At 44.9% G+C, this 57,671-nt stretch carries 56 protein-coding genes, 2 pseudogenes and 1 riboswitch (1 of these 59 running past the window's edge); of the genes and pseudogenes, 15 read left to right on the top strand and 43 right to left on the bottom strand.

The annotated features are described in order from the left end of the window. Positions 1-418 (top strand): annotated as a pseudogene (locus tag MU515_RS09950) (hypothetical protein); the annotation flags it as partial. Continuing rightward, positions 418-2,058 carry a BatD family protein gene (locus MU515_RS09955; protein WP_260260273.1) on the top strand — a complete coding sequence of 547 codons (1,641 nt, stop codon included), beginning with the start codon at positions 418-420 and terminating at the stop codon, positions 2,056-2,058. The pseudogene MU515_RS09950 and the gene MU515_RS09955, both read left to right, overlap by 1 nt. Positions 2,059-2,140: 82 nt before the next feature. On the opposite strand, the gene MU515_RS09960 is transcribed toward MU515_RS09955, so the two are convergent. Next, positions 2,141-4,270, bottom strand: coding sequence for a sensor domain-containing diguanylate cyclase (locus MU515_RS09960; protein WP_260260274.1), 2,130 nt, complete (start codon positions 4,268-4,270; stop codon positions 2,141-2,143). Positions 4,271-4,715: 445 nt separating this feature from the next. Between MU515_RS09960 and MU515_RS09965 the strand changes: the two genes are divergently transcribed. From MU515_RS09965 to MU515_RS09975, 3 genes are all read left to right on the top strand, one after another. Continuing rightward, a complete protein-coding gene (locus tag MU515_RS09965) occupies positions 4,716-5,183 on the top strand; it encodes a L,D-transpeptidase family protein (RefSeq protein ID WP_432816139.1) in 468 nt (155 codons plus the stop codon). 92 nt (positions 5,184-5,275) lie between these two features. Next, complete coding sequence (locus MU515_RS09970; RefSeq protein WP_260260276.1) at positions 5,276-5,737, top strand: GNAT family N-acetyltransferase; 462 nt, start codon at positions 5,276-5,278, stop codon at positions 5,735-5,737. 33 nt (positions 5,738-5,770) lie between these two features. Next, entirely contained in the window at positions 5,771-6,316 is a 546-nt protein-coding gene (locus MU515_RS09975) for a GNAT family N-acetyltransferase (protein ID WP_260260277.1), read from the top strand. Positions 6,317-6,404: 88 nt separating this feature from the next. Here the strand turns inward: MU515_RS09975 and MU515_RS09980 are convergent, their stop codons facing one another. Continuing rightward, a complete protein-coding gene (locus tag MU515_RS09980; protein WP_260260365.1) occupies positions 6,405-6,743 on the bottom strand; it encodes a thiamine-phosphate diphosphorylase in 339 nt (112 codons plus the stop codon). Between the two features lie 357 nt (positions 6,744-7,100). Here MU515_RS09980 and MU515_RS09985 point away from each other — a divergent pair, with 357 nt between their 5' ends. After that, complete coding sequence (locus MU515_RS09985; RefSeq protein WP_260260278.1) at positions 7,101-7,640, top strand: redoxin family protein; 540 nt, start codon at positions 7,101-7,103, stop codon at positions 7,638-7,640. Positions 7,641-7,702: 62 nt separating this feature from the next. Here the strand turns inward: MU515_RS09985 and MU515_RS09990 are convergent, their stop codons facing one another. Beyond that, positions 7,703-8,188: a LabA-like NYN domain-containing protein gene (locus MU515_RS09990; protein ID WP_260260279.1), complete on the bottom strand. Its 486-nt coding sequence runs from the start codon at positions 8,186-8,188 to the stop codon at positions 7,703-7,705. A gap of 146 nt (positions 8,189-8,334) precedes the next feature. Between MU515_RS09990 and MU515_RS09995 the strand changes: the two genes are divergently transcribed. Further along, complete coding sequence (locus MU515_RS09995) at positions 8,335-8,880, top strand: GNAT family N-acetyltransferase (protein WP_260260280.1); 546 nt, start codon at positions 8,335-8,337, stop codon at positions 8,878-8,880. Here MU515_RS09995 and MU515_RS10000 read toward each other — a convergent pair. The 5 genes from MU515_RS10000 to nirB all read right to left on the bottom strand — a co-directional run bounded on the left by MU515_RS10000 (position 8,877) and on the right by nirB (position 15,003). Then, positions 8,877-9,989 (bottom strand): HD-GYP domain-containing protein, encoded by a 1,113-nt coding sequence (locus MU515_RS10000; protein WP_260260281.1) that lies wholly within the window; start codon positions 9,987-9,989, stop codon positions 8,877-8,879. The genes MU515_RS09995 and MU515_RS10000 overlap by 4 nt on opposite strands. A gap of 243 nt (positions 9,990-10,232) precedes the next feature. Next, positions 10,233-10,988, bottom strand: coding sequence for a uroporphyrinogen-III C-methyltransferase (cobA, locus tag MU515_RS10005; RefSeq protein WP_260260282.1), 756 nt, complete (start codon positions 10,986-10,988; stop codon positions 10,233-10,235). 135 nt (positions 10,989-11,123) lie between these two features. Continuing rightward, complete coding sequence (locus MU515_RS10010) at positions 11,124-11,972, bottom strand: formate/nitrite transporter family protein (RefSeq protein WP_260260283.1); 849 nt, start codon at positions 11,970-11,972, stop codon at positions 11,124-11,126. Between the two features lie 129 nt (positions 11,973-12,101). Then, a complete protein-coding gene (gene nirD / locus MU515_RS10015; RefSeq protein ID WP_260260284.1) occupies positions 12,102-12,425 on the bottom strand; it encodes a nitrite reductase small subunit NirD in 324 nt (107 codons plus the stop codon). A gap of 13 nt (positions 12,426-12,438) precedes the next feature. Beyond that, on the bottom strand, positions 12,439-15,003 hold the full coding sequence (gene nirB / locus MU515_RS10020) for a nitrite reductase large subunit NirB (RefSeq protein WP_260260285.1): 2,565 nt from the start codon (positions 15,001-15,003) through the stop codon (positions 12,439-12,441). Positions 15,004-15,344: 341 nt separating this feature from the next. On the opposite strand from nirB, the gene MU515_RS10025 reads away from it, so the two are divergent. Further along, entirely contained in the window at positions 15,345-16,712 is a 1,368-nt protein-coding gene (locus tag MU515_RS10025) for a hypothetical protein (protein WP_260260286.1), read from the top strand. A 75-nt stretch (positions 16,713-16,787) separates the two neighbouring features. Here MU515_RS10025 and MU515_RS10030 read toward each other — a convergent pair whose 3' ends face one another. Next, complete coding sequence (locus MU515_RS10030; protein ID WP_260260366.1) at positions 16,788-17,213, bottom strand: hypothetical protein; 426 nt, start codon at positions 17,211-17,213, stop codon at positions 16,788-16,790. A gap of 383 nt (positions 17,214-17,596) precedes the next feature. Between MU515_RS10030 and MU515_RS10035 the strand changes: the two are divergent. Then, positions 17,597-17,857, top strand: a pseudogene (locus MU515_RS10035) (hypothetical protein); the annotation flags it as partial. A gap of 91 nt (positions 17,858-17,948) precedes the next feature. Here the strand turns inward: MU515_RS10035 and MU515_RS10040 are convergent. Further along, positions 17,949-18,320, bottom strand: a complete 372-nt coding sequence (locus tag MU515_RS10040; protein ID WP_260260287.1) for a P-loop NTPase family protein — start codon at positions 18,318-18,320, stop codon at positions 17,949-17,951. Positions 18,321-18,559: 239 nt separating this feature from the next. On the opposite strand from MU515_RS10040, the gene MU515_RS10045 reads away from it, so the two are divergent. After that, complete coding sequence (locus MU515_RS10045; protein WP_260260288.1) at positions 18,560-19,375, top strand: leucine-rich repeat domain-containing protein; 816 nt, start codon at positions 18,560-18,562, stop codon at positions 19,373-19,375. 434 nt (positions 19,376-19,809) lie between these two features. Here the strand turns inward: MU515_RS10045 and MU515_RS10050 are convergent, their stop codons facing one another. The 4 genes from MU515_RS10050 to MU515_RS10065 form a co-directional block, all read right to left on the bottom strand. After that, positions 19,810-20,292: a GNAT family N-acetyltransferase gene (locus MU515_RS10050; RefSeq protein ID WP_260260289.1), complete on the bottom strand. Its 483-nt coding sequence runs from the start codon at positions 20,290-20,292 to the stop codon at positions 19,810-19,812. Between the two features lie 85 nt (positions 20,293-20,377). After that, complete coding sequence (locus MU515_RS10055; protein ID WP_260260290.1) at positions 20,378-21,004, bottom strand: LysE family translocator; 627 nt, start codon at positions 21,002-21,004, stop codon at positions 20,378-20,380. A 650-nt stretch (positions 21,005-21,654) separates the two neighbouring features. Then, positions 21,655-22,686 carry an L-threonine 3-dehydrogenase gene (gene tdh, locus MU515_RS10060; RefSeq protein WP_260260291.1) on the bottom strand — a complete coding sequence of 344 codons (1,032 nt, stop codon included), beginning with the start codon at positions 22,684-22,686 and terminating at the stop codon, positions 21,655-21,657. A 92-nt stretch (positions 22,687-22,778) separates the two neighbouring features. After that, a complete protein-coding gene (locus MU515_RS10065) occupies positions 22,779-23,972 on the bottom strand; it encodes a glycine C-acetyltransferase (RefSeq protein ID WP_260260292.1) in 1,194 nt (397 codons plus the stop codon). Positions 23,973-24,383: 411 nt separating this feature from the next. Here MU515_RS10065 and MU515_RS10070 point away from each other — a divergent pair, with 411 nt between their 5' ends. Next, positions 24,384-25,310: a LysR family transcriptional regulator gene (locus MU515_RS10070; protein WP_260260293.1), complete on the top strand. Its 927-nt coding sequence runs from the start codon at positions 24,384-24,386 to the stop codon at positions 25,308-25,310. A 51-nt stretch (positions 25,311-25,361) separates the two neighbouring features. Here the strand turns inward: MU515_RS10070 and MU515_RS10075 are convergent, their stop codons facing one another. From MU515_RS10075 to MU515_RS10160, 18 genes are all read right to left on the bottom strand, one after another. Further along, the gene (locus MU515_RS10075; protein WP_260260294.1) at positions 25,362-25,733 is read right to left on the bottom strand and encodes a VOC family protein; all 372 of its coding nucleotides are present in this window, start codon (positions 25,731-25,733) and stop codon (positions 25,362-25,364) included. A gap of 35 nt (positions 25,734-25,768) precedes the next feature. Beyond that, positions 25,769-26,623 (bottom strand): DMT family transporter, encoded by an 855-nt coding sequence (locus MU515_RS10080; RefSeq protein ID WP_279257158.1) that lies wholly within the window; start codon positions 26,621-26,623, stop codon positions 25,769-25,771. A 20-nt stretch (positions 26,624-26,643) separates the two neighbouring features. After that, a complete protein-coding gene (locus tag MU515_RS10085; RefSeq protein WP_260260296.1) occupies positions 26,644-27,009 on the bottom strand; it encodes a nuclear transport factor 2 family protein in 366 nt (121 codons plus the stop codon). 20 nt (positions 27,010-27,029) lie between these two features. Further along, the gene (locus tag MU515_RS10090; RefSeq protein ID WP_260260297.1) at positions 27,030-27,566 is read right to left on the bottom strand and encodes a hypothetical protein; all 537 of its coding nucleotides are present in this window, start codon (positions 27,564-27,566) and stop codon (positions 27,030-27,032) included. A 111-nt stretch (positions 27,567-27,677) separates the two neighbouring features. Then, a complete protein-coding gene (locus MU515_RS10095) occupies positions 27,678-28,430 on the bottom strand; it encodes a carbon-nitrogen hydrolase family protein (protein WP_260260298.1) in 753 nt (250 codons plus the stop codon). 3 nt (positions 28,431-28,433) lie between these two features. After that, positions 28,434-29,198, bottom strand: a complete 765-nt coding sequence (locus MU515_RS10100) for a metallophosphoesterase family protein (RefSeq protein WP_260260299.1) — start codon at positions 29,196-29,198, stop codon at positions 28,434-28,436. Between the two features lie 119 nt (positions 29,199-29,317). Further along, positions 29,318-29,932, bottom strand: a complete 615-nt coding sequence (locus MU515_RS10105) for a histidine phosphatase family protein (protein WP_260260300.1) — start codon at positions 29,930-29,932, stop codon at positions 29,318-29,320. After that, the gene (locus MU515_RS10110) at positions 29,929-31,230 is read right to left on the bottom strand and encodes a cobyrinic acid a,c-diamide synthase CobB (protein WP_260260301.1); all 1,302 of its coding nucleotides are present in this window, start codon (positions 31,228-31,230) and stop codon (positions 29,929-29,931) included. The genes MU515_RS10105 and MU515_RS10110 overlap by 4 nt, the downstream gene beginning before the upstream one ends. Continuing rightward, entirely contained in the window at positions 31,223-32,263 is a 1,041-nt protein-coding gene (locus tag MU515_RS10115; protein ID WP_260260302.1) for a threonine-phosphate decarboxylase, read from the bottom strand. Before MU515_RS10115 ends, MU515_RS10110 begins: the two co-directional genes overlap by 8 nt. 8 nt (positions 32,264-32,271) lie before the next feature. Next, on the bottom strand, positions 32,272-33,210 hold the full coding sequence (gene cbiB, locus MU515_RS10120) for an adenosylcobinamide-phosphate synthase CbiB (RefSeq protein ID WP_260260303.1): 939 nt from the start codon (positions 33,208-33,210) through the stop codon (positions 32,272-32,274). Positions 33,211-33,289: 79 nt separating this feature from the next. Then, positions 33,290-34,060: a precorrin-4 C(11)-methyltransferase gene (gene cobM / locus MU515_RS10125; RefSeq protein WP_260260304.1), complete on the bottom strand. Its 771-nt coding sequence runs from the start codon at positions 34,058-34,060 to the stop codon at positions 33,290-33,292. Next, complete coding sequence (gene cobJ, locus MU515_RS10130; RefSeq protein WP_260260305.1) at positions 34,057-34,872, bottom strand: precorrin-3B C(17)-methyltransferase; 816 nt, start codon at positions 34,870-34,872, stop codon at positions 34,057-34,059. Before cobJ ends, cobM begins: the two co-directional genes overlap by 4 nt. An 8-nt stretch (positions 34,873-34,880) precedes the next feature. Then, positions 34,881-35,720 carry a sirohydrochlorin cobaltochelatase gene (locus MU515_RS10135; protein ID WP_260260306.1) on the bottom strand — a complete coding sequence of 280 codons (840 nt, stop codon included), beginning with the start codon at positions 35,718-35,720 and terminating at the stop codon, positions 34,881-34,883. Then, the gene (locus tag MU515_RS10140; RefSeq protein ID WP_260260307.1) at positions 35,713-37,413 is read right to left on the bottom strand and encodes a cobalamin biosynthesis protein; all 1,701 of its coding nucleotides are present in this window, start codon (positions 37,411-37,413) and stop codon (positions 35,713-35,715) included. The genes MU515_RS10135 and MU515_RS10140 overlap by 8 nt, the downstream gene beginning before the upstream one ends. Beyond that, entirely contained in the window at positions 37,410-38,216 is an 807-nt protein-coding gene (gene cobI / locus MU515_RS10145; RefSeq protein WP_260260308.1) for a precorrin-2 C(20)-methyltransferase, read from the bottom strand. The genes MU515_RS10140 and cobI overlap by 4 nt, the downstream gene beginning before the upstream one ends. Positions 38,217-38,227: 11 nt before the next feature. Next, on the bottom strand, positions 38,228-39,460 hold the full coding sequence (gene cbiE, locus MU515_RS10150; RefSeq protein WP_260260309.1) for a precorrin-6y C5,15-methyltransferase (decarboxylating) subunit CbiE: 1,233 nt from the start codon (positions 39,458-39,460) through the stop codon (positions 38,228-38,230). After that, complete coding sequence (locus MU515_RS10155; RefSeq protein WP_260260310.1) at positions 39,457-40,122, bottom strand: precorrin-8X methylmutase; 666 nt, start codon at positions 40,120-40,122, stop codon at positions 39,457-39,459. The genes cbiE and MU515_RS10155 overlap by 4 nt, the downstream gene beginning before the upstream one ends. After that, positions 40,119-41,258, bottom strand: coding sequence for a cobalt-precorrin-5B (C(1))-methyltransferase (locus MU515_RS10160; protein WP_260260311.1), 1,140 nt, complete (start codon positions 41,256-41,258; stop codon positions 40,119-40,121). Before MU515_RS10160 ends, MU515_RS10155 begins: the two co-directional genes overlap by 4 nt. A 282-nt stretch (positions 41,259-41,540) precedes the next feature. Continuing rightward, positions 41,541-41,605, bottom strand: a riboswitch (cobalamin riboswitch). Positions 41,606-41,806: 201 nt separating this feature from the next. Between MU515_RS10160 and MU515_RS10165 the strand changes: the two genes are divergently transcribed. Next, positions 41,807-42,235, top strand: a complete 429-nt coding sequence (locus MU515_RS10165; protein WP_260260312.1) for a GNAT family N-acetyltransferase — start codon at positions 41,807-41,809, stop codon at positions 42,233-42,235. A gap of 101 nt (positions 42,236-42,336) precedes the next feature. Here MU515_RS10165 and MU515_RS10170 read toward each other — a convergent pair whose 3' ends face one another. Next, entirely contained in the window at positions 42,337-43,344 is a 1,008-nt protein-coding gene (locus tag MU515_RS10170; RefSeq protein WP_260260313.1) for a tetratricopeptide repeat protein, read from the bottom strand. 226 nt (positions 43,345-43,570) lie between these two features. Here MU515_RS10170 and MU515_RS10175 point away from each other — a divergent pair, with 226 nt between their 5' ends. Continuing rightward, positions 43,571-44,797, top strand: coding sequence for a hypothetical protein (locus tag MU515_RS10175; protein WP_260260314.1), 1,227 nt, complete (start codon positions 43,571-43,573; stop codon positions 44,795-44,797). 83 nt (positions 44,798-44,880) lie between these two features. Here the strand turns inward: MU515_RS10175 and MU515_RS10180 are convergent, their stop codons facing one another. From MU515_RS10180 to MU515_RS10200, 5 genes are all read right to left on the bottom strand, one after another. Further along, positions 44,881-46,416, bottom strand: a complete 1,536-nt coding sequence (locus tag MU515_RS10180) for a methyl-accepting chemotaxis protein (protein WP_260260315.1) — start codon at positions 46,414-46,416, stop codon at positions 44,881-44,883. A gap of 441 nt (positions 46,417-46,857) precedes the next feature. Further along, positions 46,858-46,983: a hypothetical protein gene (locus MU515_RS10185; protein ID WP_260260316.1), complete on the bottom strand. Its 126-nt coding sequence runs from the start codon at positions 46,981-46,983 to the stop codon at positions 46,858-46,860. Between the two features lie 88 nt (positions 46,984-47,071). Continuing rightward, positions 47,072-48,157, bottom strand: coding sequence for an ankyrin repeat domain-containing protein (locus MU515_RS10190; protein WP_260260317.1), 1,086 nt, complete (start codon positions 48,155-48,157; stop codon positions 47,072-47,074). Between the two features lie 153 nt (positions 48,158-48,310). Then, positions 48,311-49,498 carry an acetate/propionate family kinase gene (locus tag MU515_RS10195; protein WP_260260318.1) on the bottom strand — a complete coding sequence of 396 codons (1,188 nt, stop codon included), beginning with the start codon at positions 49,496-49,498 and terminating at the stop codon, positions 48,311-48,313. A 488-nt stretch (positions 49,499-49,986) separates the two neighbouring features. After that, a complete protein-coding gene (locus MU515_RS10200) occupies positions 49,987-52,026 on the bottom strand; it encodes a TonB-dependent siderophore receptor (RefSeq protein ID WP_260260319.1) in 2,040 nt (679 codons plus the stop codon). A 117-nt stretch (positions 52,027-52,143) separates the two neighbouring features. On the opposite strand from MU515_RS10200, the gene MU515_RS10205 reads away from it, so the two are divergent. Together MU515_RS10205 and cueR are read left to right on the top strand one after the other, a co-directional pair. Next, complete coding sequence (locus MU515_RS10205; RefSeq protein WP_279257159.1) at positions 52,144-53,124, top strand: helix-turn-helix domain-containing protein; 981 nt, start codon at positions 52,144-52,146, stop codon at positions 53,122-53,124. 64 nt (positions 53,125-53,188) lie between these two features. Continuing rightward, complete coding sequence (cueR, locus tag MU515_RS10210; RefSeq protein WP_260260321.1) at positions 53,189-53,575, top strand: Cu(I)-responsive transcriptional regulator; 387 nt, start codon at positions 53,189-53,191, stop codon at positions 53,573-53,575. 53 nt (positions 53,576-53,628) lie between these two features. On the opposite strand, the gene vctC is transcribed toward cueR, so the two are convergent. The 5 genes from vctC to MU515_RS10235 all read right to left on the bottom strand — a co-directional run. Next, positions 53,629-54,384 (bottom strand): iron chelate ABC transporter ATP-binding protein VctC, encoded by a 756-nt coding sequence (gene vctC, locus MU515_RS10215; RefSeq protein WP_260260322.1) that lies wholly within the window; start codon positions 54,382-54,384, stop codon positions 53,629-53,631. A 7-nt stretch (positions 54,385-54,391) separates the two neighbouring features. Then, positions 54,392-55,342 (bottom strand): iron chelate uptake ABC transporter permease subunit VctG, encoded by a 951-nt coding sequence (vctG, locus tag MU515_RS10220; protein ID WP_260260323.1) that lies wholly within the window; start codon positions 55,340-55,342, stop codon positions 54,392-54,394. Beyond that, positions 55,332-56,267: an iron chelate uptake ABC transporter permease subunit VctD gene (gene vctD / locus MU515_RS10225; protein WP_260260324.1), complete on the bottom strand. Its 936-nt coding sequence runs from the start codon at positions 56,265-56,267 to the stop codon at positions 55,332-55,334. The genes vctG and vctD overlap by 11 nt, the downstream gene beginning before the upstream one ends. 69 nt (positions 56,268-56,336) lie before the next feature. After that, entirely contained in the window at positions 56,337-57,242 is a 906-nt protein-coding gene (locus MU515_RS10230) for a siderophore ABC transporter substrate-binding protein (protein ID WP_279257160.1), read from the bottom strand. Between the two features lie 152 nt (positions 57,243-57,394). Next, positions 57,395-57,671 carry the 3' portion of an RNA-binding S4 domain-containing protein gene (locus MU515_RS10235; RefSeq protein ID WP_260260325.1) on the bottom strand. 209 nt of this gene lie beyond the right edge of the window, so only the last 277 of its 486 coding nucleotides appear in the window; its start codon lies beyond the right edge, outside the window — the gene reads right to left on this strand; it ends in the stop codon at positions 57,395-57,397.

The raw sequence follows: 57,671 nt of genomic DNA on the forward strand, positions 1-57,671 counted from the left end.
GCAGTCTCAGCAGTCTCAGCAGTCTCAGCAGTCTCAGCAGTCTCAGCAGTCTCAGCAGTCTCAGCAGTCTCAGCAGTCTCAGCAGTCTCAGCAGTCTCAGCAGTCTCAGCAGTCTCAGCAGTCTCAGCAGGGTGAGGATGCAAGCACATCCAAATCAAAACAACAGTCCGAAGCTGAAAAAGAATTAAATTCAGCAAAAGGTCATGCTCAGCCAAGTGACAGCAAGCCTAGCGAAAAGGGAGATAAACCCGTTACTGCTAGCGCGCGAAACAACAGTCAATCGAATGAAATTGACCCAGAACTTAGAAAGTTAGAGCAAGTTGAATCTGCTCGCGACCCTAGCCTCTTGCTCAAAGCCCAAATGGTGCTGCAAGCAAGAGAAAAACCGCTACCAAAAGAGTCAAACAAACAATGGTAATGCTTAAGCGACGCGTTGCGTCAACCTTCATCCTCCTACTTGCATGCTTTACGATCAGCACGCCTACTTGGGCTGCCACTCTTAAAGCATTGGTCAGCAATAACAAGGTTGTAGAGAATCAGGTCTTTAACCTAAAAGTAGTATTCGATGAACATGTTGATAGCGACGCTATTGATTTTTCGGTTCTAGAAAACAACTTCATTGTTAGTCAGCCGCGCTTCAATACCTCATTTAGAATCATCAATGGTTCGCGCTCAAGCAGCAGTGAATGGGTGTTATCGCTTGTGCCTAAAGGCGTAGGCAATACCACGATTCCCGCTTTCGAAGTGGAAGGACAGCGCTCGCAACCGATTCAAATTACCGTAACCCGCGATGGAGCATTGCCCAAACAAGATGAGCTTATCGCCGTTGTCAGCAAGCTTGATAAACAGCAGCTCTATCCGAGTGAAAGCGCGACACTGAAAGTGCGTGTCATCATTAAGCGACAAGCTCGCCAATTTAAAGACTCTCAGTTTTCAGAGCCCACAGCGCAAGGCTTAGAGATCAGCAAACAAGGTAAAGACCAACAGTTTAATACCGTGATTAACGGTGTCGAAGCGACCGTGATTGATAAAAACTATACGATCACAGCAGAGAATGCGGGCAAATATGAAATTGTCAGTTCAGCGCTAAAAGGCACGGTTATCTACCAATCTCAGCAAGGTTCTACGCGCTTTATTCCAATCGATATTGAGCCAGAGACCTTTATGCTAACCGTATCCGCTAAGCCAAGTGATTATCAAGGTCACTGGTTGCCTGCATCGCAACTAGAACTGACTCAACAATGGTTTGATAGTAACGGTAACCCACTCAATCCAGATGCAGTAAAGCTTACAGTTGGCGACTCTCTAACTCGCGAAATCAATTTGGACATTGATGGGCTCGCGCCGGAACGTTTTCCAAACTTACCGCTGACCTACCCTTCGCAACTACGAGTCTATTCTGAAAAGCCGAGCTTTACTGAACTCGAAAATGGCTTACGACGCATGACCCTGCGTCAAGTAGTCATCCCACAGCAATCCGGTGAAGTGGCATTGCCAGAGCTATCACTACCATGGTGGAATAGCCTCGCTGAGCAGCAGCAAACCGCTTACTTAACTGGTCTACAACTAAACGTTAATGAAGCACCGAATGCGAACCCTGCCATTGCGCCACAAGCCCTTCGTGTTGCCGCTGAGAATATGGCTGATGCACCAGAAGTGATCGTTGAGCGTGGCATTTGGCCTTATCTAACCGGTTTGTTTGCCCTACTTTGGTTAGTTACGCTAGGTTGGGCGCTTAAGCGTCCAGCTAAAGAACCAACCAATCAAGAGCGCCCAACTCCTTCTCAAGACAACGACAACAGCATTGCTCTTCTTACATCGCTTCAAGCGAAGGATTGGAGCAAGGCTCTGCACTTGGCAAAAACATGGCTCAATAGCCAACAAGGCAAAGACGTTCAATTGATCAAACACATTGAGCAAGAGTTAGCTGAAATGAGCCAAGCGATTTATTCAGAAACACCTAAAGATTGGCAGCCAACTACGTTGATTAAGCTGATTAAAAAGCTCAATAAAAGCAAGGTAAACACTAAGCAACCTTCCTCTTTAGCAAAACTGTAAAACGGAAAAAGCAGCCAATGGCTGCTTTTTCTTTCTCTGTTATTTTATCGCTATCGTCTCTATTTCTGCTGATACCCAACTTCTATTCAGTTTCTGTTGATTCAAGTTCAACCATTTTTCCTGAAATGCAATTTCGTCCTTGATCTTTGGCTTGATAGAGCGCTTTGTCAGCCAACGTATATAAGGCATCAAAGTTAAAGTCATCGCCTTCCAGCTGAGTGACAGTGTAACCCACAGATACTGTTAGTACCGCACGATCTTCGTTGTCAGCATGAGGAATGGCTTCATCTTCAATACTTGCTCGGATGCTTTCGGCCAATTCAAGCACTTGTTGCTCAGTCTGGTTAACGAGTAATAAAGCAAACTCTTCACCACCAATACGACAAAATACCTCATTATTCTGCTGCGCATGATGCTGTAAGATGCTTCCGACACGCATCAAGGCGATATCACCCTGCATGTGGCCATAGCAGTTGTTGTACAGCCCAAAGTGGTCAATATCGACCAAAACCAAACCGTAAATTGCGTTGCCACTGTTTTTATCCAAACAGATATCTTCAAGTAAAGATTCCAACATACGGCGGTTACCCAGCCGAGTAAGAGGATCCATCTTCGCCATTAGCTCAAGCTGCTCATTCGCTTCTTGCAGCTCCTTAGTTCGCTCTTTCACTTCTTGCTCTAGCGTTTCATTCAATACATGCACCGCTTCTTGAGCGCGAGTACGTAACAGAACTTCAGTCAGGTTAGAAGCGAACATTCGAATCACTTCACGCAGTTGGTGAGTCAGTGGCGAACGGCGGATTAAGTTATCCGCAGCAATAAAGGCGATCGGTTCACCGCTACTGCTGGTCAGCATGGTCATGGCGGTCCAACCAAAACCAACAATATGAAAATCGTGATAAATTGGCACCGACTCTTCAAACACCACTTCATTCGGGTTTGAACGTGCGTTGTTCACGATCGAACGATCGACCAATTCAGAGCGGTAATACGACTCATCAGTAATATTACCTTGGATGTCCGTGCCCCACGTACCTTGCATATAAGAGCAGTTCTCATCGGTCAAAAATACAGCCAAGCGGTCTATGCCCAATTTGTTAATACCGAATGTTACCGCTGATTTACACACATCGCGCACTGTCATGCAGCGTGACAGCTCAACCATACTGGCGTGTAACATACGGACATTTTGTTCTTGGCGTTTACGAATGTAAATTTGGGCAAGTAGAGAGATGAAGGATTCAAGCATTTGCTTTTGGTAGGAAGTAATCGGTGCTCGGTTGATATAATTATCAAGCGCTATCCAACCGATGATGTCTTCACCATCACGCAGGATAAGCATCCCGTTCCAGCCTTGGCCTATGACAGAACCATCATTATAAAGCGGTGCATTCTCTAGAACGACCAACCCTTCTTGCCCTTCAAACAGGGCATTGATATAAGCCTCTTCCAATTGGTGAAGATCGTACTGAGTATGATGAACATCAACGGTTTTACCCTGCTCATCAGTACCATACGTACCACTGAAACAACGCTTTTTAATATCAAGTAACATCAGAGCGGCGCGATCAAAGCCTAATCGCTCTCTGATGGATTCGACCGCGAAACGATGTAACTCATCTAAACTTTCTGGGTTAGAAATATCGACCGCGATCTTTTGCACCAGTTTCATGTTTTCAATGAACTTCTCGCGCTGCTGAATCACATCTAAGTATTTCGCTTCTTTAATATCACGCTCACGATACTCACTGGCCGCCACCAGCTCAGCGCGAACACATTGCCAGCGAGAGGCAATAACTTGCAATAAATCCAATGCGTGCTCGTAGTTCGCCTTTTGCATGGTATCGGGATTAACTTCCTCCACCATCAAATACGTACGGCCTTCAGAATGGTTGTCCATCATAAAAATGTAGGAATTCAACGCAATTGCGTTTGACTCCTCCCACTGGCACGTCGCCATAGTCAGTGGAATAAGGCCATCAGGTGTATCAAATTGCGCAACCCAAGACCAAAATGTATCTGGATAATGATCTAACGCGGTCGGCTTACCCTGGCTATATAAAACCTTAGGGGGCTCACTTACCCGCGGTTCTGAGAAAATACAGATCGACTGCGGCTGCAGCAGTTCATCCATATACTGAAATAGAGCATTGGCAAGAAAACGATGATTTCTTGCAGACATAATGTCTTTGAGTAAAGCACGAGGAAACATTATTGAACCTTTCCTAACCAAATTTATGATAATTATGCGTTACAAAATTAACAGCTTCGGATAGTCAATCAAATGAGTAACACGATGCCCTGTTAACTCGCTCGCAGTTCGAATCTCCCAATTTTCATATCCATGAATCGAATAGCATTTTTTTGACGTTGTTTCCAAAATTGCTAGCATTATCGATTGGCAATAGTAGCACTATAGTTCACTCAATAGCGCAAATATAAGAACCTTTGAACGATTCTCGAAACGAAAATTGCGCACATAAAGGGCAAACATAGCCCCAATTTAAATACAAAAATGCGCTTAACTCCGAGTTAATCCAACCTACACTATAAACATGCAGCGAATTTTGTTTTGGCATTCCAATTGCTTTACTTATTGGGTGCGATAATCGCAATGGCCCTCTTACCACAAGCCACGAGATAAGCTGATGAAATTGATGATTATTTGGTTAGGCATGCTGATGACAACTTTTTGTCATGCGCAAGTAGACAAAGTCGCTGTCGACAAATCGAAGCGCCGTTTGTATCTAATGCAAAATGGCGAGATCATTCGTGAATTTCGTGTCGCTTTAGGAAAACAGCCAGTTGGTCACAAACAGCAAGAAGGCGACAAACGAACACCGGAAGGGCTATACACACTAGGGTTCGTATTAGAGAACTCACAGTTCTATCGTTCGATTCATATCGACTATCCAAACCCCACCGACATTGCGCAAGCCAAGCAAAATAATGTTGAACCCGGTGGTAACATCAAAATTCATGGGCTAAAAAACGGAGAGACACTACCCAGTGACTACATCCAAAGTTTCGATTGGACTGACGGCTGCATTGCTTTATCAAACCCAGACATGGATGAATTCCTCAGCTTAGTGAATGAAGGGACGCCGATAGAAATTCATCCCTAGCTTCAACAAATCCGCGTAAGGCAATGCCACTATGTACATTATTGAAATTACGAGGTAATTTTATATAACCCACTCGTAATTGACGAAAATACATGACTGAGTTTTCACAAGTTAATCCAAATACAATTCCGCTCGAATTACTGCTTGAGGCAGATCCAGATACGCGCGCAGTTGAAAACTATCTTCAAGATTCAATCTGTTTCGTTGCTCATCTGCATAACAAGATCATCGCCGCCTGCATCGTAAAGCCAACCTGTACAACTAGCGCTGAAATCTTCAATGTTTCAGTATTCCCTGAGTATCAGAAAATGGGTATTGGCAGCGAACTGCTTCACTATGTGATTAAAACTCTATCCGCGACAAACATAACTCGGCTAGAGCTCGGTACTGGCACATTTGGCCATCAGCTCACCTATTACCAAAGAGCAGGCTTTCGAGTCGATTCCGTTATCAAAAACCATTTTTTAGATAGCTATGACCAGCCCATATGGGAAAACGGAATTCAGCACAAAGATATGCTTAGATTATATCTCGACCTACCACCAAACGATTAAAACACCAAAGATACAACGTGAGAAAGGAATACTATGTTTACACTGGATGTTGACGACAAACTAAAACTCGCACTTATTGAGCCTTCATTTGCCCCACTTTATTTGGATATTGTCACTGCGCAGCGTGACTACCTAAGCCAATGGCTTGCGTGGCCGCCTCATGCTCATGATGAAGCCTTCTTTCTGACTTTTATCAAGCGCTCGTTACATGAATACGCAGATGGTAGCTCGCTTGTCTGTGCCATGATGTTTGATGGCGAGTTGGTGGGAAATATTAGCTTTAACCGAATCGACCATGAAAGAAAGAGAGTCGAAATAGGCTATTGGATAAACGCGGATTTTCAGGGCAAAGGCATTGTCAGTAAATCGGCAACGAAGATGATCGATCTCGCTTTCAATCAATATGGAATGGAGAAAGTGCAAATTTCTGCAGCGGTTGATAACCAGCCAAGTCGTAAACTTTGCGAACGCCTAGGCTTAAAACTGGAAGGCATTATTACCCACAACGAAAACCTGAATGGCCGCATTGTCGATCACGCTATCTACGGCATTCACAAAGCCCAATGGTCAAAGAGCTAACCAAAGGTATCAATGCTAAAACGGCCACTCAAACTACGCAATTTTGAGTGGCCGTTTTATTTGCAAATTTTGTTGTGGAAAGGCGCTATTAAATATAAAGCGCGACAATCGCACCAATCATAATAACCACAGCGGCATACCAAAAAAGCTGAGCCTTGCTGTCTGCTACGTTAATCTTGATGTAGTTGATTTCCTCATTCGCCATGGCAACAAACTCACTGTAGTTAACCGATAGCTCTTTCCCTGCTTGCTTTACATCGCTTTGCAGTTTGTTAAATGCGGTATCGATAAAATTCGCAATGCTTTCAACTGAATTGGTTGCAAATGCTAAGTTATCCCACACCACCATACGCGATTCATACTCGCCTTCACTGACACAATTCAACACACGAAGATCATATTCGCGTTTCGTGCGTTCACTGCCCAAACGGTTTGGGCAAAGGTTAATTAGGTCATTCAAGACAGATACTCCAAAAATTAGATAGATTTAGTCTGAAGGGCAAAAATAACCACTTCAAAAAACTGAGAATTAAAAAGTGATCCAACTAAATTTCATTACTGTATCAATCCGCTGGGCATATTAGTTTCGCCGCCAGATAGCAGCAACACGCGGTTTTTATCCACACGACAAACAATTTCATTTGCCATCTAAGCCCATTCAAACTTTTGACGAGTAAGCTATATTCACAGACTAGGTTACAAAAAGTTAACTGGTTGATTTTATTGGATACCACTACTACATTGATTAACAGATTCAGCAGCAAAATTTCGATGAGGAACTAGAATGGATAACTCAGTTAAACTCAAAGCAGGTGGTCAATTTCCTGAGATGGAAGCCACACTTCTTGATGGCACAGCAGTGACTCTTGGTAAACCAAGAGCAGGAGCAACGTGGCAGGCGGTGTTTGTTTATCGTGGTAAGCATTGCCCATTGTGTACCAAGTACCTCAACGAGCTAGAAACATACCAACAAGCCTTCTCTGAAGCAGGGGTGGATGTTTTAGCCGTCTCTGCAGACGCAAAACATCAGCTAGAGCAGCACTTAGAAAAGCTGGATATTAGCTTCCCAATCGCATACGGCCTAACCGAAGCACAAATGCAAACCTTGGGCTTATACATTTCAATCCCTCGTTCAGAGCAAGAGACCGATCATAACTTTGCTGAGCCGGGCCTATTTATCGTAAATGAACACGGCAACTTACACGTGGTTGATATTTCTAATAACCCATTTGTGCGTCCGGAACTGGGGGCATTAACTCGTGGCCTAGCTTGGATTCGCGATCCCAACAACCACTACCCTATCCGTGGTACGTTGGATTACTAATACTTATTAAACTTGATTAAATGGAAAAGGCTCGTACAGATGTACGAGCCTTTGTTGATCTATTAACGACCGCGCTTAATGAGAAAGTTGTGGTCAATTTCAATGTAGCGGTCGCACGCTTCAAGCAGGTTTTGCGCAGTTAAACCGGGAACGCCGTACACGTCTACTTTAGTACCAAATCGCTGTTGGATGCGTCTAACCAGTAACTCAAAATCACCATCACCAGAGAGCAGTATAATTCGATCCATATTAGCCGCCGCTTCATACACATCCAGCGTAATGCCGACGTCCCAGTCTCCTTTTGCGCTGCCATCTTTGCGCTGGATAAACGGCTTCAACTCAACGTTAAATCCGATACCACGCAAAATATGATGAAACTGACGCTGCTTAGGATCATTTGAAGCAATCGCATAAGCGTTGGCGAGCTGTACTTGATTACCCTGCGTTGCCACATACCAAAACTGGTTGTAATCGAAATTGGCTTGGTATTTTTGTTTGGTGGTGTAGTAGATGTTTTGCACATCAACGAAAATGGCAACGTTTTCCATAATTAGGCTCACTAGAATTCAACGCCTTATGGTAACAAGCCCACACCCATGAAGATATCGGTTATTTACATTTCCGCTAATTGAATAGCATTCCATATAATGTTTTACTGTAAATGGCATTACATCAACCAACCAAAGAGAGTGAAATGGAATTTTGCAAAGCTCGTTTGAGCGACATCCCCGCAATTGTCGAGTTGCAACAGCAATGTCATGTAAGCCAGCTCGATACTGATGACAAGCAAGATGGTTTTCTTAACACTGTGCTCACTGACGAATACCTCACCCCTGCGATCAACAACGAGCAAAGTGTCTATATTGGTTTGATTGAAGGCCAAGTGGTCGCAATGGCTGTATGCGCAAGCTGGTACTATTGGCAGTTCTCACCCACATTGACTTCGGTTGGTGAAGGCCTCACTCAACCGCAGCACAACGCCTTTGGCATCAACCGTGAAAACAGCGTTTTTTGGGGGCCAGTGTGCATTGCGAAAGCGCACCGAGGTCGCGGTAGTTTTGAAGGGTTGTTTGAATTTACACGTAAAGCGTGTGAAGCAGATTATATCTACACTTATGTGCACCAAGACAATCACCGCTCATTGGCCGCGCACGTCAACAAAGCACACTTTTCGCCTTTGGGCGAGTTAGATATCAATGACCAACCCTTCATTGAGTTGGCCATTAAAACTAAAGCTTAATGATGTAAGGATGGCTCTGGGTATTTGATAATGATTTTTTTCAGGTATTGCTGACAGCTTCTTAGAGCGTCCACACATTCACTATCGAGCTTACCTTGGTGAACCATTTTCTCCATTTCTAGTAAAGCATGAGGAATAGACCACGCTTGGCGATAGCTTTTATGGGTCGTCATCGCATCAAACACATTGGCAACTGTAATGATATGCGCCGGAAGCGGTAAATGCTCGCGGGTGATGCCATTTGGATAACCTGAGCCATCCATAAACTCATATTGGTTGTGCATGATTTGGTTTAGCATGGTCACACTTGGGTGTGCTGGGCTACCTACCGAATCGACAATCTCATTCATGATGCGAACACCGTTATCGATATGTTCACGAACGCTATCAAGCTCGGCTTGGCTCAATGATTGATTGGTATAAAGCATCTTTTCCGAAATTTCACTTTTACCAATATCATGAAACTGCGAAAACAGCGCGATGGCCTCCACTTGTTCATCATCCAATCCATAGTCATCTGCTACGTACTCAGCGATAAGACGCGTGTATAGCTTCATGCGTCGGCCATGATAATAAGACTCTCGGCCAAACAGCTTTTGGCCACTGATTAACCGCCCAGCAAATGTCGCGATGGTATCCACTACCTGATACTGTGACTCTACCGTAAACTGCACCATTTCAAAATAAGGCGCTAGAGCGCCTAGTTGGCGAGAGTTAAACGCATTGGTTTGATATGAGTTAAGGAATACAAAACCGCTAAAGCGTCGATTCTGATAACAAGGAATTGCGGCTGACGAACGATAGCCTTTTTGCAGCAGAAACTGCACACGTTCACAATGGTTGATCTGGCGTAAATCATTGACGATTCGCGCCACGCCACTAGAAGCGGCACTTTTTAAATGGTTGAGTTTATTGAACCGATGCTCGTGATGAAGATCATTCCACAAATCAAACTCACTGTCGGCATAAGTGGTCAGCCGATCAGTGCTGGCATCGTATTTTGCGAAAGAGAGCCTCGCAATTTCTGGCGCGCAAGCATGCATACGCTGCATAAGGTCGTGGAGTTGTTGATTGAGTGGCTTGGTGGTTTGATAATAGCGATTATTCATCCTTTCCCCCGACGTTTCCATGATCAGCAAATAGCCAATACCGGAACGAGGAATAGGAGAGAAAATTAAATTATCCTAACCGGCGAGAGATGAGCCTTTGCTGCTTTATTAGTTGTCTATAAAACATACAAAACAAACCCAAGGTTCAGCCAGTAGAATCGTATAGAATTCGTCCATCTCGTGATCCTTATCAAAACTCTATACGATTAGCTGAGTCTCCCTGTTAAATAGGCGCTATATGACCTATTCAAACCAATTTAATTTTTCATGTAGAGAAGTAACGCTACCTACCACAATCAGAGCTGGGCTTTGCGCTTGTTTCGCCATATTCGGTAAGTCATTTAGATTACCACGCAGCACTTTTTGTTCACGTCGAGTGCCGTTTTCAATAATCGCGCAAGGCATGTCGTCAACTAAGCCATGAGTGATCAATTTGTCAGCAATGTAACCGCTCTGCTTAAGCCCCATGTAGAACACCAATGTTGAGTTTGATTGTGCTACCGCTGACCAATCCACCTCTTTGCCGTCTTTTTGCACATGTCCGGTAATAAATTGTACCGCTTGAGCATGGTCACGATGAGTGAGTGGAATTCCCGCATAGGCCGTTGCACCTGCCGCTGCGGTAATTCCAGGAACCACTTCAAACGAAACGCCATTTTCAGCCAAGGTTTCTAGCTCTTCGCCACCACGGCCAAAAATAAAAGAGTCACCGCCTTTTAGGCGAACAACGCGCTTTCCTTCTAAGGCTTTGTCGACCAAAATCTGGTTGATCTGATCTTGTGGTACACAGTGGTAGTCCACTTTTTTGCCGACATAGATCATTTCTGCCTTGCTATCCGCTAGCGCCAAAATCTCTGGTGAAACCAAGCGGTCATAGACCACCACTTCCGCCTGTTGAATAACACGATATCCCTTCATGGTTAATAAATCTGGATCGCCCGGGCCTGCGCCAACTAAAGAAACGAAACCAGTGTTAGTAGAAGTGCGGGGAAAGCTCATAACTTTGCTACTCGTTGTAAATTTGAATATAAGAAGTCCGACTTTGCTCAATCTCGACTTGTTATAATCAAACTATCAATAACCTACACAATTTACATACCCTGCACCTTGATACAGGGCATGTAATCATCTGTTTTACTTAGCGTTTACTGGGTTTAAATCAGCATTCTCTTCGCTGTTGATTGAAGGCGCAGTTTTCGCGTGAGTTAAGTAAAGAGGGATACAAGTCATCACTAGGCCACCAACAATGTTACCAAGGATAGTTGGAATAAGGTTGAAGTTAAGCCAAGTCGCGATACCGAAATCCGCACCCAAGATCATACCTAGCGGGAACAAGAACATGTTCACAACCGTGTGCTCAAATACCAATGCAAAGAAGATAAAGATTGGGAACCACATCATTGCCACACGGCCTGATACAGAGCGTGCTGTCATGTTACCAATCACACCCAAACATACCATTAGGTTACAGAAGATTCCGCGTACGAAACAAGTAATCCAACCGTCCATACCCATCGCTTCAAAGCCTGCGCTGCGCGCTGTTGATACCGCGATAAATTTCTTTGCGACTGCATTCAGTTCTAGAGAGAAGTTACCCGTTAAAGAAACTGCGACAAGATAAGCCACAATCAGTGAACCAATTAGGTTACCAAGGCCAACTAGACCCCAACAACGCATGATGCGTCCCCATGTAATACCTGGACGGTTGGCAAACTTAGCCAATGGCGCTAGGCCAAACACACCGGTCACTAGGTCGTATCCCATTACACTTAAGATCACAAAACCAACTGGGAAGACAAGCGCACCCACAATGCCGACGCCCGTTTGGACGATAGTGGTAATCGCAACAACAACGGCTAGCGATAAAATGATACCCGCCATCGTACCGCGCAAAATCAAATCGCGTGTGCTGGTGTTGGTTTTCGCTTCGCCCACGTTAATCATGGTTTGCACGAACTCTGCCGGTTTAAAATCAGTAGACATGAGAGTGTCCTTATTCAAAAAAGTGAAAGTTAAAATTTAAAGATTGAATAGTGAAAGGCTCCCTACCCTTCCTGTTCCCCCCAAGGGTAGGAAGCCTTATAGCTATTAAATCTCTGACCTAACGCAGAGTTAAGCCGCAACCTCTACCTTGCCATCGACCACGCGAGAAGAAAAAGATTTAACATTGAATCGGTCATCTTCCATGCACGCGCCAGTGGCTAAGTTAAAACGCTGCTTTTTCAGCGGGCTTGCTACCCAAAGCTCATCTTGATGCTCAACAATCAAGCCGCGAGATAGTACGTTCGAGTGCGCGAATGGGTCAGTGTTGCTTATCGCAAACACTTGCTCTTCGCTCGTTGGGCGAAAAATCGCCACTTGCTGGCCTTCAACCAAAGCACAAACGCCTGTACCCGGTGCGATATCGTTAATGTCGCAAACAATTTCAAAAGTCATAATCCGCTCTCTCTTATGCGTCAGTTAGCGCGACGTGTAGGATGTCGCCTTTTGCTTCAGGGTGTTTTTCAACATAAGAAGCCGGACGGTGCTGATCACGCTCAGACACAAACACTACGTTATCGTCACGCTTGTCTGAGTTAATGAAGTGAGCAAAACGTACTAGCTGAGATTCGTCATTGATGGTATCTGTCCACTCACAACGGTATTCTTCCACCAATTTCGCCACATCCGTCTCAAGCTGGTCATTGATCCCCAGTTTGTTATCAACAATCACTTCGCGTAGGTAATCAACGCCGCCTTCCATGTTCTCAAGCCATACTGATGTGCGCTGTAGTGGCGCAGCAGTACGGATGTAGAACATCATGAAACGGTCGATGTATTTGATGAGCGTTTCTTGGTCTAGATCGCTTGCGAGTAGGTCTGCGTGGCGAGGTTTCATACCGCCGTTACCACATACGTACATGTTCCAGCCAGCATCGGTAGCGATAATGCCTAAATCTTTACCTTGCGCTTCAGCACACTCACGCGTACAGCCTGATACACCAAACTTCATCTTGTGCGGAGTACGAATGCCTTTGTAGCGGTTTTCGATGTATGAACCTAAACCAACAGAGTCTTGAACACCGTAACGACACCAAGTTGAACCCACACAAGTTTTCGCCATACGCAGTGCTTTCGCGTACGCTTGACCCGTTTCAAAACCTGCGTCAATTAGCTTGCGCCAGATATCAGGTAAGTCATCTTTTTGCGCACCAAACAGGCCGATACGCTGAGCGCCGGTTACTTTGGTGTATAGGTTGTATTCTTCAGCCACTTTCGCTAGTTCACCCAACGCCTGTGGTGTCACTTCACCGCCCGCCATACGAGGGATCACAGAATAAGTGCCGTCTTTTTGGATGTTGCCTAAGAAGTTGTCATTGGTATCATGAAGCTTCACAAGCTGTGGCTTCAAGATGTGCTCGCCCCAGCAAGAAGCCAGAATTGAACCTACAAGAGGCTTACATACTTCACAGCCGTAACCTTTACCGTATTTATCTAATAGCTCTTCAAAGGTTTTGATTTCTTCGATGCGGATAAGATGGAAAAGCTCTTGGCGCGAGTAAGCAAAGTGCTCACATACGTCGCTTTTCACTTCAACGCCAGCTTTAGCAAGCTCTGCATTCAGTACTGATGTCACCAGTGGAATACAACCACCACAACCCGTTCCTGCACCTGTCACCGCTTTAATATCGCCGATTGTATGATGACCATCTGCTACCGCCTGAGCGATTTTGCCTTTGGTTACATCAAAACAAGAACAGATTACCGCGCTTTCTGGCAGTGCATCCGCACCTAGCGATGGTTTTTCTGCACCGGCGTGCGCTGGAAGAATCAGAGTATCTGGGTGTTCAGGTAAGTCGATTTCATTGAGCATTAATTGCAGCAGGTCGCCGTAGTCCGCCGTATCACCGACCATTACTGCGCCAAGAAGCTTCTTGTTGTCTTCAGAAACGATCAGACGTTTGTAAACTTCTTGCTCTTCGTTTTGATAAACGTAGCTCTTACAGTTTGGAGTACGACCATTAGCATCACCAATTGAGCCTACTTTCACGCCCAATAGTTTAAGCTTGGCTGACATATCCGCGCCTTCAAACTTGCTCTCTACATTGCCAAGCAAGTGATCAACCGCGACCGTTGCCATCTTGTAGCCCGGAGCAACAAGGCCGTAGAACATCTCATTCCAAGAAGCACATTCACCAATTGCGTAGATGTTTTCATCTGATGTTTGGCAATGGTCGTTAATCGAGAAACCACCACGAGGCGCAACGTCTAACTCCATTTGGCGAGCCAGTTTATCTTGAGGACGAATACCCGCGGAGAATACGATGAAATCTGTCTCCAATTCAGTACCATCCGCAAAACGCATAACGTTACGCGACTCTTTACCTTCAGGGACAATTTCTAGAGTGTTCTTACTGGTATGAACGCTAACACCCATGCTTTCAATTTTCTGCCGAAGTTGGTTACCACCTGCTAGATCAAGCTGCTCAGCCATTAGTTTAGGTGCAAACTCAACCACGTGCGTTTGCATGCCTAGCGCTTTAAGTGCGCCAGCGGCTTCAAGGCCCAATAGACCGCCGCCAATCACCACGCCTACTTTGCTCTTCTTCGCACACGCTTCAATCTCTTTTAGATCTTCGATAGTGCGGTAAACAAAGCAGTCTTTGCTTTCACGGCCTTTAATTGGTGGAACGAATGGAAATGAACCAGTTGCCATGATCAATTTGTCGTATTGAATTTCACGGCCAGAGCTAGAGTAGACGATGTTTTTGTCACGGTTGACGTTAATCGCACGCTCACCAAGCAACATGTTGATGCCATGTTTCTCGTAAAAGCCTTCTTTTACTAGCGACAGTTCAGCCGCAGTATGGTGAGAAAAGTAAGAAGATAGGTGAACACGGTCATAAGCGACGCGCGGCTCTTCACAAAATACGGTGATATCGTATTGAGTTACATCGGTTTTATCTACCAGATCCTCGATATAGCGATGGCCGACCATCCCATTACCGACGACGACTAGCTTCATCTTGCTCATAATTAATTCCAGTCATTAATTTTAGTATCTGACTGGATTGTCATTTATGAAGAAAAATGAATACATGATGTAAATCAATTACCAATTTAAACTACCCTAAAGGGGTAGATAACTCTCTAAAGGGGTAGATATTGCAGATCGCGACAAAAATCACGTTATTTACTTTCACAAACTGTCATTTAGTTAGCGGTTTATTGCCAATGTGAGTAAAATTATTTTTGTGATCTAAGTTGTGTTTTACCATCTTATTTTGCGGTTTTTTTTCCAATTTCCGTTCATTGTTCGCCAGCCCGAAACTGACATACTAACGACCATTCTCAATACATAACGGAACAAAAATAATGAAGAAGTTCGTATTAGTTAGCTCAGCAATCCTAGCGCTTAGCGGCTGTTCAGACGTACCAAGCAGCGCCAAAATCACTGGCGAAACCGATCAAATTCAACGAGAGTTGGATAAGAAAGGCTTATCACTTGGCATGATCTACGTTAGCCAAGAATCTGTCGATGAAGCGAAGAAAAACCGCAAAGTACTTAGAGCGTTGAGAGATTTTTCTCAATACCGTGAGTTCACCACAGAAACCAACGGCGTGTTGACCTTCGACACTGAAGCATTCAATAAACAACTTGCGGAGTTAGATTCAAGCATCAAATCAGATGTTGAAGATATCTATGCGAACTCAACTCAGATCACGACTGACCTAAACAACATCTTAGCAGCGCGCAAGGAAGAGCAAATTAACAAGCTCAATGCCGATCTAACCGCGGTACGCGCCAGCGCAGAAAAAGATTACTCAATCTATGACCAACACACTGCCCATTTAAAGCCTTACCAACAAAAGGTTGAAGCAGCGAAAAAAGTCATTGAAGAGACAAAAGCCAAATTTAATGGCTTAAGCCAGCCAGCTATGTTGGCGTACAACAAAGAGATTGTTGACCGTGAACTGCCTATTCGTAAGTTCAACGAAAACTCTAACATGCTGCGCTACCGCCACGGCAAAGTGAACAGCAATGGCCAATGTCGCGATGGCTACGCGAAAAGCTGGATCATGAATAACACGTGTTACTACATCAACCACCCGCACGATAGCCTAACTAGCGAAGCTGGTTTAAACGCAATCAAAGAGGGTGTAACAGTCAATGTTCAGCTTAAAGAAAAGCTAGGCCAGAACAACTGGCGTAAGTCTTCTGGCCTTTACGGCGAGCTTAAGACCGCTGAAAAAGCATTAAAAGATCAGAAAATCATCGCGGAAAACAAGTTTGGTCAATACAACACTCGCACCATTCGCAATGCTGAGTACAAAGTAAAATCTCTTAATGACCAAATTGCTCGTCTAAATGACAAAAAATCAATTGGTTACGATGATTGGCAAGTACTGGATTCAACCATTGCAAGTAACTACAAAGTTCAAGAGAAGATCAAAGCGATTAAAGATGAATTCGTGAACAATGTCGACATCAGCTACTCGACAGAAGACGTTAATCTGAACAAAGAATTCGATTACGAAGCTTCCTCAGCCATTGCATTGCTTTACACCATCGACGGCGACACCATGCAAATGATTTATGGCTGGAAACTTGAATCAGAAGAAAAGCTGGCAAAACAAGAACTGGATGTTGTTCAGCTACCGCTAGACATTTACTCATCAGTAAACATTAGCCATCGCGAGTTCACTGACATTGAAGATGCCCTGCGCGAGTCGCTCTACTAAGCGCTGTTCATCTGCATTATCACAGGCCACCTCGCGTGGCCTGTTGTTTATTAAGTACCACGCCCATCTCTCAGTTTAAAGTCTTGTTCTGTTTTCCACCGAGATGGAAATCGAATACGCCTGTAAAGCCGCAATCGCGCCAATAACAAGAGGAACGATGATTGAAACAAACGCGATCGCAATATAAATACCAGCCATTATCAATTTTTCAAACACACTAGCGCTATGCACCCACACCACTTGCCCATCAATAAACAGACCAAACACACCCATATAGTAAACAAAATACATCACCGCAGATTTTTGCCATTGCTCTCTTTGCAGGTCGAGTACCGTGTATGATGATAAATAGATCGACACGCTCACCGAAAACCCCAGAAAAAGATAATCCAACGGGTATTCAGCAGCCGTTGCTAGAAAATCGCCCCAAGAGACAAGCCAAACTAACCCAATAGTGATGGCGAGTGTAAAAAGTGCATTTTTAACAATTAGTACGTTCATATTCACTGCGGATCATTTATTAAAGACGCACCAAATGGTTGCGCCCATCATTACGCAGCCGTCTAATAACGACAGATTGAAGTATGCCTTCCCTGCCCCTCATCCTCTAAGGCTTTATGCACAAGCTTCAGTTTTACCTCTAAAATCATCGTGCTAGTCCCTTTAATTCCATCTAATTAAAAAGAATCTAACACCATGCTCTACATCGTACATAAACTTACACAGGGTAAGCTCAATCTTTATAAGTAACTTCACACACATACAACGAGATTAATGTAAGAACACATTCAAGATGGAGATGGAAACCATAAAGCACTGAAAACCTTCTGCGCATTGCACCAAAAATGCTGTTTTAAAATTCAAAGAAGTGATTGATTTAATGTGGCAAGACGCCTATCTATGACGGTGACCTTTTACTGTTTGAGTTTATTACGCCAACATCCGCAGGTTCAATAACCGGTAATACGATGGCTATTGAGATGCAAGATGAGTCAGGAGATGATCAGTACTTACTGCGTGTTGTCCAAAAGGACGCACGAGGGAAATATTGGCTCAAGGCTAACAACCCTGAGTACGTATTGATGCCAGCGAATGAATCGATGAAGACGTTTGCCCGATTCAAGCACGTGGTTGAAGAGAAATAACCCTTACTTTTATGAGCTAGGCGAGTGTTCAAAACTCATCACATACGAACACTCGCTAACTAGCACATACATAGTGCGTGATTACGGCTCACTAGATAGAGAACTTAGCCGGATACGGATCTTGAACTTGGTTTGATTTTTCAACTTCGGGCTGTTTCAGGTATTGCTTCCAATTGGACGCTTTTCCAGTGCTGACTTGTGAGTCGTCACTATCTAGCAAACATTTATCCAATTTACTTTCCGCTTTAACCTTGCGTTCCAAGAATGAAGCGAGCTGATCCTCATCAAATGAATGCTCCAAATATGGGAAGCTGATTGTCAGTTCCGCTTGCTGACCATTTTGATATTGGCGGTTCACCTTACTGAACAGTCTATCCAATCGCCCCACTCGCTGCTCATGATCACCTGGGTTACCGGCAATGCCATAGTGATGAACCTGATTACATTGTAAATGTAAGTTCACTCCTTCCTGAAACACCGATGTCGCACCAGAACAGTAGGATAAAATGTCGAGTTACAGCTAAATTGTATGAACCTGAATCTCACACCACACTAGCCCAAAATTCTCATGCAGCAACGGAGGTTTACCCGAGAGAAATTGCACTGTGATTTTATCGCCTAAAAGCTATTGACTATATTGCTTATGGGTATGACACTTGTTGGCTAATTCTACGATTGTGCGCCCTTATATTGGATAGAGGAATGATCACTAACACCCACTTATCTCAGCAATTAATTGTAGTTGCAGTCGCCATGTTCCTCGGGCTTTCAGAAAGCTCAGCTCAACAAATAACAGAAGTCACAGCGCCTAATACAAACAAAGGGGAATTGACCATGAGTCAGTCGCATATACTCACATTAAATGATGTATCTTTTGATAAAACGCATGGCAGCATTGATGCCTACACGGGCAACCATCAGCACATTATTATCCCAGACAATTTTGCTGGCATTACCGTTACTGAGATCTCAGATTACGCCTTTTCAGAAGTGGAAGACATTGATGAAGATACCGCACCAGAAAATCAGCTTGTAAGCGTTGTCCTTCCTGACACTATTACACATATTGGAGAAGGTGCCTTTCAGCGTAATGACTTAAAGAAAATCGCCATCCCAAGCGCTGTTGTGCGCATTGGTTACGATGCCTTCGCAGAGAACGCCCTCACCCAAGTGGATATCTCAGATTCAGTGACTGAAATTGTCGAAGGTGCATTTCGTGATAACGCTATTGAGCAGCTTACTCTAGGTAAGTCAGTGTCGGTCATTGACGACTACGCCTTTGCCAACAACGCTATTAAAGAGTTAAATCTACCAGACTCATTAACCGAAATTGGTAGGGAAGCCTTTGCCAACAATGCCATCACTCAGGTACTAATGAGTAAAAACATCACTTATATCGGCCGTGACGCCTTTATTGGCAATCCACGAATTGGTAGACCAATAAGAGCCTTTGGTGAGAAAAAACCACCAAAAGAAATGACAGATGAAGAGTTTTTAGAAGCGTTTGGAGACTTGTAAGCGTCTCAGAGCGCTATTGCTTATGCCCGATATCCCATATCCCATATCCCTCTGTTCAAGCGTTCAATACAGTGGAAATTAGCAAAGGTGTATATGTCGATTCAATATAAGCAACAACTAAGTGCGGCTCGCTGATGGTGAAGGTTAGTTTAATATTGACGTGTCGCTTGATCAGATCAAATATCACTTGGCGAAAATGCGATGAGCAGGAAACTCTCTTAGACTGACAAGAGCGAGAAACATGGGACGGCTGTCAGGAAGCATGCTTTCATTTAATTGGCAGCCGTAGCTCAGTAACCATAGCGTCAAACCGCTATGAAAGCTCTCTTTAATTAGCATCTACATAGCTGATATCGGACACCGAACGTAAAGTATTCTGCTGTAAATACTAAAGCTCAATCAACCCCAAAAATGCCAAGCGTTGCGAATCCATCTTAAACGTTTATTATACGAATTTTTCTAACAAGCTCCCTTGTCATAAAGTAACTATGTGGATCAACTTCATAATCAGCAAACGGCTCACAATATGTGAACCCAAATTTCTCATAAAGGCTTCGGGCTGGTTGGAAGAATTCTTGAGTGCCCGTTTCTAGGCTAACTTGCTTAAAACCATTATCGATAGCTGAATTCAAAACGTGAGTTAGAAGGTTTGTAGCAACGCCTGATTTACGAGAAGAGGTAGACGTTCTCATTGATTTCAATTCAATATGAGCTGGAGTTAGTTGTTTCACCGCAAGACAACCTTGTAGCTCTTCACCGACCCAGCCACTGAAAAATGTAATGTCCGATGATTTCAATGCGTCAACGTCTAGAGCATGAACACTTTCTGAAGGAGAAGTGGCATGCATATCTGCTAAGTGCTCTTCGAGAAGCTTAATCACCTCACCGCCCGACAAATCATCTATTTTGATTTCCATATTCCGAATTTTCCTTATTCTCATAACGTCGCATTAAGTAGTGGGCACCGCTAGACCACATTTGAATATATTGTTAACACTTAAATTATCGATGCTTCATAAACGCCACGGCTAACCCAGAAGAAACGAATGTGATTCCTGCACCAATATTTAACCCCGACACCAGTCTAGGTTTGTTTCTAAACCACTCAGACAGTTGAGACGAGAAAACACCCATTAAACTAAAGCCAACTGCCGTTAATACCGCAAACCACACTCCATAACCGATCATTTGAGTTGTCACTGACCCTAAGCTTGGGTTTACAAATTGAGGCACAAAAGCAAGAACAAACATACCTGGCTTCGGGTTAAGTGCGGCTGATAAAAAACCAGTTGAGAAGATAACTTTCAGAGACTGTTTTTTCGCTGGTTCCAATGAGAACAGATTTCTAGAACGAAGTACTTTCACACCCAACCATATCAAGTAAGCAGCACCAACGAGTTTTACAACGTAAAATGCCACTTCAGAGGTTTGAATTAGAAGAGTTAGCCCGAAGGTAGCTGCGACGACATGAAACAAGATACCCGCTCCAGAAGACATCCCTGACATTACGGCTGCTAGCCGACCTTGACTCAAACCGCGCCCGATGGCGAGCAAATTATCTGGTCCAGGCGAAATAACTAACAATAAACAAGCCAATGTATAAGTAACAAATACCTCTAATGGGAACATAAAACCTCCATGTCATATAACTCTCATCAGTTAAAACAAATAGCGGCATGGCACTTCAAAGCTGTCTTAAACGCCTGTTATCACTCCGCTTCATCAATGTACTCTATCTGTTTATTCACAGAAACAGCCAAGACTACAGCGGCAACTAAAACAATAGTAGCTCTGAAGGATGTAGATGGAATTTGAGATTCCATGGAAAAAACGAATAGGCCTGATAAACCACCAGATAGCGCACCTATATAAACCCTCCTTCGACTCCATTTCATCAATGTTCCGCAATTAATACACCGATACTTAGTCCAATGCGCACTGAAGAAAAACCAACTCAACGCAACATTTTTCTGACATTTGGGACATTGTCTTGACTTCATAATAGCCTCACAAACTCATACTTATTCAATATGTAATCAGTAAACTATAATAACATCAAGTATACGAGCTCGTTTTTTAACCAAGATAGTTAGTCAGACCGAACATGAAAAGACTTAGAGACGATATAATAGCGAAATGGCATTTTAAGTTAAATCTACACACTTAAGATAAAATCCATTTTCATCATGTTAAATAAAAAGTGTCCCATAAATCTATGAGACACTTTTTACAGATTAAACTATTTAGACGGCTAAGATGGGGACCTTAATTGATTCACCCTACTCCCAATCAAGGATAACTTTGCCGGAAGCTCCGCTACGCATGATGTCGAAGCCTTTTTGGAAGTCATCAACTTTGAAGTTATGAGTGATGATCGGCGTTAGATCTAAGCCTGATTGGATCAAAGATGCCATTTTATACCAAGTTTCGAACATTTCACGGCCGTAGATGCCTTTAATCACCATGCCTTTGAAGATCACTTGGTTCCAGTCGATGTTCATGTCTGATGGTGGAATACCTAGCAGAGCAATACGGCCACCGTGGTTCATGGTTTGCAGCATAGAGTTAAACGCTGATGGGTTACCAGACATCTCTAGACCAACGTCAAAGCCCTCTGTCATACCTAGCTCAGCCATTACATCTTCAAGCTTTTGCTCTGCAACGTTTACAGCGCGAGTCACGCCCATCTTGCGTGCTAAATCTAGTCGGTATTCGTTTACGTCAGTGATCACTACGTGGCGTGCACCAACGTGTTTCGCGACTGCTGCTGCCATGATACCGATTGGGCCAGCACCTGTGATAAGCACATCTTCACCAACAAGGTCGAAAGAAAGCGCAGTGTGTACCGCGTTACCAAACGGGTCAAAGATGGATGCAAGATCATCTGAAATACCTTCCGGAATCTTAAACGCGTTGAACGCAGGGATAACCAAGTATTCAGAGAAACAACCAGTGCGGTTTACGCCTACACCAATAGTGTTACGGCATAGATGAGTGCGGCCGCCACGACAGTTACGGCAGTGACCACAAGTGATATGGCCTTCACCCGATACTCGATCGCCAATTTCAAAGCCACGAACTTCTTGGCCAATACCAACCACTTCTCCTACATATTCATGGCCTACTACCATAGGTACTGGAATTGTTTTCTGTGACCATTCATCCCAGTTATAGATGTGAACGTCTGTACCACAGATTGCGGTTTTCTTGATGCGGATAAGCAGGTCATTGTGACCAAGTTCAGGCTTATCGACTTCAGTCATCCAGATGCCTTCTTCAGGCTTTAGCTTAGAAAGTGCTTTGATTTTCATAATTGTTACCACATTTCGCTTCGTTTAGCCGAAGTCGAGTAATTATTGAAGAGGTTCAAAAAGCTCCGCTTTTCAGCGCAGCGGTAGGGAATTTAGATAATGCCCATCTCTTTACCCACTTGGATAAAGGCATCAATAGCGTAATCTAGTTGTTCGCGTGAATGGGCTGCAGACATCTGAGTACGGATACGCGCTTGGCCTTTTGGCACAACTGGGAAAGAGAAACCCACTACATAAATACCTTTCTCAAGTGCGCGTTCAGCAAACTCTGCCGCCACTTTTGCATCACCAAGCATAATTGGAATGATCGCGTGATCCGCGCCGCCCATTGTAAAGCCAGCATCTTCCATACGCATGCGGAAGTGCGCCGCGTTTTCCCATAGACGGTCACGTAGCTCACCACTTTCTTTAAGCAGATCAAGCACGCGAATAGAAGCATTAACAATCGCAGGTGCTACTGAGTTAGAGAATAGGTATGGACGAGAGCGTTGACGTAGCCAGTCAATCACTTCTTTCTTACCAGATGTGTAACCGCCTGAAGCGCCGCCCATGGCTTTACCAAGTGTACCCGTGATGATATCGATACGGTCAACCACATTGTGGAACTCGTGCGTACCCGCGCCAGTTGCGCCCATAAAGCCCACAGCGTGAGAGTCATCAACCATCACTAGTGCGCTATATTTGTCTGCTAAATCACAGATAGCTGGTAGGTTTGCTACCACGCCGTCCATTGAGAACACACCGTCAGTAACGATAAGCGTATGGCGAGCACCCGCTTCTTTCGCAGCAATAAGTTGCTGCTCTAGCTCTTCCATGTTGTTGTTCGCGTAACGGAAGCGTTTCGCTTTACATAGACGAACACCATCGATGATAGATGCATGGTTTAAAGCATCAGAAATGATCGCATCTTCAGCGCCTAGAATGGTTTCAAATAGGCCTGCGTTAGCATCAAAGCATGAAGTGTAAAGAATCGTATCTTCTTTACCTAGGAATTCAGATAGCTTAGTTTCAAGTTGTTTGTGAATGTCTTGCGTACCACAAATAAAGCGTACAGATGCCATACCAAAACCATGTTGATCCATACCTGCTTTACCCGCTTCAATTAAATCTGGGTGGTTAGCTAGACCAAGATAGTTGTTGGCACAAAAGTTAAGTACTTCTTGGCCAGTAGAAATCTTCACAGCCGCTTGCTGTTGCGAAGTGATTACACGTTCCGATTTGTACAAACCTTCGTTTTTCACTTCTTCGATTTGTTGTTGGATCTGTTGGTAAAATGCAGAAGACATTTCAAATTCCTTCCTAGTTATTATCGTTATGCGTGCATGAATCGTTAGCTCAGCACCTAGGGCTTTGTCTACCGCTCACAATAGACAAAACCATTATTTAGATAAGTGTAATCTAGGATGACGTTTTGAATTATCCCACTAGGTGGAAAAACATTATTGAATCTGAGGCACAAATAAGATTTACTTACGGTCAGCAAGGACCAAGTTCACACTTGCCAAGATAAAAATAGCGATTGTGACTAAGGTAATGTTTTCGAGTATCGACCAAAGGTCGAACAAGATATTTGCATAAGGCATTTTTGGTCTCCTCTCTTGTTTATGTGCGGTAACCATACCGCTCGAAAGCGTTGCAAACAGAGAGCTAAATCTCAAAAATCCTTTATTTTCATATATATCACTATATTAAAAAATATGATCAATACTAAGCTAATTACACTATTACCCGACCTCGCTTCATTCATTCTAGTTGTTAATGAAGGCAGTTTTACCGCTGCGGCAAAGAAGCTCAATGTCACCCCTTCTGCACTGAGTAAACTGATTACCCGACTAGAAAAATCGCTATCGGTAAAATTGTTTGAACGTACAACGCGCAAACTTGTGATTACGCCTGCGGGCAAAAAAGTGTTCGACCAAGCGGTATTAATGGTAAACGCGGCGCAACAAGCCGTTGAAATATCCACCAGCGACCATACCGAAGCATCGGGGTCATTAACGGTCGCCGCGCCTGAAGCATTCCTAAATTCGGTATTACAACCTTTAGTAATTCCATTTCTAAATCAATATCCTGAGATACAGCTGAGATTACGCGTCGCTGATGGTCAAATAGACCTGCTTAGAGAAGGGATTGACGTAGCATTTAAACTCACCGACAAACCCGATGAAAACTTGGTTTTACGAGAGATAGGCCAAACGCACTTAAGGCTGTGTGCCAGCCCGAGTTATATTGAAAAATTCGGCATGCCAAAGCACCCAACAGAATTAATGCTGCATGACTGTTTGTATCTGGCAGAGACAGAAAAAGACAATATATGGGACTTTTTTAAAGACGATGAATACCACTCCGTGAGCGTGTCAGGCCGCTACGCCGTCAACCACTCGCAAATGCGTTTGACTGGGGTTAAAAATGGTTTAGGTATTGGTATCTTTCACGACTTCGTGATTGCTGACTCTCTTACTAACAAAGAAGTAGTCGCTGTATTACCCGATTGGACCATCAAAAGTAACTATCACGGTTCAATTGCTATGCAGTACGCGCAAACTCAATATATGCCAGCAAGAATGCGCGCATTCATAGACTTTGCACTTGAGCATCTAGTTCACAAGCTCGTTAAGGCTTAACAAATCAACAAGCGCTTAGTAATAGCTGAGCGCTTATTATCTACACCAAAACTAAAGTTGCACGACAGCTTCAATCTTGTTGCCATCAAGATCCAACACGTAAGCGGCAAAATAGCCCGGCGCATAATGTTCTCGCAGCCCCGGTGCTCCCGCACACTGACCACCCATTTCCAATGCTTTTGCATAGAACGCCTCTACAGCTTGTTCACTCGTTGCATTAAAGGCGATATGTACGCCACTCCCTGCTGTAGAAGAAGTTTGGCAAGAGCACCCAATCCAAAATTCGAACTGGTCACCATAACAAGCGGCTTCACCTTCTATAGTGTGCGTTCTATTCACCGATAAGGTAGCCAATACAGCGTCGTAAAACGCTACTGAATTTTCAAATTGACTCACACCCAGCGACACATGATTAAGAATCATAAAACCTCATATATACATACAGTTAAGTGAATAAACTACTCACTCAACTTAGCATTTCTTGGCTTAAACGTATTGATAAGATTTCCCGCTAACATCAGCAGTGCACCGATAATTAGAGCGACTTCTATTTTTTCCCCATAAGCGACAGTCCCAACCACCGCAATTGCGGGAAGCCTTAGAAAATCCATTGTGACAACAACGCTCGCATCTGCATGCTTCATCGCTGAAGAGATACAATAATGAGCACTTAATGAGGTAACACCAATAATCCCTAACCATCCCCATTGGGAATCCTGAGGCCACAGCCAGTCAGAAGCGGCTAAAGCTCCAGCAATAGGTAATTGAATTAAGCTCATGTAAAAGATAATGCTGAGAGGAGATTCTGTTTGGGATAAAGACTTGGTTGCGACATGGGCAAGAGAGTATCCAACTGCAGCTGCCAACATGATCATAGTACCGTGATTAAGGCTTTCAAACCCCGGCTGGACGATAACGACTACCCCAGCAAAGCCTAGAGCAATCGCCGAAATTTTTCTTACTGTTAGCTTCTCTTTCAATAACAGAAAGGCCAATAGTGCAGTCCATAAAGGGACGGTAAATTCTAACGCAAAAACTTCTGCCAACGGCAACAAAGCAATGGCAAGAAACCACCCGTATTGCCCAGCAAGGTGAATCACGTTGCGAGAAATATGTAAAAACCGACGTTCTGTTTTTACCTCTGTCCAGCGCCGAGTAAAAGACAAAATCAACAACACAACTAAAAGGCCTGTTGCACTGCGGAAGAATAAGACTTGGAAAGTATTTAGAGAAGCTGACAACTCTCGCGCAGCTACTGCCATTAAACAAAATGACAGTAGCGCCCCTAGCATCCATGCTACGGCTTTATTCACCATAACTACCCTTGGGTGATTTAGTTTACAACAGAGCTATGCGCCGCAATCACTTTCAATTGGTTTTCTACCTGCTGCCACAAACGAGTGAACATAAACGTACCGTTTGACTGCTTGCCATCAAACATACCTTCCATGTCCACCTTAGCATGCACAACTGCGCCATGGTTTAGCGGCTTAATTGTTACTTGTGATGTATGAATGTTGGTAATATCGATCAGTCCCAGCTCATGGGCGGCGATGTCTTGCTGTTTACTGATTACCTGGCCAGTATGGCTAACGAACATGAGATCATCTGCCAATATTCCTTGTAGCGCTTGAACATCCGATTCCAACATTGCGCGTTTAAGCTCTAACTCAGCCAGTCTTATTTGCTCTATTTCCATCGACAAACTCCTTTCTCGTCTTAGCAATTTATCGAACTGTAATAGATATCCGACACCTGCTTGAACTCAAAACGATAGCTTTCGATCGGTTTCTCATCTTTTTGCAACATGAACTCTATATTTTGCAGCGTAGCGTTTTCTGGCTGCTGTGAGAGGGAGAACTCAACGTTTATCCATGCTCTAAGAGCCCCCTCTTCTTGACGAATATGGCTTAGCGTCACCGAACTTGGTTGCCAAAGTTTGCCTCGTGCATCTTTTAGCTCAAAACCAAACTCATGCCATTGTTGCTGGTTACTTAGCCCATCAACTACAACCGTAAAACTTACTGGCGAAGTAACATCGTTATTTGGATATATTCGTACTTCATTTTGACGCCAAACGCTCATCAAGCCATCTTCAGCAGCTTTATGGTAACCACAACTTTGGCTCTTCACTTTCGTTTGGTTCTCGAATGGTATGGGTTGGTAATAACTGCGCGTAGTTGGGTAAACGACACAGCCAACTTGTAACAACACAAGCAGTGCAACAATCAACGGCTTCAATAATTTAATGTTCATAACTCTCTCCCTTCAATAAATTATGAACACTGTTTTATTAATTATAAAGACAAGCTTACAAGGCCTTACAAATCACTTAGGCTCTTCACACCAATTGGCTCACCCTTCTTCTTACAGATCTATCGTTTTACTCACTTTCGATGTCCCTTCAATTTGGCAGATCAACAGTTGCGCTTGCTGACCATTCGCACAAGCGACTTGATCGCCAATATGATCCCAGATGCCACTGTTTCCTGCCGTGTCCCATCCACCCGTTTGACTGATGTGATTAGCAAGCAATACGGGCATTTGATAGTGCTGAGCCATGCTAGACAAAATATCGCTATCGGATTCGTAACCCTTGGGTGAAATCAGCGCGCTGGAAATATACAGATCCGCCTCTGCTTCATGCGCATCTTTGGCATGTTCTGGTTCAGAAAAATCCGCACAGATAGAAAGTGCCAATTTGTAGCCATTTAAACGCAAAAATCCATTGCTCAAGCCAGAACTTACATAACTCGACTCACCTGTGTGTAAATATTGCTTGGAATACCACTCCACTTCTCCAGTCGGCAAGCATATCGCCATTGAAATGTACGGCTTACCCACAGGATTTTTGCTAGGGCAACCGACCATTGCGATAATTTGATTTGCCACCGCGAGTTCAGACAACCGATGAATTTCATCGGAGCTCTTATCGACTGCATTTGTAGCGGCATTTGCTAAATCATACCCAGTTAATGAAAGTTCAGGAAAAACCACAAGGTCAGCCCCATGTTCGGCTGCCTTTTGAATGGCAAAAAGGTGCTGTTTTAAATTGTATTGAACATCGCTATCACGAACAGAAACTTGTGCTAAAGCGATGGATATCTGGTTACTGTGCATCTGTTACTGCTCCTCAACGACAAGGCCTCGGCCAGTCTTTAAAAAATGAACCCAATCTGAGCGATTTCTCAACTTGGCTTGGTAAATGGCTGATTCCACATCATAAGTGACTTTATGTAAGCTAACCTGCCACTTTGCTTGGCTATCCTTTTCAAGAGTGGCATAGCTGGCTTTGCTGCTGAAAGTTTCCATCGAATGAACACAAGGCTCGTCGTCGGTATACGCAGGCAAACCAACACTGCCCGGATTAATGACTAGCTGCCCTGTCGATAACTCAACACAGCGTGGAGTATGAGTATGGCCACATAAGATAATGGGCGCCGTGCACCCAGAAAGAAGCCCAATAATCTCAGCATCCTCTCGCAACTGTGCTTTACCGGAGTTCACCTCTTCCAACAGATAGATTAAGTCATCTTTCGGCGTGCCATGGCATGCGTAAATATCGCCATCGATTCGGGCATCAAAAGGCAATGACTTCATCCAATCCAAAGGCTCCAGCCCCAGATCCTGCAATATAAACTGCATGGTAGGGTTGGTTTGTACTTCTTGCTCTGTCGATTGATAGATCTGCCGGTCTTGATTGCCAGAGATGGTGATGGCGTCTAATTGCTGTAAGTAATCAAATGTCGCTTTTGGGGCGATTGGGCCGTAAAGAATGTCGCCCAGATTGATGAAACGGGTCACGCCTTGTCGCTTGGCATGCTCAACCACCGCTTGCAAAGCGTAAACATTACTGTGAATGTCTGAAAAAACTGCGTATTTGGTCATGGCACTCGCTCCTTGAGTGGCTTGGCACATTAGTGCTGTTAACTCCTTGATAATATCAGTATTAATAAAATAAATGCACGCAATATTGCGTGCATTTATCACTACTGTCAGCTTCTTAACTAAGCGCGCCTTTTATCAAATGAAAATGCTAGATGACCCGATTGATCGCACACTAACCCATCACGTGGCAATGAAAACAATCTGCTGTTATCGACCATCTCACTACCAACTTGCCAAAATGGCCGACCGTGCAATAGGCTTTCAAACGCTAGCCACCATTCACCATGAACTATCAGAAGTAACGGCTTATTGTTCCTTTGGATATTGCCAATTAATGTACGAGCCGCAATCAGCCTTTGCGTGAAGGCATAGCCAGATTCGCAGCCGACGATATTGAGGCTCGGTTGCTGATAACGTTTATGATAAGCCTGCCATTGATCATGTAAATGTGGGTTTTGGTCGATTACCTCGCCTTGCAACACACCAAAACCTCGCTCTCTTAAAAGTGGCGAGATAGTGACTTGCCCACCTGCGTGATGGGCTACAAGCTGCGCGGTTTTAAGCGAACGGCCAAGATCTGAACATAAAATAGTGCCTCCAGTTAAATTAGGCAGCACCATTTTTTCCAGTTCCGTAATCGCAACTTCGGTTAGCGGGCTATCCAATTGCCCTTGAATTCGGCGCTGACAGTTCCACTGGGTTTGCCCGTGGCGCATTACCCACACTTGGCTCATTGCGTCAGTTCGCCCAAAAACATCTTCGCGGTCAAAATTGGATTGTACGCAAAGTACCAATGTACGTAACTGGCGATAAGATTATTAACCCGATAGACAGCGTCACTCGTGCGCCCATGCTGACTCATCGTCGATCGCCAGGGCTGTAGTTTCGTGTTGGTTTTTGAATAATGGAACGAATGGCCACGCATAAACTGGTCAGGCTCAAATTCAGATTCCACCAACCCAAGTGCTGCCAGTTTTGGCTGCATTACCGAGTCTGCGTTTAATACACCGCACAAAGTAGACTGATTACCTTGCTTGTCGGTTAGAGAGTTTTGTAAATAGAGCATGCCGCCACATTCGGCGATCACAGGCAAACCAGAAGTGACCACGTCACTTACATCTTGCTGCAATAACTCATTGTTCACCAGCGCATTGGTGTGCAGCTCTGGGTAACCGCCAACCAAATAGAGCGCATCACATTTTGGTAATCTCTCCCCTTCAATAGGAGAGAAATAAACAATATTCGCACCCAAGCTTTGCAAGCAATCTATATTGGCCTGATAAAGAAAACTGAATGCTTTATCTTTGGCGACCGCAATGGTCTTTTGCGCGAGTAGTTGCGGCATTGGGGTTGCCTCGGGGCAGGTAAACTCGGTTTCTCGCGCTGGCAACTGCCAATGTTTACCCAAACTTTGCGCCGCCGCTTCCAAGCGCTGCTCTAAATCATCCAGCTCCTGAGCCTGCACCAAACCCAGATGCCTATCGGGAAATGAAAATTGCTCATCACGAGGAAGGTAGCTGAGTAGTGGAGTCTGCGCAGCAACACTCTCAGCTAGCATCTCAAAATGCCTTTCTGAGCCGACTCTGTTGGCAAAACATGCCACTAAATCAACATCAGATCGATAGTTTGCTAAGCCACATACGATAGCGCCAAATGTCTGTGCCATCGCGCCAGCATCTATAACCGCCATGACGGGAATACCAAGCGTTGCCGCAATATCCGCACTGGAACATTGGCCATCAAACATGCCCATTACCCCTTCAATCAGGATAAGGTCAGCTTCTTGCGCGGCTTGAGCTAATAATTGCTGACAATGCTCCAAGCCACACATCCAAAAATCCAATTGGTAAACTGGTGCGCCACTGGCATGAGCGAGAAAAGCGGGATCGATGAAATCTGGCCCAGTTTTAAACACGCGCACCTGTTTACCTTGATTGCGATAGTAACGCGCAATAGCCGCAACCACCGTGGTTTTGCCACTACCGGAACTTGGCGCAGCCACCACTAATGCTGGGCAAGATGGATTAGTCATCGCCTTCTCCTCGTTTGATTACATCACCCTCAACCTTATACTTAGCAAAACTTAACGCACTAATAAGCCGTGACAACTGTTGTTCGTCTGCGCACAACCCAAAACGCACCGCATCGGCTTCATCACACAAGCGAGCCAATATTTTCTGCTGACAAAGTGCTTGATGCAATTCGACCGCTTTTTTAGTTTCTAGGCGAATAAACAGCCCTGCCGATGTCACTCGACACTCAGTAAATAACGCTTGTATCGCCTGAGACTGCTTTAAACTCGCTTGAGCAATTTGTTGTTTGGCAGATTGCTGCCATTTAGTGTCGTTCAGCGCTTGAGTTACCACCCAGCGGCTCGCGCCGCAGATGGTCCATGGGCCTAGTTTAACTTGCAGTGGTTCAAGCCAACATGGCGCAGCAGCGACAAAGCCAACCCTCGCCCCCGCCAACCCAAAAAATTTACCTATTGAGCGCAGCACTATGCTGTGGTCAGAAAGCGGATAACTTAAACGCGATGCTTGCGGCTGCTCATCCATAAAAGCTTCATCGATGATCATCACTGCATGGCTTGGCAACGTTTGTTCAATGGTATTGAGCTGCTGCTCTGAAAGTAACAACGTTGAAGGGTTATTTGGATTGATCACCAATAGCGCATCACAATTAGCCAACTGCTGCTGAGCGGGAACACCAATATATTCCTCGATCTGCCAATCTTGCTTTTGCCATGCATAACGATGCTCTTGATAACCGACACTCGGCAACAACACTTTTCCTTTACGGCCAAGTTTGGCTTCGATGATCTCTGGCAAAGCCTGAATTGCAGCTTGAGATCCTGCCACAGGCAGCAAGCTATCAAAGCCGTAGTAACGCTGCGCGGCTTCTAACAGGCCATCTTCCTCTTCTGGTAAACGATGCCATGCATGCTCAGGAATCGTGCCTACAGGGTAATTAAACGGGCTGATGCCAGTGCTGACATCCAGCCACTCACTCGGGTTTGATTGGTATTGAGCGGCAATCGCTGCAAGCCGCCCTCCATGATGAAGCATAATGTCCCTTAATAACCTAATAGCGCGCCAGCCCAAACCATGCCCAACACTAACCAAGTTGTTTGGTTAAGCAGATGGCAAGCGCGCGGAATATCTTTATATTGAGCAATTTGGCCTTTGCCCATCGGGGGCTTTTCAATCCACTCGCCGTGATAACTGACTTTGCCACCAAGCTGAATGTTTAATCCTCCCGCTCCGGCGCACATCACTAAACCACCGTTAGGGCTAGAGCATTGGCCTGCTTGTTGAGATGCACACTCTAAGGCCGATTTTGAATCACTAAGCAGCACATAACCAAACGCAGTTATTCTCGCGGGAAGGTAGCCTAACCAATCATCGGTTTTCGCGGTAAAACGGCCAAAGTGAAGATACTTATCGCTTTGGTACCCCCACATTGCATCGAGAGTATTGGCAAGGCGAAACAACACCGCGCCAGGTGCACCGAATAAAAGCCCCCAGAACAAAGTGGCGATAACGGCGTCATTGCCGTTTTCCAGTACCGACTCTACAGCCGCAATACTGATCTGCTCTTCATCCATCCGATTTGCGTCTCGACTTACAATCATTTGCACCGCTGCCCGACCTGAAGCCAAGTCACGCTCATTTAATGGCGTGTATATGGCCATCGCATGTTGTTCCAAGCTTTTCGCCCCCAGGCACAAATACACAATCGTCGCGTGGATGGCTATGGTGAATACGTCTGAGGAAACGCCAATAGTTAAGCATGCAATAAGTGAAACCAGCGGAACAACCGCCACAAACCAAGCAATCCTGCCCTGCCACATTGGCGTTACATTCAACCCGCGGCATCTCGCTTCTAACCAGTTAGCCCAGTTACCAAAGCCAATCAGTGGGTGGAAGCGCTTCGGCTCTGCGAGCCATTTATCGAGCAAAAACGCGAGCGTTAAAGACAAGGCAAGTTGCCATAAACTCAACCCAAAAAACATCTTGCCTTCTCTCCTACTCTTAATCGTTTAGACGACTTAAGCCTTAAATCGCTCTTAAGCCAGACGCGCTGTGTTTGCGTTAGTCTGATTCCACCACTGTCGCTTTACGACATGCATGGCTAAACGACGCATCGTATAGCTTTGAATCCGGGAAATCATTAATTTCCAACACTTTGGAGACAATGATCATTGCAGTAGCACGTACATTAGCGTCATGAAGCTGCTGCGCGATGGTGGCGAGTGTACCACGAAATATCCGTTGTTCTGGATGAGAGGCTTTTTCGACTACCGCAACAGGCCATGTTTCTGGGTATATCTCTTTCAGTTCGCGCACGACCTTGCGAATTAGAGAAGCACTAAGGAACAAGCAAAGCGTAGCTTCATGAGCTGCCAAGCTCTTTAAGTTCTCCTTCTCCGGTACAGGCGTTCTGCCCGATGCACGGCTCAAAATAATCGTTTGGCAATGCTCAGGTAACGTCAGCTCCTGACTGAGAGCAGCAGCCGACGCTTGAAACGAACTTACGCCCGGTATCACTTTCCAATCGATACCAAGTGCTTTGAGTCGGCGGGTTTGCTCTGCCAATGAAGAGTAGATGGATAGGTCACCCGTTTGTACGCGAGCCACATCTTGGCCTTTACTGTGCGCATCGACAAATACTTGGGTGATCTGGTCTAAATCCATGCCTGCGGAGTCCAGTACCAAAGCATCTGGCCTTGCGCGCTCAATCACCGCTTTGGGTACTAGGCTACCGGTATAAAGCACTACAGGACATTGCTCAACGAGCCTCGCACCTTTCACGGTAATCAAATCAGGATCACCGGGGCCTGCGCCAATAAAATAAACCGTCATAGTGCCTCCGTGTTCTGCTCTGTCACTAACGTTCTTCCGGGCTGTTGGCCTTCTCGCACCGCGCCATCATTAAGATCGTATTTATGCTGATACCCTCTTGGGGTCACAATCCAGTCTCGGTATCGGTAGCTATTCGTGTTGCCGACAATCACCGACGCGCTCATGGCAAACTCCAACAGAGTAAATTCAGCGAGCGTAGTGAGTTGAATTCGCTGTTCATCTCGGTATGCGCTATCAACAATCGCCACAGGGGTATCCGGTTTTCGATGTTGAAGCAGTATCTGCTGCGCCATTTCTATCTGTTTAACCCGCTTTTTCGATCTTGGATTATAAAACGTAATAACAAAATCTGCGGCTGCGGCCGCTTCTATCCGTTTTTCTATAACAGGCCAAGGCGTAAGCAAATCAGAAAGGGAAATCGTACAGCTATCGTGCCCCATTGGCGCTCCAATCAATGAAGCGCACGAAGTTGCCGCCGTCACTCCCGGCACGACCTCTACTGAGAAACTCAGCTGTTTTTCCACCATAATCTCAAATACCAGCGGTGCCATGGCATAGACGCCAGAATCCCCTGAGCAAACCAGCGCAACATTTTGCCCTTGCTGAACTAACTCAATCGCCTCATCCGCACGTTGCCATTCTTTGGTCATGCCACTTCGTATTACGTTTTGATCGCTAAGTAGCGGCCTAACCAAACGCACATACAGCCCGTAACCAACTACGGCATCCACAGAGCGCACCACATCCTGCGCTCTCTGAGTCATGTGTTCAATCGAGCCCGGCCCTAAACCCACTAAATACAGTGTTGCCATATCAGCCTCTATGCGTCGCTACCGAATTGCACATCTAACTGCATCAAACCTTGCTCTATCTGCTGAGTAAGCAAATCAAACAGAGGTTCAAAGCCGAGCAAGTTAAACGCTTGACCTTGTTCGTCAGTGGCCAAGGTAACGTCAAACTCGGTATTTAAGATTTGCTCTATCGCATGCAAGTCATTCATAAAGTGATTACCCGAGGCAAGCAGCAGCGGAATCACCTCAAGTTCTGGTCGCTGCTGTGAGTCATAACCAAGAGATTGTTTCTTTTGCAGCAATTTACGCTCGATGAGTTTAAACGGCCATGCCCCTTCTAATGAACAAACCAGCGCATTGTCATCCAGCAGCTCAAGATAGTCGCGCACGTAAGCAACAGATTGATGCCCCGGGTTATCCAAATAAGGCGCGCCATGGAACACATACAGCTTCAAAGGTGCATGAGAGAACTCTTCATTTAACTGCTCAAGCAGTTTTCCTGCCTGTTGGCTTTGGTTAATAATGGCCGGAGTGTATGCGTAACGAGAAAAGCTAAACTGACCGAACGCATCCACCACTTTTTTCAATTGCAGGTGTTCATCAGTTGGGAACAAATAACCGCTGACCACCAGCACTTGTTTGTAACCCGCAAACTCTAAATCAGCCAATACTTGAGGCAACGTTTTCATCGGCTGCTTTGATTTCTTAATCACCATCTTTGAGCTCACTGCCATGTGCAGATCGCAGTCAGGATAACGCTCCGCTAAGCGCTCCATTAACTGCTGGTATCTTTGCTGCGCCACAACCGAACCAAAACAACATAAAACGATGGCACATCCTTGTTGATAATGTCTAAGTCTTTTAATCATTCTGCCCTCCCTGGGGGCTGATATCGTGCATAAGTAATGGTGAATCAGGCTCAGACAGAGCCTTTTGAAAAGCCTGTTGATCCACAACAGGCGCAAAGAAATAAGGTGCGAGTTGTTGGCGCAAGTCATCGCCTTTTGCCAATGATATGAATAAATCACACCACTGCTGGTGGCTAAGCTCTTCAATATTTCTTAGCCATAATGCGTGGTTGCAACTTAACTGCTCTGCACTTGCGCGCTCATAAATCACTAACGTCGCTTTTTGACGACAAGCTCCAACACATTGAGTCCGTGAGATTTTGATTCGCTGAGCGCCACTGTTTAGCCCAACTTCTTTTAAAATGTCACGCAGCGCATGGGTCATCGCCTTACTGCCCTTTTTCGCGCAGCGTCCGCCCTCACAGAGTAAAATGTGGAAACGATGGTGCAACATAGGTCGATTCAAATCTGGATGACGAGGCTTACAGGCAAAGCCTTCAACGACTGGGTTACCATAAGCGTTCTTTTTACTGCCGATTTCATTCAGCGTACCGTCTTGTTGCCTAACCAGCTGGTTCTTAAACTTCTCGCTGCGCAGGCTTTCACTGTATTGTTTACGCCCTAGCGCTAATGTCGCGTTTTTACCGTCAATACAGTATTTCTGTTTAGCGACCAACAGTTGGCTTTGGTCGCTGCTTCGCAGCGCTGCTGCTTCGGCCACGGAGCAGCTACCGGTCACTTTCTTCACATATTCCGAAGGGAATAAAATGCCCGGCTGCTGATCAAGTTGCTCAGGTAGATAGCAAATAAACTCAACGCCTCGTTGATACGCAGCATCAATAATGCCTTTTTCATCCGCTTTTAAAGTAATACTAGCAATGGTGTTTAGAGATTTAGGATGAAGATTTTGCTGCTCCAACAATTGCTCTATAACCGCGCTGATGGTGCTATGCGGGGTATCGCGATCACAACCCACACCAAGGCTGATACTATTCGTTACCCAAAATACCGTTTTCTGCTCTAAACCTAATCCAATCGCCGCTTGATAAGCCGAGATAGAGTCTGAAATTATGATGATTCCCGCCCAATCACGTGCGGATATCGCCTCTAAATCCTGCGAGTAACAGATATGCTTAGGCATGGCTTTATCATAAGACCACCACGCGAGATCACCCGAATCTTGGTAAACCAATACCGGTAAATCATTCACAACCGCAGCAGAGACTTGGGTTACAGCTTGCTCACTTTGCGGCTCTAAATACCAGCCAAATGGAGCGCCGATTAAATCCACTGACAGTGTTTCAAGTACATCGGATGCGGTTGTAATGACCGCTTCTCCACGGACAACTCTCGCCACTCGCAAAGCCAGTGCATTCGCTCCGCCTCTATGGCCGCTTACCAAAGGAATGACATGCCTGCCCGCTTCATCCAAACAAAGTACCGCAGGGTCGCTGCGTTTATCTTGCAATAAGCCCGCAATCGTCCTTACCGCAATGCCACTGGCACAAACAAATAGGTGAGCATCATAATCTCGCCATTGCGCTTCCACTTGCTGCGCTAAGCTCATCGACATCACAGAAACTTCAGCATGATTGGCCGCTTTGGCAGATGCGAAGATTTGACAATAAGGTAAGCCCGCTGCAATGCGCTGCGCTTGTTTCACGCCCCCCTGGGTTAAGGCATAAATAGCCATTTTCGCGCTAGGTTGGATCATTCGAGTACCGTTTCTACTTGCTGATCAATCGGCTGCATGCCACGCAAAGCGCCGCGAGATTGCCGAATCGATAACTGCACCATGGAAAAATATCTGTGTTCTTTCGGCACTTGTTCTAAACTCGAATAGACTGCTTGCTTATCAGTCGTCGCATGGGAAACATACTGGGCATATTGAACCAAGTTCAGTGCCTTGAGTCGCTCCGTCAACTTTTGTACTACACGACCAACTTTGATGAAGATAATCGTGTCGAACTGAGTGCTCAGCTCTTCAATATGCTCTAGCCCATACGTAGCGGGCACAACGCAAAAGCGCTCTTTGCCATCTGCCAGCGGCTGTTGAGTCACGCTTGGCACAGCAGTAATCGAACTGACACCGGGAACGACTTCAATACAAGATTTAACCGAGCTATCCATCTCCAATAGCTCTTCTTGAATGTAGCTCCAAGTACTGTAAACCGATGGGTCGCCCTCTGTAACAAACGCGACGCTTAAGCCTTGCTGCAAAAATTGATAAATCTGACGCGCGGCGTCTTGCCATGCTGGTACAGTGACCGAGCAATCACGAGTCATCGGAAAGTGTAAAAAGCAGCGCTTAGTACCGATTTGTTGTTCACATACGCCTACACTGGAGAAGGCATCTTGCAAGATCTCCCACGCGAAAGAGTCTTGCGCGCCTTTATTACGTTCAGGAATCGCCAACACATCGCACTCTTGAACGAGGCGCATCCCTTTTAGGGTCAGCAACTCGCCATCACCCGGCCCTAGGCCAATGGCATACAACTTTGCCTTATTTAAGGCCATACTTTTCTCCGTTAATTATTTTTATTAAATACATATAGATAGACGGGGTTATCCGCTTGTAGCCGCTGGTATCCCGCCAAAGGTTGAGCATTAGAAATATTGATAACTTGAAGCTGATATTGAAGTTGATTTTGCTCTGCCCACTGCTGAACCTGCTGTTGCGTTTCAAGAGTGACTGCGCTTACAACGATTCGGCCTTTATCCAGCAGCGCTTCCCATGAGGTTGATAAAATTGCACTCATTTCGCCTCTTGAGCCTCCGATAAAGACGCCGTTAGGTCTTGAGAAACTATGCAAAAACTCAGGGGCTTTGCCATGCACAATTTTTACGTTATCAACACTGTGTGAACGCAGATTTTGCTCAATGACCTCGATACACTCTTGTTCAGATTCTATCGCCCATCCCTCACCATGATGAGCTTGCTTAGCGAGCTCAATAGCGACCGAACCTGAGCCTGAACCGATATCCCAAAAGGTATCGCTTTGCCCTAGTCGAAGCCACGCCACTGACTGATTGCGAACAGCGAACTTAGATATTAGCCCTCGCTTGGGCACTTTCTTGGCAAAGTCATCATCATGACTAAAGATTCCAAACCCACCCCAACGTTCTTGCGTACCACGTTTGAGCATCACAATGTTCAAAGTATCAAATTCACTAGCGTTTAATTGCGCCAGTTGTTCGACGCTGTAACAACGAACTCTTTGCTGAGTAGAACCAAGCTGCTCGCACACCGCGACTTGCCAATCGAGCTGATTAAACTCAAGCAAATGCTGAGCGATACTCACTGGCGTATTCACACCATCAGTCAATAGCGCGCACAACTCTGTCGATTGTAGCCTTGCGGTAAGGCCAAACCGCTCTCGGCCATGCAATGAGATAAAGCTCGCCTCTTGCCATGGCCAACCTAGTTCAGCACACGCCAACTGCATACTGCTGAGGCTTGGTATAACGCGAGCCTTGAGCGACAAGCGCTTATTTAGCATAGCGCCAATACCAAAAAACAATGGATCACCCGAGGCGAGCACAACCACCTGTAAGCCATCGTCTAAGCGAGATTCAATGGCGCTTAACCAAGCGTTAAAGCCCATCGACATATCGAGAAATTCACCCCTAAATTGGGGAAACCACACTTTATGGCGCGCATGACCTGCCAACACTTCTGCACTCGCGACACTATTGACCGCCTTGCTAGTTAAGCTTAAACAGCCATCTTCCGCGACACCAATAACCGTTAACTGGCTCATACTGCCTCCGTTAATAACGCGTGAATAGTAGACACCACCAATGGGCTACCACCCTTGCGGCCCATACTGGTGATGTATGGAATATCCGTTTCGGTCAGCATTTGTTTCGATTCTTCCGCCATGACAAAACCCACCGGAATACCAATAATCAACGCGGGTTTTACGCCGGTCTGTTTAGCAATCTCCATCGCTTCAATCAGCGCAGTCGGAGCATTACCAACCGCCAATATCGCGCCTTGCAACAATCCTTGCTCTGCGCAATATCGAACCGCTTCAATTGAGCGAGTACGACCACTGGCTTTAGCGCGGCGAATCACTTCTGGATCGCTGACAAAGCAGTGGGTTTGATTACCATGTACCGCTAACCTAGATTTGTTCAAGCCACTGATGATCATGCTGACATCAGTGATGATTGGCGCGCCAGACTTCAAGGTATCTAACGCTACTTGAGTGGCATTAGCGCTAAACCTAAACAGCTGTGCAAATTCAAAATCACCGGTGGTGTGAATCGCTCTTCGCACCACATTCCACTCACTTGGAGTAAACGAATGACCACCGTGTAACCGCTCTATTTCGTCATCAATGATGGCAAAAGAGCCTTGCTCTATGGCGCGGCCTTGGGCGGTCATTTGCTGCATTACGGGTTCGGTTTTTTCTGTCACTGGAGTTCCTCAACAAAAGGCTTTTCGGTTAACGGTTGCCAATTGGCTAACTGGGGGCCATCAAAATCGACCAAGGTCACTTCAACTGGAATTTCATGTTTGATGTAGTCACTGCAATGTTGCTGTGCGAGCTGACATAGATCGGTAAGAAATCCTTGGCCTTCAGGCATGTCGCGAACCAGATCAAGTACTTGTCTACCAGTGCGCGCACAGCGAATTTGCTCAATGATGTGGGTGGGAATTTGGCAAAGTTCAGCCCGCTGCGCCAAGAGTTCAAAGTCAATACCACGGCCTGATACGTGGGTCATCATGGTGCCTGATATTAGCTTACATAACTTACCGACCATCACGACCAAATGCAGCGAATCCGATTTACAACGCTTCGCACAGCGCAATCCAACACCAATAAAATCCCCTGCCTGAACAAACTGCATTGGCTGCATAGTTGAATGAATTTTCATTGCGGCGGCTTCGGTTCGCCCTCCCGTGGTCAAACAAAAAGCGCGCAAGCCATTTTCAGTGCCAATCTCAATGCTTTGGCGCACAGAGGCAGCGTAAGCAGACGTGGAAAATGGTTTTACCGTACCGCGAGTACCCAATATTGAAATACCACCAATCAATCCAAGCCTTTCGCTAATGGTTTGCTTTGCGGCTTGTTCGCCTTCGGGCACGCTGATGGTTACTGACAGACCTTGATTTGGTGTCGTGCTATGACGCCTTTCTCTTTCCATCATGGCGATAATATTGGCACGAGGAACAGGGTTAATGGCAGGTTGCCCAACGGGGAGTTCTAAACCGGGTAAAGTCACCGTTGCTACGCCTATACCGCCGTAAATCGTGACGTCAGCTTGGCTATCTTCCAATTGAACGAAAGATTGAATCGCTAAGCCATGCGTGCAATCAGGGTCATCACCGCCATCTTTGATTACTTGAGCTAACACGCCAATCTCAGTCGGTAGATATTCAACGGCAAAACTGGCGGCATCGCCATTTGGCAATGTGATAGTGACCGATGCATCAAAGGCTTGGGTTAACAAAGCACGTGTTGCTGCAGCACTTGCTGCGGCTGCGCAAGCACCGGTCGTGAAGCCAGTTCTTAACTCGCCACGATTAGCTGAGCGTTTTAAACGAGACACAGGAAGTTACTCGTTCGCACCACCTTGCCTAAACATGGCTTCTGAGTTCTGACTTTGAATAGGGTATAGCCCGACCAAATTTAAATTTAATCGAGACAGATATGCGACATCAGCTGTGTTTGCCAACTGATGGATTGATTTTTCTTGAGCAAAGACGTTCCGTAGCGCCATCAAAAACACTCCTGTGTTTAACGCCAACAGCTCGGTTTGAACAGAATAATAAACCTTCAAACATCCGAATCTGGGAACCCCCGCCCATACTGCCGGCCAACGTTAAACTTAGGTAATCTGACTTGGCGCTTGGCCTTACAGTTGCGGGTACAGTTTAGGCTTCTCACCTAATTCCCCTAAGTTCAGTGGATGAAGCGATAATGACAGGAATGAAAATAGTTCTTATTGATTCAGATCAGTTTGCGAAAATGATTGCGGGTTTTTATGTGCTTTTAGAACAAAGTCGTGTACTTCGCTAACTAAACCTACAAATAACCCATTGACCAGTAGGGATATTTTCGTATGCTGAACGGGTACCACATAGAAAGGAGCGCTTTGTGACACACTATTCAATCAGTGATGATGCCGATAGGATCGACTTCGACACCGTGCATCAGTTTTTATCCAATAGCTACTGGGCAAAAGGGATTCCAGCACAAACACTGCGCCGTGGACTAAGCCACTCACTCTGCTTTGGTGTTTATGAAAATCACACCAACCAAGTTGGCTTTGCCCGCGTAATCAGTGATTTCGCCACCTACGCATACATTTTGGATGTTTTCATTTTAGAGCCCCACCGCGGACAAGGGGTAGGCAAAGATCTGATTGCCACAATCCTAAAGCATCCTGATCTACAAGGCATACGCAGAATTTCACTCGGCACAAAAGACGCACATGGGTTATATGCTCAATATGGATTTAAACCTATTGATAGCCCAGAAAATGTAATGCAAATTTGGCAGCCCGATCTCTATCTAAACAGTTAGTCGTGTATCAACGTATTTCACGCAGACTCAGGATACTAAAAAGCCTAAGCATGGCTTAGGCTTTAGTGATCAAACTCGGCTTAATCTAGCGCAAACAGTAATTACCAGATTTCGTCAGTAATCGACTCTTTGTATTGCTCAGATTTTGCGATGTGTTCTTCCGACATATATTGTTTTACGTCGCGAATCTCTTTCGCTGCATCTTCATCACCATTTTCATCAGCGATCTCAAACCATGCCAGAGCTTTAACGAAATCACTTGGAATACCATGACCATTGCGATATGCGTAACCAACCATGTATTGCGCGTAGACGTTATCTAGCATTGCGGCCTTCTCAAAAAAGGCGAATGCTTGCGCGTAATCCGTTGTTTTAAAACCACAGCGCTGTTTGTACTCTGGGTAATAATAAATGTCGCCCATCTTAGCAAACGAACGTGGGTGTTCATCAAATTCAATCGCTTGTTCTAGCCAATGCATCGCTTTTTTACAGCTTGTTTCAACACCTTCACCATTTAAGTATGACACGCCAAGGTTGTACATCGCGCTAACGTTTTGCTTATTGGCCGCCTGTTCAAACCAATAAGCCGCCTTGGTGTAATCTTGAGTAACACCTACTCCATCATTGTACGAAAACGCCAACTGGTACATCGCATCATCAGAGCCTAACTTAGCAGCTTTTAGGTAATAGTCGTTGCCTTTGCTCACGTTTGCATCTGTACCTTCGCCATCAAAGTACATTACACCTAAGCTGTAGAGTACATATGGGTCTTGGCTAGCTTCTGCTTTATGAAACAGTTCCAACGCCTTTTTGTAATTACCCTCAGAGTATTCCATGTCTGCCTTAACAGCTTCAGCGCCATCGTGGCCTGCTTTCACAGCGCGTTCAATGTATTCATGGCCAAGATCTAAGCCATCTTGCATGATCGAGTTGTCAATCAAAAAGCTGCCCGCTTGAAAAAGTACTTCAGGGTCATTGCTGTTAGTCGCCTTCGTAATCAAAGCCATATCTTCAGCTTCGAAATCTTCCCAACTTAAATCGTAAGCATGAGCTTGATAAGACATCAGCAGAGCAGCTGAAGAGAGGAGAGCAAAAGAACGTTTTTTCATAATAGCCTTAATATAATCTATTGAATTTATTAGTTTTCGCCAATCCTATACAACAATCATTGCAAGCTCCAGACAAATCAAAGCCAATGCAACTTCTTTCATCGTAACGTGACAAAAATCACATCAAACCAGTTTAATTTACGGATTTTCGCTTCAATTACGTTCATTGTTTACCTCTTTCAGCACCTTCATACTCTGTTTCAATCTCACTAGCTGTATGAAAACTATGAATAAACTAAAACTCACTACCCTCTCTATTGCCATTGCACTGCTAGCAGGTTGTGGCAGCGATGAAAGCAACGATACCAACCCAAATAACGGCAATACGCCATCAAATAGCAAAAACCAAGCGCTGTTAAGCAAAGCGGCGAACATTTCCATCACAGATTCAGGCTCGTCGCTGGGCAAATGTACCAGCGGCGTTGGCAACACTTACCAAACTGAAAACCTCTTCATTGAAGCAACAGCGGCCAACATTACTGCGAGCCAGCTGCAACAAGCCGGTCAAATTGCCCAAGTAGCGCTTGATGAATTGAAGGCGGATGCCAACCTGACAACCGCAGAACTAGGGCTAAATAGCGAGCGCTGGACCGTATGTTTTAACGACCCTAACGGTGGTGGTCATTCAGGCTCTGCGTATGAGAACAGTTGGGAACAACACCTTAAATCAGACCCTAGCGATCTATACCGCCTAGCGAAGCATGAGATGACTCATGTTGCTGGTTTCGAGTTCTTTGGCGGTGAGACAAACAGTGGCGAGGTTTACAAATGGTTTACTGAAGCACTCGCAGTTTACATTGCTCAAGCAGATAAAATTGTGCCCGCGCGTGAAATCGACAATTATGCTGCGGTAGTTGGTATTGTATCGCCAATAACCATCAACACTCACACGACAGAAAATACCGTTAAAGCAAAATACGAAAACGTCTACGACATCTACGTAACCACTATTGCTGTACTAAGCAAGAAATACGGTATTTCGGTGCGTGATTGGTTTGATCTTTACACGGAAGCTAAGTCATCAGGCGACTTTAAAGCAGCTTTTAATACCTTCATGACAGCAAAAGGGGCGACTGGCGTTACTCATAATAATCTAGAAGACCTAACAACTTGGAAAAATCTAGTTGCAGGTTATGTTGAAAGTGACATGTCTAACCAAGTGAATATTGAAGCCGATTACCCAGCCGAGTTCGTATTTATTGAAGCAATTGACTACAAAAACAGCGGCGTTTCAGCGCAAATTGGCCGCAGTGACGTGGCAGCGACGACAGGCACTGTCTACTTCAATGGCGATACTATCGCTGACGGCGTGCATAAGGTTTACACCGAAAGTGAAATCAATGGTAAGTGGTACATGATTGGCCCTGTAAATGTTGAATTTAGTAATGGCAACGTGATCAATACCAATACGATTAATTTCAAAGGTGCACCAAAAGAAGAGTACGTGGATTAAATCTCGCGCTTTATAACCAAACAAAGCCCTATCTAGGGCTTTGTTTTATTTTGTGCGTTCTAATTTACTATCTGATATATCGATTAACGTCGCTCGTTAAACGTATCTCTTAACCCTGCTAGCTCGACTGCTTTGGCTGATATATCGCTAGATTGCGAACTCACAATTTCAGCTTGTTGAGCGTTATGCTGGGATAACCCATCAATTTGCTCGATATTATTACTTATCTCTTTTGAGAGCTTAGCTTGCTGTTGAGCGACATCGGATATCTGTTGAGACAGCTGAGAAATATCGGCCATAGACCCCATCACCGCCGATAATGACTGCTGAGAATAGAGTGCTTGATCAACACAGAGATCCACGGTCTCTTTCTCTTTGCCCATTACCGATTGCCAGTGTTTGAGCGTCTCTTGCATGCCAGAGATGGAAGATTGAATCTGCTCGGTTGCTGTATTAGTACGCGAAGATAAGTTTCTAACCTCGTCTGCGACCACAGCAAAACCTCGCCCTGATTCACCTGCCCTTGCCGCTTCAATGGCTGCATTGAGCGCCAACAAGTTGGTCTGCTCAGCAATACCTTTGATTTCCACCATGATAGAGTCAATCTTCTCGGCTTCTTGAGTCAACTCAGCGGAAGATTCCGTCGACTTCTGAATTTGCCCTGAAAGCGAATCAATCGCCGTTTTGGTTTGCTGCATATTATTTTCAGCGCTCACACATTGCTGATTTGCATGCTCTACTTGCTCTGAAGCTTGGCTGATACGCTGCTCAACATCATCTATCGCGGCAACGATTTTCTCGACCGAATGGGAAATATGATGAATTTCGGTCGCCTCTTTCTCTACGCCATCTTGGGTATCTTCAGCGGCGCGTTTGAGGTTTGAAACATTCAGCTCTAATCCACCGCACTGATCTTGTACGCGGCCTAAGATTGTGTGAATTTTGCCTTGCGCCATCTTAAGGTGGTAGTCCGCAGCGCTGTGCGGCAGAGAACCTGAAAACACCAAACGTGACACGCTATCGTATTGGCTAAGTAAGGTTTGATAAAACTTAGGAGCTAAACCTATCTCTGGATAGAAACAGACAAACGGCAATGCCACCAACAATGCACTGACCAAAGGAACAAACTGAGCCGACGCAACCGTCGCAATTGCCAATAGAACAAAAGTAATTAAGCGGAACTGGAATAAGCTCCAAAACGGCACTAATGATTTGCCAGTGTTGACCTTTTTGTATAAACGTTCAGCGCGATTTTTAAGTTTTTCATCAAGGGGGGAACGCACTGATTGGTAGCCTACTACCGAGCCATTTCGCAAAATAGGGGTGACAAACGCATCTACCCAATAGTAGCGCCCATCTTTACAACGGTTTTTCACTGCACCACGCCACGATGCACCAGCCTCTAAGTTAACCCAAAGGTCTTTAAATGCGGCTTTTGGCATGTCTGGATGGCGTACAATATTGTGATTGGAATTCACCAGCTCTTCTTGGCTGAACCCACACACTCGAGAAAAAGCTTCGTTAGCGTAAGTGATGACGCCTCTGGTATCCGTAGTTGAAACTAATTCCTCATTAAATTTAACTTCTTCATCTACGACATTCTTATTTCTGCGACCCATTTCCTGTCTCATCTCTGCGATTACCGCGGCATAAGTTACACTTTTAGGGTAGTTGATATCCACATTTTCCGTAGAGTTAATCTTATAAATTTGAAGTTAATAGAATTAGCGCATTATTTAGACAAATTGTTGCACAGTTATTTACATAAACTTCATCAATAAACGCGTAAAGTTTTTGAGTTAAACAGACAATAAGACAAGGTTAGAAGCAGAGGAGAAAAAGGAAGGCGAGCAAGCAAAGATAATAAATAACTCACTGTATATAAAGTATTTTATCAATTATTGCTTGCTAAGAACGAATACTAAACCAAACAACTAAGTTGATAAATGGCCGTCAAATCAAGCTTGGGCAAGGTCAATCTAAATATGCGTATCAATTTGAATCAACACCATCCAATCACGGCCATAAATTGTAAGTCAAACGGACTCACTGGCGAAAGGCTAAAAACCGAGGGCGGCCATTAAACGGTATGGCCATGAAATATGACCTGAGTTGACCAAATCGAAAATGGTAAAGAACACCACACTAATAACCGCGAGTTTCGCCAGTCTTGCAACAATAAACATACTTAAACCCAATATCACTATGCAGCAGTGAGCTGCTGACCATCATATTTTGTTGATTATATCCAATAAATGACAAAATAGTCAGAGCCTAAAACGGCTCACTCTCGGTATATTCTTCAAGTTGTTGGTAACTACCATGGCTTCGCGCACCGTAACTCTCTAGCAATTGCTTTAACTCTTCTGATAAGTGAGGCAATAACGCATGCAGGATAGTTTCATGCGTAAAGGTGCGATGATTGACCTGAGCACCCTGCTCCAAAAGCAAACGGACAAGCGGCAAATCAATATTCGTTCTTGCCAGAGCCGCAAACAGTGGCGAATGGTTATTGGCATCGCGATAGTTAACATTAGCGCCTTTAGCAACTAACTTAGTCGCATACTCTTCCATGCCTTGACGGCCGCTCGCTTCCACTAGAGCTAACATGCCATTTGAAGCCATTTCGTTAACGTCACAACCTTGGCTAAGACACAACTCAAAGAGCGCTTCGTCTTCAAGAAGCAGCGACAACATCAACCAATCTGCCGAAAGGCCCTGATAAAAGTAACCTTGATAGTGCTCAGTGAGAGAAGCGAACTCTTGCAACAACGCTAAATCAGGTTGTTGCCACATCCCATGCCCTTGCTGTAAGTAGGCTTTCGCTACTGGCGTGTAGTTAGCTGGATGCTTGTAATATGCCAGTTGCTTGTAGAGTTTTTCATTTAGCCAGGCTGTGACAGCTGTTTTATCAGAGTGCTGCAGCATCCATGAGAAATTCGGATTATCCGGTTTGATCAAATACAGGCATTTTGAGTCAACTTTTGCGCCGAGCTGAATCATTTGCTCTGCAAGGGATCGCTCAGTAAATGCCTTTAAGTAGCGCGTTAGCAAAGAGTTTTTAAACACCTGTTGCCAATTTTCAAAGTTCACCGACGCAAAATACGCGTCAAACGTCTGCTCAAAATCGAGCTTTGCCAGCGCGGCCAAGACGAAAAACTCGTTTTCTTGGCTGTGATAAGCAATCTGCTCTTTATGAAAGACTTGGGTAAATAAGCCCGAATATTTAGTCGTGGTTAAGATTTTTAAAATGCGATGAAACTGGCGGTTAGACGTAAATTGCGCCATGTATAAGTGGCTAACATCGCCCGCTTCAGCAAAGCGCTGCAATTCTAAATAGGTAAACTCTGGGTGGCTCATATTGCCTCCGACAACCATCGATAGAACACTATACCGAAAAACCCGACAAAGCAATGATACTTATCGCTTCTCGGCAACAGTTTATCGCAGACAAAAGAAAAGCCCTTTCCAAACGGAAAGGGCTTTAGCTTAGTTCCCAAAATGAGTAGAGTTTTATAGCAGCTCTACTGACTGCTGTGCAATTACGAATTCTTCGTTAGTCGGGATTACCATCGCGATTGGTGAACCCTCTTGAGTGATCACGCCTTGGTCACCAAAACGAGCCGACTCATTAGCCTGTGCATCTTCTTTGTAACCGAAGATTTTTAGGTAGCTCAAGATTTCGCGACGGATTGGCAGTGAGTTTTCACCGATACCACCAGTGAAGATGATGCCGTCAATCTCTTCTAGTGCAACCATGTAAGAAGCAATGTATTTCGCTACGCGGTATGTGAACACTTGGAACGCTAGTTTCGCGCCTTCGTGGCCGTTTTCCATTGCTTCTAGGATGCCACGAGCATCACTTGTTAGGCCTGACACACCAAGGAAACCTGATTTCTTGTTCAGAGTTTCAAATACTTTGTCTTGTGACCAACCTTTCTTCATTAGGAATTCAATGATGCCTGGGTCAAGGTCACCACAGCGCGTACCCATCATTAGACCAGCCAGCGGCGTAAAGCCCATGCTAGTGTCGACACTCTTACCATCTTTGATTGCACAAACTGACGCACCGTTACCTAGGTGAACTGAGATAAAGCTGCTTTTCTCGATTGGTTTGTCGATCACTTTTGCGGCTTCACGGCTCACGTAGTAGTGGCTTGTACCGTGGAAACCGTAACGACGGATACCAAACTCAGAGTAAAGCTCTTTAGCAATCGCACCTGTGAATGCTTTAGATGGCATTGTTTGGTGGAATGCAGTGTCGAATACTGCAAATTGTGGCAATGCAGGGAAAGCAGTCATAGCCGCTTGAATGCCTTTCGCACCAGCAGGGTTGTGGAGCGGAGCTAGGTCTGAAAGACGTTCAATTTCGGCTAAAACATGCTCATCGATACGTACTGTCGATGTAAACTTCTCACCACCGTGAACGATACGGTGGCCAACTGCTACTAAGTCTGAAGAGAAACCTAACGTTTCAATCAACGCAACAATGCGGTTGATTGCGTGTTGGTGATGATTATCTGCCGCAGTGATGGCTTCTTCGGTTTTTTCGCCGTTGTATTTCCAACTGATAACTGCTTCAGGTAAACCAAAGCATTCGCCTAAGCCACTTACAAGCGCATCGCCTGTATTTGAATCGATGACTGCGAACTTAAGAGAAGAGCTACCAGAGTTAATAACCAACACTAACGAGTTAGACATGAGGTATGTATCCTGTTTCAGACTTAATGTAGAAGCAGATGCTTCATTGTTTAATGAGTTTAAATATTAAAATAATTTTTAAATCTTTCAACTTTCTTTTATCTTTAATTTCAAGCCAAACGTTTTTTCTTGATCTAAAGCAAGAATCAATTTTATTTGAGGTTGGAAATTATTCGAAAAGCATTCAATACCTTGCATAGACCTACTAAAAACAAGGCCTAGCGTAAAATTAGCAGCGCTATTTTAACGTCTTACAACAGCTGTTGACATGCCTCTTTTGGGGCATTTTATGCGCTAAAATCGACTAGACAGACAACAAAGCACAACTCGGAGCTCTGTATGCAAACGGGGAAAGATTACAAAATTTTTGAATCAAGCTCGTAATTTGGTGATAAATCACTCAGCTTTGACTCGCGTTCAACTGGATTTTAAACCAAAAAAAGCTGCCCAAGTTGGGCAGCCAATGCAACAACACATTTTAATGAAGGTTAAAAGTGGTAAGCCGCAGAGAGTTTAAAGTTACGCCCTGGCTCAAAATCGTCGGCAAAGTATGTGCCGATTGGGTTGCGTGATGCATCGTATAGGGTTCCTACACCACTGGTTGAAGCGTGAGAGGTATACGTTTCATCGAACACGTTATCAATCCCGAAGGTAACCGATAAGTTATCATGCTGAGTCGGCACCCATTGCACATAAAGGTTATGAACATCGTAACCCTGTTTTATTGGGTTGCCTTGAATCACGTTATCTTCATCCATCACGAACAAAGAGTTCCAACCAAAGATCAGGCCTAAATCATCCATTTGGTAATCAAGCGTTAAAGAAACTGAATCACCAATATCTTTACTGCGCGGCATACTACCGGTTGACGCATAAGGCCCACCGTCAGTGACATTATCTCCGTCACTCTTCGCGTAACTTAGTTTACCCGTGAAGCCTTGATAGCCGTACACGCCAGATAGCTCAAAGCCTGTTAGCTCAATATCAAAGCCATTCTCAATGTAGTAGCCACTGATTGAGCGCTCATAACCTTCGATAATGTAGTCATCAATTTCAGTTTTAAACACCGTTAGGTTAGAGCCAAAGTAGTGCTCGCCTGCCCAATGGTTAAACTTGAAGCCCACTTGGCTGTTTTGGCCCGTTTCTGGGCGAAGATCATCTGCCAGCACTGTGTTTTGTTGAAACTGAATAAACGTCTCTAACAATTCAGGGGCTTTGAATAGCGTACGTGTGCTAGCAAAGACTTGGAATGAATCCGTCACGTCAAACTCACCCGCAACCGCCCAAGTCACTTCATCGTAATTCTTGTCGCTGGTTTCCGCTTTGCGTTGGTAGTCGTCGTAGCGAACACCTAATGTTAAGGCAAATTGCTCGATAAGCTGAATTCTGTCTTCGACATAAAGTGCAGTGCTAATGGCATTTTCATCCATATAATCAATGCCGCCGTAGCTACTGGATGACTCCTTATCCATGTAATCCAAACCATAGGTAAAGGTGTTACCAATAGTGCCGAGAGCAACATCAGACTGGACCTTGGCACTTAAACCAATGTTTTGGTTTTTCGCGGTATTGATGCTGTCTCGGTTTAAAAAGCTCCATGATGTTGGCGTTTCATCACGAGTGATTTCCGTGGTTGAACTATATAACGTTACATCAGCATTATGGTTATTGCCGGAAAACTCATAGCCCAAACGCACGATATCGCGATCATATTCCGTTGGCAGCAGTAAGTCTGCGTCGCGGCCGGTCGTATTCGCATCATAGCCACGGTCCGGTCTTGCACTGTATTCACCTTCATCACGGTACAAATCGTAAGAGAATTCAAAACGATGATGCTGAGAAGGTTCAAAGCCAAACTTGGCTAAAATGTTGTAGATTTCACCATCGGCGCCGTAGTTTTCGATACCATTGCCATCTTCGAAGTTATCGTTATCTACACCGTGAATGTATAGCATACCGTCGATTTGATCGCTCAATTGCGCATAACCCGTAATAGAGCCTTTATGGCTGGCATTGCTTGCATATCCACCATAAACGCGCGCGCCTACCGTTTCACCATCGCGTAATAGTTCTTTTGCGTCTTTGGTTTCAAAATACACTGAGCCACCAAGGCCACCTTGAACCACAGAGTTATTACCGACTTGAATCTCAGCTGATTTCAAAATGTCTGGGTTAAGGGTAAGGTTACCAATATGGTGGAACATATTGGCGTGCTGAGAAGCACCATCAAGTCGAATGTCTAAATCGGTTTCACCAAGGCCACGAATATTAATACGTTGGTTTACCGAATGAGTACCGCCAACATCAACGCCAGGGACATCACGCATCAAGTCAGACATATGATCCGCCTGTTTTAGCGACATATCATCCGCGCCGATAGACTCAGAGCTGCTCGATACTTTCGTACCCCAAACAACGACTTCGTCAAAGTAGGTACTTTCCTCTGCAACTGCTGAGAATGAAAGCGCTAAGCCGACGGCTAAACTGACGACAGACTTGCTGGGTTTAACTCGAATGTCCCTTTTCATGAACTTCCTCTTTAAATCTAAATGATAACAATTCGCAAGCATGATAGGATTGAAACCTCGATTCACAAAGTGAATTGAGTTATGCACAATCGCATTCATGTTATGAGGAAATACAGCATGGGCGTCGGTACTAAATCTCGACCAAGACTAGAAAAAGTAGCACTCACCAAGAAAATTGAGGAATCCGAAAAGCAGTTAATCGTCGGTGTTGGGCGAAGGCACGATGGCCCTTTAGTCGAAGGTCACTTTGTCTCTCATCGCGTCGATGATTGTTTTGCTCTGCATGGTAGCAGAAGCGAAGAACTGACCGATTCTAACATCGTATCGACTGCGCCTGTTTCCATCATCGTGACGTTATTACTGCAAGGCCATCTTGAGTTTGGCTATGACGATTTAGAGTTCAATCTTGATGCACGCACGAAAGCGGAAGGGATTTTAGTTAATCTCACCAAGCCCGCGAACTTTAGACGCCGAATCACCAAGGGCAACCAAGTCACCAAGCTTAACCTAATGCTCAAGCCGGATTGGATTTTGGCACGCAGCTCTGAAACATGTCGCGTGCGTCAGTTCTTGAAAGGCCATAAAAGCTCGATCCGATTCGACCTCACTGAAGAGGTCTACCAATTGGTTGACCAAGTACTCGATTTGCATGACGCCACCAGCTTTCTCAATAAGATAAAACTTGAAAAAATCTCGATGCAGCTAATGGAGATCATCTTTGCTCAACTTGAAGAGCAAACCATTCAAAAATCAGACAGTAAGTTTGAACCAATTGCTCAAGCGGATGTGGAAGATATCATCAGCTACATTGAAACCAATTTAGATAACCCGCTAACCATTGATTTGATTGCCCATCGCTTTGCTATGAGCCCATCCAATATTCAGCGTAAATTCCGCAATCACATCGGCTGCACCATCAACGGTTATATTCGTACCCGTCGATTAGAGATAGCCAAGCAGCATCTAGAACGGGGCATCATCTCCATCACAGAGGCCGCGTACGAAGCGGGCTATACTCACCCTTCAAATTTCACCATCGCGTTTAAAAAGGCGTTTGGTTATCCGCCTAATGCGATGATGCGTAAAGACATGAGTTAACGCTGCTACCCCTGATAAAATCAACTATGGTAAGCTAACAGGGTTCAAACTAAAGGTACAAACCATGAATATTGGTCAAGTTGCCCAATTGACTGGGCTATCGAGTAAGTCGATTCGTCTATACGAAGATAAAGGCATTATCACGCCGCCATTACGTAGCGCTTCTGGCTACCGAGAATATGGCTCACAACACTTACAAGAACTAAACCTTGTCTCGCGTGCCAAAAGCGCAGGATTTTCCCTTGCTGAGTGCAAAGAGTTCGTCGAGTTAGCGCATAACCCACAGAGAAAAAGCAGTGAAGTAAAAGCCAAAGCGCAGGAAAAACTCAAAGAAGTGGAAATGAAAATCCACCAACTTCAAGAGATAGAAAAACAGCTAAAACAATGGGTATCATCGTGCCCCGGGAATGGCGACAGTCAATGCCCTATCATTGACGACTTAACCAAATAACCAAACAAAAAAGGCTTCCCCATAGGGAAGCCTTTTAGCATCTGCGATGCAAATCAGTAGTAAGTACACATGCGCTTGCCATCTTGCTCAATAATATTGAATGGCGTTTCATAGATACTTTCTAACACGCCCGCTTGAATCACTTCTGCAACCGTACCTTGAGCAACCACCTCGCCTTTCTTCAAGGCGATGATCTTGTCAGAGTAACAAGCAGCAAAGTTAATGTCGTGAATCACGACAACTACTGCTTTATCCATCTCACGCGCTAAGCGGCCGATGTTACGCATGATTTGTAGCGAGTGTTTGATATCAAGGTTGTTGAGCGGCTCATCCAAGAAGACGTAGTCAGTATCTTGGGCTATCACCATGGCGATAAATGCCAACTGCCTTTGTCCACCACTAAGCTCATCAAGGTATTTGTGTTGAATATCTGCAAGGTCTAAATACTCAATCGCTTGTTCGATCACTTTATGATCTTCCGCAGTCAGCTTGCCTTGGCTGTATGGGAAACGGCCAAACGCAATCATCTCACGCACAGTAAAACGCATCGTAATGTTGTTTGCTTGGCGCAGTACCGCAAGGCGTTTGGCTAGCTCTTTGGTATCCCAATCCGCGAGTTCTTTGCAATCGATGTAGACTTCACCTTGGTCTTTTTCTACCAAACGGCTAGCCATCGATAGCAATGTACTTTTACCCGCACCGTTTGGGCCAATGATTGCGGTCACTTTCCCTTTTTCAAACTCAGCGCTGGCATCATTCACTACTGCCGTCTTGCCGAATAATTTAGTTAGGCTTTGTAATTTAATCATAATGACCCTAAACGATTTTGTTGCGTAGCAGCATCGACAAGAAGTAGATACCACCAATAAAGTTAATCACGACACTCAACGTGGTTGAGAATCCAAACACATTTTCTACAACCCATTGGCCACTCAGTAACGAAGCGACAGAGAGCAATGACACACCCAGCAATAACACTCGGTGTTGATAAGATTTGAGCATTTCACGGGCTAAGTTGGTTACCAACAAACCAAAGAACATGATTGGCCCAATCAAAGCGGTTGATATGGCAATCAAACATGCGGATAGAATCAATACTTGCAAGGTAACGCGCTTAACATCAATCCCTAAGCTGGTTGCGTTGTCTTTGTCTAACCAAAACACATCCAGCACGCGGTTCAACCTGAACAGCAGTAAGCTGATAATCGCCAGTAATGGCGTACACAGATAAACCAACTCGACTTTGATGTTGTTGAAACTGGCAAACAAGTTTGATTGCAGCGCAGCAAAATCATTTGGGTCCATCAACATAGTCAAAAATGACGAAACGCTGCCAAATAGCTGGCCTAAGATGACACCTAACAGCAGCAATGCCATTAGGTTTTTCTGTTTGCTACCAAAGTAAAAACTGAACAGCAACACCGAGAAACCGAGCATCACACTGACCGACAATGAGAAGTTTACGTAGTCATTAAGCACGTACGAGCTCATGCTGCCAAATGCCACGACCACCACAACCTGAGTAAACATGTAAAGGGAATCAAAACCCATGATGCTTGGCGTTAAAATGCGATTGTTAGTGATGGTTTGAAATGCCAATGCAGATTGACCAATCGCAATGCCCGCCAGAATCATCGCCATCACTTTCGGTACGCGGCGAGATAAGAAGTATTGGTAGTTATCGGCATTAAGACCTAGGCCAATAAATAAGCCCGCAAACACCAAAGCAACCACCGCTAGTAGCACTAATTTAGTTCTATCCTGCATTCTTTTGACCTCGCAGAATAAAGAAGATGAAGATACCGCCACCAAGCATGCTAATGATCATCGAAATTGGAATCTCATAAGGGAAGATGATCGTGCGTCCAACCAAGTCACAGCACAGTACAATCAGTGCACCTAGTACCGCGGTTAAAGGGATGTTCTTACGCAAGTTATCACCATAAAACTTGCTGACTAAGTTCGGCACAATAAGGCCAAGGAAAGGCAGTTGACCAACAATCATCACCACACTAGCTGACATAATCGACACTAAGGTCACGCCCAGTACGATCACTTGGCGATAATTCAGGCCAAGGTTGGTCGCAAAATCTTTACCGAGGCCGACCGCTGAGATACGAGTAGCGAACAAGTAGCCAATAATGGCAATCGGAATCGCGATGTAAAGCAGTTCGTAGTCACCTTGCAGTAGGTTGGCAAAGTTCGCCACCGCCCAACCAGACATGTTCTGCAACGCGTCGTATTTATAGGCAATAAAGGTCGCAAGTGAGTCAACAACGTTACCGAAAATGATGCCGATCAGCGGGACAAAAATGGCATTCTTAAATTGGATGCGATTAATGAACTGCACAAACATCAATGTGCCCAACATTGAAATAAGGAAAATCAACCAAATCTGTTGGCCACCGAAGAAAACGAGGCTAAGCACATAGCCAAGCATGGCGCATTCGATTGTACCGGAAGTAGAAGGCGCGGCGAATCGGTTTTGACTGATTTGCTGCATGATAAGACCTGCAATACTCAGGCCTGCACCCGCAAGCAATACTGCGACTAAGCGAGGGATACGACTGGTAAATAGCAGGTTCCAACTGCTTGCTTCACCAGCGATTAACGCACCAAGGCTTAGATCCCCTACCCCTACAAATAGGGATGCAAAACTAAGCACGATTAATAATGGCAATAGCTTTTTCAAAATTTGCCTCTAACGCTAAAAAGCCCAAGCAAACAAGTTTGCTTGGGCGACTTTCACTATCTTGTTGTTTTATAGGTCGATTGAAGATTGAACATCTTTAATCATTTGTTCTGTTGCTTGAATGCCAGATGCGGCCAAGTACCAAGCGTTGATGTCTAGATAAGCCATGTGCTTGTTCTTGTATGCATCTGTCGCTTTGACTAATTCGTTTTCAAAATCACGTTTCGTGGTGCTTGTACCTTTGTTGATCAGCATGTCTTTATCAACAATCAGCAAAGTTTGTGGATTTGATTCACGAATAAACTCGTAAGAGACCAAATCACCATGGCGACTCGCTTTGATGCCCTTCACTGTTTCAGTAAAGCCGAAATCACGGTAAATAGCAGAGAAACGAGAATCCGCACCAAACGCAGTAATGTTGCCACCAGCACTCATTACAGTCAGTGCGTTTACATCGTTGTTTTGGTTGTAATCACGAATCGCTTTGAATTGGCTATCCACTTGTGCAATTTTCTTCTCAACAAATTCTTGTTTACCGAAAATCTCACCTAGGTTGCGCCATTGCTGCTGGGTACTCTGCCAGTAGCCTTGCTCATCATTTGGCGCAAACACTACCGTCGGTGCAATTTTACTTAGCTCTTCGAACTGACTCGCTGCACGCGAACCAATAACGATAAGATCTGGTTTTTGGGTATAAATAGTCTCAAAGTTAGGCTCAGAAACGCTGCCCGCTGAGATAAAGTCACCGCTACGGTACTTAGCGAGGTAGTCAGGGAACATGCTAACACTTGATAGCGCGACAGGTTCTACACCCAGTGTAACAACCGCGTCTAATGCACCCACACCAATCACGACAACGCGTTCAGGGTTCGCTTCTAGCTTAGTGGTTCCTTGAACGTGGGTCACTTCGACCATTTCTGCATTGGCACCAAACGCTACTAACCCTGTAAGCAGTGCTAACGTTGAAACTTTCATACTTAACTCCATAATCATTAATGCAATGCATTATCATTTAGATTTGTATCAAAGTCATCTCAGATTTACGTTTTTTACAAAAACCACAATAGTGACAAGGCAATAAAAAAGGAGGCTTAGCCTCCTTTATAAATAATTGAATCAGATGTGCTTTAGAAGAAATCGATCGACGAGCGACCATTGCTTGAGCGCGCAGGTTTGTCTTCTTTAGGTTTATCTACAGACTTGGTTGCAGCAGATTTAGCTTTCGATAGGCTCGGCTTATTTGCCTTTTTGCCTTTGCTCGGCTTGTCTTTACGGCTTTTAGCTGGCGCTTTCTCCGCTTTTACTTCTCGCGGAGCTTTTGGCTCTGGTTCGGTAACCGGAGCATCACACACTACCACGTAGTACTCCTGGTTAAACTCAAAGAAATCGCCATCATACATCTTA

It is taken from the genome of Vibrio intestinalis (assembly GCF_025195085.2).
Taxonomy (GTDB): domain Bacteria; phylum Pseudomonadota; class Gammaproteobacteria; order Enterobacterales; family Vibrionaceae; genus Vibrio; species Vibrio intestinalis.

Coding starts and splice junctions, on each gene's coding strand:
- MU515_RS09955 (WP_260260273.1), top strand. CDS start 418: ATGCTTAAGCGACGCGTTGCGTCAACCTTCATCCTCCTACTTGCATGC.
- MU515_RS09960 (WP_260260274.1), bottom strand. CDS start 4,270: ATGTTTCCTCGTGCTTTACTCAAAGACATTATGTCTGCAAGAAATCAT.
- MU515_RS09965 (WP_432816139.1), top strand. CDS start 4,716: ATGATTATTTGGTTAGGCATGCTGATGACAACTTTTTGTCATGCGCAA.
- MU515_RS09970 (WP_260260276.1), top strand. CDS start 5,276: ATGACTGAGTTTTCACAAGTTAATCCAAATACAATTCCGCTCGAATTA.
- MU515_RS09975 (WP_260260277.1), top strand. CDS start 5,771: ATGTTTACACTGGATGTTGACGACAAACTAAAACTCGCACTTATTGAG.
- MU515_RS09985 (WP_260260278.1), top strand. CDS start 7,101: ATGGATAACTCAGTTAAACTCAAAGCAGGTGGTCAATTTCCTGAGATG.
- MU515_RS09990 (WP_260260279.1), bottom strand. CDS start 8,188: ATGGAAAACGTTGCCATTTTCGTTGATGTGCAAAACATCTACTACACC.
- MU515_RS09995 (WP_260260280.1), top strand. CDS start 8,335: ATGGAATTTTGCAAAGCTCGTTTGAGCGACATCCCCGCAATTGTCGAG.
- MU515_RS10000 (WP_260260281.1), bottom strand. CDS start 9,989: ATGAATAATCGCTATTATCAAACCACCAAGCCACTCAATCAACAACTC.
- cobA (WP_260260282.1), bottom strand. CDS start 10,988: ATGAGCTTTCCCCGCACTTCTACTAACACTGGTTTCGTTTCTTTAGTT.
- MU515_RS10010 (WP_260260283.1), bottom strand. CDS start 11,972: ATGTCTACTGATTTTAAACCGGCAGAGTTCGTGCAAACCATGATTAAC.
- nirD (WP_260260284.1), bottom strand. CDS start 12,425: ATGACTTTTGAAATTGTTTGCGACATTAACGATATCGCACCGGGTACA.
- nirB (WP_260260285.1), bottom strand. CDS start 15,003: ATGAGCAAGATGAAGCTAGTCGTCGTCGGTAATGGGATGGTCGGCCAT.
- MU515_RS10025 (WP_260260286.1), top strand. CDS start 15,345: ATGAAGAAGTTCGTATTAGTTAGCTCAGCAATCCTAGCGCTTAGCGGC.
- MU515_RS10030 (WP_260260366.1), bottom strand. CDS start 17,213: ATGAACGTACTAATTGTTAAAAATGCACTTTTTACACTCGCCATCACT.
- MU515_RS10045 (WP_260260288.1), top strand. CDS start 18,560: ATGATCACTAACACCCACTTATCTCAGCAATTAATTGTAGTTGCAGTC.
- MU515_RS10050 (WP_260260289.1), bottom strand. CDS start 20,292: ATGGAAATCAAAATAGATGATTTGTCGGGCGGTGAGGTGATTAAGCTT.
- MU515_RS10055 (WP_260260290.1), bottom strand. CDS start 21,004: ATGTTCCCATTAGAGGTATTTGTTACTTATACATTGGCTTGTTTATTG.
- tdh (WP_260260291.1), bottom strand. CDS start 22,686: ATGAAAATCAAAGCACTTTCTAAGCTAAAGCCTGAAGAAGGCATCTGG.
- MU515_RS10065 (WP_260260292.1), bottom strand. CDS start 23,972: ATGTCTTCTGCATTTTACCAACAGATCCAACAACAAATCGAAGAAGTG.
- MU515_RS10070 (WP_260260293.1), top strand. CDS start 24,384: ATGATCAATACTAAGCTAATTACACTATTACCCGACCTCGCTTCATTC.
- MU515_RS10075 (WP_260260294.1), bottom strand. CDS start 25,733: ATGATTCTTAATCATGTGTCGCTGGGTGTGAGTCAATTTGAAAATTCA.
- MU515_RS10085 (WP_260260296.1), bottom strand. CDS start 27,009: ATGGAAATAGAGCAAATAAGACTGGCTGAGTTAGAGCTTAAACGCGCA.
- MU515_RS10090 (WP_260260297.1), bottom strand. CDS start 27,566: ATGAACATTAAATTATTGAAGCCGTTGATTGTTGCACTGCTTGTGTTG.
- MU515_RS10095 (WP_260260298.1), bottom strand. CDS start 28,430: ATGCACAGTAACCAGATATCCATCGCTTTAGCACAAGTTTCTGTTCGT.
- MU515_RS10100 (WP_260260299.1), bottom strand. CDS start 29,198: ATGACCAAATACGCAGTTTTTTCAGACATTCACAGTAATGTTTACGCT.
- MU515_RS10105 (WP_260260300.1), bottom strand. CDS start 29,932: ATGAGCCAAGTGTGGGTAATGCGCCACGGGCAAACCCAGTGGAACTGT.
- MU515_RS10110 (WP_260260301.1), bottom strand. CDS start 31,230: ATGACTAATCCATCTTGCCCAGCATTAGTGGTGGCTGCGCCAAGTTCC.
- MU515_RS10115 (WP_260260302.1), bottom strand. CDS start 32,263: ATGCTTCATCATGGAGGGCGGCTTGCAGCGATTGCCGCTCAATACCAA.
- cbiB (WP_260260303.1), bottom strand. CDS start 33,210: ATGTTTTTTGGGTTGAGTTTATGGCAACTTGCCTTGTCTTTAACGCTC.
- cobM (WP_260260304.1), bottom strand. CDS start 34,060: ATGACGGTTTATTTTATTGGCGCAGGCCCCGGTGATCCTGATTTGATT.
- cobJ (WP_260260305.1), bottom strand. CDS start 34,872: ATGGCAACACTGTATTTAGTGGGTTTAGGGCCGGGCTCGATTGAACAC.
- MU515_RS10135 (WP_260260306.1), bottom strand. CDS start 35,720: ATGATTAAAAGACTTAGACATTATCAACAAGGATGTGCCATCGTTTTA.
- MU515_RS10140 (WP_260260307.1), bottom strand. CDS start 37,413: ATGATCCAACCTAGCGCGAAAATGGCTATTTATGCCTTAACCCAGGGG.
- cobI (WP_260260308.1), bottom strand. CDS start 38,216: ATGGCCTTAAATAAGGCAAAGTTGTATGCCATTGGCCTAGGGCCGGGT.
- cbiE (WP_260260309.1), bottom strand. CDS start 39,460: ATGAGCCAGTTAACGGTTATTGGTGTCGCGGAAGATGGCTGTTTAAGC.
- MU515_RS10170 (WP_260260313.1), bottom strand. CDS start 43,344: ATGAAAAAACGTTCTTTTGCTCTCCTCTCTTCAGCTGCTCTGCTGATG.
- MU515_RS10175 (WP_260260314.1), top strand. CDS start 43,571: ATGAATAAACTAAAACTCACTACCCTCTCTATTGCCATTGCACTGCTA.
- MU515_RS10180 (WP_260260315.1), bottom strand. CDS start 46,416: ATGGGTCGCAGAAATAAGAATGTCGTAGATGAAGAAGTTAAATTTAAT.
- MU515_RS10185 (WP_260260316.1), bottom strand. CDS start 46,983: ATGTTTATTGTTGCAAGACTGGCGAAACTCGCGGTTATTAGTGTGGTG.
- MU515_RS10190 (WP_260260317.1), bottom strand. CDS start 48,157: ATGAGCCACCCAGAGTTTACCTATTTAGAATTGCAGCGCTTTGCTGAA.
- MU515_RS10195 (WP_260260318.1), bottom strand. CDS start 49,498: ATGTCTAACTCGTTAGTGTTGGTTATTAACTCTGGTAGCTCTTCTCTT.
- MU515_RS10200 (WP_260260319.1), bottom strand. CDS start 52,026: ATGAAAAGGGACATTCGAGTTAAACCCAGCAAGTCTGTCGTCAGTTTA.
- MU515_RS10205 (WP_279257159.1), top strand. CDS start 52,144: ATGGGCGTCGGTACTAAATCTCGACCAAGACTAGAAAAAGTAGCACTC.
- cueR (WP_260260321.1), top strand. CDS start 53,189: ATGAATATTGGTCAAGTTGCCCAATTGACTGGGCTATCGAGTAAGTCG.
- vctC (WP_260260322.1), bottom strand. CDS start 54,384: ATGATTAAATTACAAAGCCTAACTAAATTATTCGGCAAGACGGCAGTA.
- vctG (WP_260260323.1), bottom strand. CDS start 55,342: ATGCAGGATAGAACTAAATTAGTGCTACTAGCGGTGGTTGCTTTGGTG.
- MU515_RS10230 (WP_279257160.1), bottom strand. CDS start 57,242: ATGAAAGTTTCAACGTTAGCACTGCTTACAGGGTTAGTAGCGTTTGGT.